We start from the raw sequence: 50,304 nt of genomic DNA on the forward strand, positions 1-50,304 counted from the left end.
GGTAGAGGATGTCATTGACGAGGGACGATTTGCCCGAACCGCTGACCCCGGTGACGGCCGTGAACGTGCCCAACGGGAAGCTCACCGACACCTTCCGCAGGTTGTTCGCCGCGGCACCGACGACCGTGATCTCCCTGGCCGGGTCGATCTCACGGCGGCTGGTCGGCGTCGGGATCGACTTGCGGCCGGCCAGGTAGTCCCCGGTCAGGGACTTCTTGTTGGTCAGCAGACTTTCGTAGGAACCGGAGTGGACGACGTGCCCGCCGTTGACGCCGGCGCCCGGCCCGATGTCGACGATCCAATCGGCCGTCTTGATGGTGTCTTCGTCGTGCTCGACGACGATGAGGGTGTTGCCCAGATCGCGCAGGGCGATCAGGGTTTCGATCAGGCGGCGGTTGTCGCGCTGGTGCAACCCGATGCTCGGCTCGTCGAGCACGTAGAGCACCCCGGTGAGGCCGGAGCCGATCTGGGTGGCCAGCCGGATGCGCTGGGCCTCCCCGCCGGACAGGGTCGCGGCGGCCCTGGCCAGGTTGAGGTAGTTGAGGCCGACCCGGATCAGGAAGTCCAGGCGAGCCTTGATCTCGCGCAGCACCTGCGCGGCGATCATCGACTCACGATCGGTGAGGGCCAGCTTGTTCATGAAGGAGCGGGCATCGCTGAGGCTGAGGTTGCAGACATCCGCGATGCTCGACCCGTGCACCAGCACGGCGAGGACCTCGGGCTTGAGCCGGGTACCGGAGCAGACCGGGCAGTCGACCTCGCGCAGGTATTCGCCCCAGCGTGCCCGTTGGGTGTCGGACTCCGCCTGCAGGTACTGGCGTTCGATGTAGGGCACGACGCCCTCGAAACCGGAGGTGTAGCTCATCTCCCTGCCGTACCGGTTCTTCCACTTCACCTTGACCTCGAAGTTGTCGCCCCGGAGGACGGCGTCCTGAACCACGGAGGGCAACTGGCCCCACGGGGTGTCGAGGGAGAAGTCCAGGTCGCGGGCGAGCCCGTCAAGGAGCTTCTCGTAGTACTGGAAGAGGCCCTTGCCCTGCGTTGTCCAGGGCAGCACGACCCCGTCCGCGATGCTCAGCTCCGGATCCCCGAGGAGCAGGTCTGCGTCGACGGACATCCGGGTGCCGAGGCCGGAGCATTCGGGGCAGGCGCCGAACGGTGCGTTGAAGGAGAAGGTGCGGGGTTCGATCTCGGTCAACTGCACGGGATGATTGTTCGGGCAGGAGAGCTTCTCCGAATAGTTCTGCCAGGCCCCGTCGCCCTCGCCGTCGACGTAGTTGATCTGCACGATGCCGTCGGTGAGTTTGAGCGCGGTCTCGAGCGAGTCGGTGAGCCGGCTGAGCAGGTCGGGCCCGGCGACGAGCCGGTCCACAACGACCGAGATGTCGTGCTTGATCTGCTTCTTGAGCACGGGCGGCTCGTTCAACTGGATCTGGGTGCCGTCGACGATCGCCCGGGAGTATCCGCCGGCAGCGAGCTCCTTGAACAGGTCGACGAACTCGCCCTTCTTCTGGGAGACGACGGGGCTGAGCACCTGGTAGCGGATGCCGTCTTCGAGTTCCATCAGCTGGTCGGCGATCTGCTGCACGGTCTGGGCCTGGATGACCTCGCCGCAGACGGCGCAGTGCGGCACGCCGATCCGGGCCCACAGCAGGCGCATGTAGTCGTAGACCTCGGTGATGGTGCCGACCGTGGACCGGGGATTGCGGTTGGTGGACTTCTGGTCGATGGACACGGCGGGGCTGAGTCCCTCGATGAAGTCGACGTCCGGCCGGTCGACCTGGCCGAGGAACTGACGCGCGTACGCGGACAGCGACTCGACGTAGCGGCGCTGGCCCTCCGCGAAGATGGTGTCGAAGGCGAGTGATGACTTGCCCGAGCCGGACAGTCCGGTGAAGACCACGAGGGAATCCCGGGGGATCTCGAGATCGACGTTGTGCAGATTGTGCACCCGTGCGCCACGAACGCTGAGTTTTGACCCGGACTCTACCTTGGAAATTGACACCGTTTGAGTCTATGCAGTGCCGCCGACACACCGGAGCGAGATCTGCACGCCCTGAGCGAACAGATGTTCGATGGTGATGGAGAAGGTCAGATGTGGCCGGCCTTCTCCATCTGGCGCAATTCCCGTTTGAGCTCGGACACCTCGTCTCGCAGCCGGGCGGCGAGCTCGAACTTGAGCTCCCCGGCGGCCTCGAGCATCTGACCGTTCAGGTCGGCGATGATCGATTCGAGGTCGTTGGCGCCGTTGGCGGCCAGTCCCTGGCGGCGCGGTGTGGGGGCCAGACCCTTGCGGCGTTCGTTGCGCCCGGCCAGCAGTTCGGCGGTGTCCGCTTCCTCCCTGGCCAGCACCTCGGTGATGTCCGCGATTCGTTTGCGCAACGGGGTCGGATCGATGCCGTGCAGGGTGTTGTAGGCCACCTGCTTCTCCCGGCGGCGATCGGTTTCGTCGATGGCGCGTTCCATCGAGGCGGTGAGCCGGTCGGCGTACATGTGCACCTCGCCGGAGACGTTGCGGGCCGCGCGCCCGATCGTCTGGATCAGCGAGGTGGCCGAGCGGAGGAACCCTTCCTTGTCGGCGTCGAGGATGGCGACAAGCGACACCTCGGGCAGGTCGAGGCCTTCCCTGAGCAGGTTGATGCCGACGAGGACGTCGTAGACGCCGGCCCGGAGTTCGGTGAGCAACTCCACCCGGCGCAGGGTGTCCACGTCGGAGTGCAGGTAACGCACCCGCACCCCGGCCTCGGTGAGGAAGTCGGTCAGCTCCTCGGCCATCTTCTTGGTCAGCGTGGTGACGAGCACTCGTTCGTTGCGTTCGACCCGCTTGTGGATTTCCTCGAGCAGGTCGTCGATCTGGCCCTTGCTGGGTTTGACGATGATCTGCGGGTCGATCAGCCCCGTCGGGCGGATGATCTGCTCGACCACGCCGTCGGCGATGCCCATCTCGTATTTGCCGGGGGTCGCGGAGAGGTAGACGGTCTGGCCGACCCGTCCCTTGAACTCGCTGAATTTGAGCGGCCGGTTGTCGAGAGCGCTCGGCAACCGGAAGCCGTGCTCCACGAGGGTGCGTTTGCGGGACGAGTCGCCCTCGTACATCGCGCCGATCTGCGGCACGGTGACGTGAGACTCGTCGATGACCATCAGGAAGTCGTCAGGGAAGTAATCGAGCAGGCAGTGCGGCGCCTCGCCGGCCTGCCGCGCATCGATGTGCCGGGAGTAGTTCTCGATCCCGGAACAGAAGCCGATCTGTTCCATCATTTCCAGGTCGAAGGTGGTGCGCATCCGCAGGCGCTGCGCTTCGAGCAGCTTGCCTTCGCGTTCGAGTTGCCCGAGGCGTTCGGCCAGTTCCTCCTGGATGGTCCCGATCGCGCGGTGCATCACATCTGTGCTCGCGACGTAGTGCGACCCGGGGAAGACGGATACGGCGTCGAGCTTGCGGACGATGTCTCCGGTGAGCGGATGCAGGCTGTAGAGCGCTTCGATCTCGTCGCCGAACATCTCGATCCGGATTGCCAGTTCCTCATACATGGGGATGATCTCGATCGTGTCGCCCCGAACCCGGAAGTGGCCGCGGGAGAAATCGACGTCGTTGCGCTGGTACTGCATGGCGACGAACCGGCGGATGAGCCAGTCCCGGCTGACCTGCTGACCGACCTGCAGGGCGATCATGGCCTCGAGGTAGCCCTCCGGTGTGCCGAGACCGTAGATGCAGGAGACGGTGGAGACGACGATCACGTCGCGCCGACTGAGCAGGGAGTTCGTGGTCGAGTGGCGAAGCCGTTCTACCTCCGCGTTGATCGACGAGTCCTTTTCGATGAAGGTGTCGGTCTGCGGAACGTATGCCTCCGGCTGGTAGTAGTCGTAGTAGGACACGAAGTACTCGACGGCGTTGTTGGGCATCAGCTCACGGAACTCGTTCACCAACTGCGCGGCCAGGGTCTTGTTGTGGGCGAGCACCAGGGTGGGGCGCTGTACCTGCTCGATCAACCAGGCGGTGGTGGCCGACTTGCCCGTTCCGGTGGCGCCGAGGAGCACAATGTCGGTCTCGCCGGCGTTGATCCGGCCGGCCAGCTCGGCGATCGCGGTGGGCTGGTCACCGCTGGGGGTGTACTCGCTCACGACCTCGAACGGATGGACAGAGCGCGTGGGTTCCATGACTCCAGTCTACGGAGCACCCCTGACACTCTTCTCGTTCGCGGCGGCCCGCACCCGCAGCCACAGGTCGTCGGCCTGGGCCAGCGTCTGGCTGAGGCTGCCCGCGGTGTCGATCACCACGTCAGCGATGGCGAGGCGCTCGGTGTCGCTGGCCTGCGACCGGATCCGGCGCAGTGCCTCCGCCTCGGCCATCCCCCGCAGCTGGACCATTCGGCCGACCCGGGTCGTCTCGTCGGCGTGGGCGACCACGATCAGGTCGAACGGATGGTCGACGGCCGCCTCAACCAGCAACGGCACGTCGTAAACGACGACGGCATCGGGGTCCCTCGTGGCGGCCTCGCGGATCAGTTGATTCGACAGTGAGCGCACGGCCGGGTGCACGATCGCGTTGAGCCGGGCGAGGGCGGCCGGGTCGGCGAAGACGACTGCCCCGAGTGCCGCCCGGTCGAGGCCGCCGTCCGGGCCGAGCACGGTCGGACCGAAGCGGTCGACGATCTGGTCGATGGCGGCCGTGCCCGGTTCGACCGCGACCCTGGCGAGCTGGTCGGCGTCGATGTGCACGGCGCCGAGTTCGGCGAGCCGACGCGCCACGGTGCTTTTTCCGGATGCGATCCCGCCGGTCAGTCCAATCAGGTACACGCGTGCAATGCTAACGGCCCGCGGCGCGTTCAGCGCCCGGGGTTGCCGGTGCAGTCGACCGTTTCGGGGACCAGGGCGCCTTCGTTGTAGGCGGAGTCCCTGGCCACGATTCTTCCTCCGAAGCCGAGCACGCAGCCCAGTGCCCCGCTGGTGGTGCCGGTCGCGGTGAACGTCCAGAGTCCTCCGGAGACGGCGGGCACGCAGGCGTAGACCGTTGTGCTGGACACGGGCCCGTAGACGGTGGCGGTGCGGAGCGGTGTGCCGCCGTCGGTGGTGAAGGCCGTGTACGTGATCGTGACCGGCGTGGTGGAGTCGTCGGCGAGCACCGTATACGTCGTAGCCGTCGTCACGGCATCCGCCGCGGTGCAGTCGCCACTGCCGGCGGAAGCCGTCGGCGCCGACGTCGGAGCAGCCGTCGGAGCAGCCGTCGGAGAAGACGTCGGAGAAGACGTCGGCGTACCCGTAGCCGACGGGCTCGCGCTCGGTGCCGGCTCCGGCCCGGGGGCGGCGCAGCCCGCCAGGACCAGGACGGAGAGGGCGGCAACGATGACCGTGGATCGGTGACGAATCATGCCCGCAGTCTACGATCGGTGCCGGTTCGGGGATACCCGGACGCACAAAAAACAGGCCGGACCCCGAAGGGCCCGGCCTGTTTCATCGCGGTGCCAACGAACAGGTTGGCATTGCGCGACTAGTTGGAGCTGGAGAGCTTCTCGCGCAGCGCGGCGAGGGCCTCGTCGTCCGCGAGCGTGCCGGCGCCGGCCGTCTCGCTCGAGAACGTGGAGCCTGCGGCGGACGGCACATCGCCGGGGGCGATGATCTCGTCGTTCGCGGAAGCAACCTGCTTCTTGTGGGCTTCCCAGCGAGCCTGGGCTGCAGCGTAGTCCTGCTCCCACTTCTCGCGCTGGGAGTCGAAGCCTTCGCGCCACTCGTTGGTCTCCGGGTCGAAGCCCTCGGGGTACTTGTAGTTGCCCTGGTCGTCGTACTCGGTGAGCATCCCGTAGAGTGCCGGGTCGAACTCGGTGCCCTCGGGGTCGACACCCTCGTTGGCCTGCTTGAGGCTCAGCGAGATGCGGCGACGCTCGAGGTCGATGTCGATGACCTTGACGAAGACCTCGTCGCCGACCGAGACGACCTGCTCGGCGAGCTCGACGTGCTTGCCGGAGAGCTCGGAGATGTGAACCAGGCCCTCGATGCCCTCTGCGACGCGAACGAACGCGCCGAACGGAACGAGCTTGGTGACCTTACCCGGTGCAACCTGGCCGATGGCGTGGGTGCGGGCGAAGACCTGCCACGGGTCCTCCTGGGTGGCCTTGAGCGACAGCGACACGCGCTCGCGCTCGAGGTCGACCTCGAGGATCTCGACGGTGACTTCCTGGCCAACCTCGACGACCTCGCTGGCGTGCTCGATGTGCTTCCAGCTGAGCTCGGAGACGTGAACCAGACCGTCAACGCCACCCAGGTCGACGAACGCACCGAAGTTGACGATCGACGAGACGACGCCCTTGCGGACCTGTCCCTTCTGGAGGTTGTTGAGGAACGTGGTGCGGCTCTCGGACTGCGTCTGCTCGAGCAGGGCACGACGGGACAGCACAACGTTGTTGCGGTTCTTGTCGAGTTCGAGGATCTTGGCCTCGATCTCCTGGCCCAGGTACGGGGTCAGGTCGCGAACGCGGCGAAGCTCGATGAGCGACGCGGGCAGGAAGCCACGCAGACCGATGTCCACGATGAGGCCACCCTTGACAACCTCGATCACCGAACCGGTGACAACGCCATCCGATTCCTTGATCAGTTCGACGTCGCCCCATGCACGCTCGTACTGAGCGCGCTTCTTGGACAGGATGAGACGGCCTTCTTTGTCTTCCTTCTGAAGGACGAGCGCCTCAACCAGGTCGCCGACCTTGACGACCTCGGAGGGGTCAACGTCGTGCTTGATGGAAAGTTCGCGGGAGGGGATGACACCCTCGGTCTTGTAGCCCACGTCGAGGAGAACCTCGTCGCGGTCGATCTTCACTACGGTGCCTTCGATGAGGTCGCCGTCGTTGAAGAATTTCAGAGTCTTTTCGACCGCGGCAAGGAAGTCTTCAGCAGATCCGATGTCGTTGATGGCGACCTGCTTGGGTGCCCGTTCGGTCGTTGCGATTGTCATGTAGTAGTTGCTCCAGGATGGACATAAATCGGGCCACACGCGAAAAAGTCTTCAGGGTTGTGCACCGCGCATGGCAGCGGATAGTTCGTCACAAACGTGACAGTCAAGCTTAGCTGTTTGCGGCGGGCCGCAGCAACTTCACCGGCCCGCGTCTCCGGGAAGCGCGGCCGCTATCCGAGCATCGCCGACCGGAGCGTGTCGAGACCGACGCCGCCGAGGTCGAGGGCCTTGCGGTGAAATTCCTTGATCGAGAACGCGTCGCCCTCCCGCTGGCGGTAGGTGTCCCGCAGTTCCTCCCAGATCCGCTGGCCGACCTTGTACGAGGGCGCCTGGCCCGGCCAGCCGAGGTAGCGGTTGACCTCGAATTTCACGAAGCTGTCGTTCATGTTCACGTTCCGGCGAAGGAAGTCGAAGGCGTAGTCGGCCGTCCATGGGCCGGAGCCGTCCGGGAGCCGCTTCTCCAGGTGCACGCCGATGTCGAGCACCACCCGGGCTGCGCGCATCCGCTGCCCGTCGAGCATGCCGAAGCGGTCGGCCGGGTCGTCGAGGTAGCCGAGCTGTTCCATCAGGCGTTCGGCGTAGAGCGCCCAGCCCTCGGCGTGCCCGGAGGTCCCCGCCAGTTGGCGGCGCCAGGTGTTCAGCTTGGCCCGGTTGTAGACGGCCTGGCCGATCTGCAGGTGGTGCCCGGGGATGCCCTCGTGGTACACGGTGGTGAGTTCGCGCCAGGTGTCGAACTCGGTGACGCCGACGGGGACCGACCACCACATCCGGCCGGGACGGGAGAAGTCATCGGACGGCCCGGTGTAGTAGATCCCACCCTCCTGGGTGGGGGCGATCATGCACTCGAGTCTGGTGATCTCCTCGGGGATGTCGAATTGGGTCCCGGACAGTTCTGCCACGGCGCGGTCGCTGGTTTCCTGCATCCACCGCTGCAGCGCCTGTGTGCCGTGCAGTTTGCGGCTCGGGTCGGTGTCGAGGAAGGCGATCGCCTCGAGGACGCTCGCGCCCGGCTTGATCTGGTCGGCGATGCTCTCCTGCTCGGTGACCATTCTGGCCAGTTCTTCGACGCCCCATTCGTACGTCTCGTCGAGGTCGATGGTGGCGCCGAGGAAACGGCGGGACTGGAGCGCGTAGAGCTCGCGGCCGACCGCGTCCTTCTCGGGGGCCGCCCCTTCCAGGGTGCCGGTGAGGAACTCGGCGAGGCTGCCGTACGCGGCGGCGGCGGCCCGGGCTCCCGCGGCGAGGTCGTTGGCCAGGGAGGCGGGAAGGCTGCCGGATGCGGGACTGGCGTCCGCGGCGAACCGTGCGAAGAACCCACCGTTCGCGGCGTGGCGTTTCGCCTGCAACGCAACCTCGCGCACCTGCCGTTTCGCCGGCATGATGCCCCGTTGCATGCCTTCGCGGAGGGTCTGCAGGTAACCGTCCATGGCGGCGGGCACGGCGCCGAGCCGCGAGGAGATCCTGTCCCAGTCCTCGACCGTGTCGGTGGGCATCAGGTCGAAGATCTCGCGGATGCCCTGGGCCGGCGACGCGATCACGTTCAGGTCCCGCAGCGCCAGTCCGGCCTCGTGGCTCTCCACGTCGAGGGCGAGGGTGCCCCGCAGGTCGGTGCGGGTGATGACGTCGATGTCATCGGCGACCGGCGCCGCATCGAGGAGGGCGATGACCTTCCTGGCCTCGAGGTTGCGGCGTTCGTCACCGGCCGGCGAGAAGTCGCCGAAACGACCGTCGCCGGCGGTGCGGCCGATGTAGGTGCCCACCGTCGGGTCGAGGTCGACGAGTGTGTCGACCCAGTCCTCGGCGATCTTGTCGATCGCCGTTGGAGTGCGCTGAATGTCGAGTGTCATGGCACGAGCCTAGAACACCGCACCGGCGACCGTCGCTAGTGCGCGGCGGCGTCCCAGTTCGCGCCGCGGCCGACCTGCACCTCCAGCGGTACGAGCAGGTCGGCCGCCGACTCCATCCGGTGCGTGACGACGGCGCGCAGGGTGTCCCACTCCCCCGGCGCCACCTCGAAGATCAGCTCGTCGTGCACCTGGAGCATCATCCGGGACTCCAGGCCGCCCGCGCTGAGGTCGTCGGCGATGCCGTTCATGGCGATCTTCATGATGTCGGCGGCCGAGCCCTGGATCGGCGCGTTGAGTGCGGCGCGTTCCGCGTTCTCCCGCAACACCCGGTTGGCGCTGTGCAGTTCGGGGAACGGGCGGCGCCGGCCGAAGATGGTGGTCGTGTGGCCGTCGAGTTTGGCCTGTTCGACGACGTGCCTGAGATAGTCCCGTACCGCACCGAACCGGGCGAAGTAGTCGCCGATCAGCTGTTTGGCTTCCTTCGTGTCGATCCGCAACTGACGGGAAAGTCCGAAGGCGCTCAGCCCGTATGCGAGGCCGTAGGACATGGCCTTGACCTTGGTGCGCATCTCCGGTGTGACATCCGCCGGGGCGACGCCGAACACGCTCGCACCGACGAACCGGTGCAGGTCCTCACCGGCGTTGAACGCTTCGATCAGCCCGGCATCTTCGGAGAGGTGCGCCATGATGCGCATTTCAATCTGCGAGTAGTCGGCGGTGAGCAGGCACTCGGTTCCCGGTCCGGCCTGGAATGCCGCTCGGATGCGACGGCCCTCCTCCGTGCGAACCGGGATGTTCTGGAGGTTGGGGTCGGTCGAGGAGATTCGCCCGGTCGTGGTGCCGATCTGCACGTAGGTGGTGTGGATGCGCCCGGTCCCGTCGATGGCCTTGTCGAGGGTCTCCACGATCTGGCGCAGCTTGGTGGCGTCGCGGTGCTGGAGGAGCAGGTCGAGGAAGGGGTGCGGATTGCTGGCCTGCAGGTCGGCGAGGGCACCGGCATCCGTGGAGTAACCGGTCTTGTTCGCGCGCGTCTTCGGCATACCGAGCTGATCGAACAGCACCTCCTGCAACTGCTTGGGCGAACCGAGGTTCACCTCGCGGCCGATCTCGGCGTAGGCGCCCGCCGCGAGTACGGCCGAGCGTTCGCCGAGCTGCGCGGACAGCGCGGCCAGCTCCTGATGGGAGACGGCGACACCGGCCAGTTCCATGTCGACGAGCGCGATCAGGGTGGGCATTTCGATGCCGGACAGCACCCGCTCGGAACCCTCGTCGAGCTGGGCCGCCAGGACCTGTGCGACGCGGTAGGTGTACCAGGCCTCCATCGGGACACCGCCGGCCTCGGTCTCGTCCGGTACGAGCTGGTTGGGGTCGTGCGCGGGGAGCGTCTCGTCCAGGTAGCGGGTGACCAGGTCGGTGAGGGTCTTGTCCGGTCCGCCCGGGCGCAGCAGCCAGCCGGCGATCAGGGTGTCTGTGGCCAGGCCGGTGAAGGCCAGGTTGCTGCGCCGCAGCGCCTTGATCTGAGATTTTGCGTCGTGCATGATCTTGGGTGCGTCGCTCGCCAGCCATTCCTCGAGCGGGAGATAGTCGGTGCGTCCGGGCTGCCAGGGCAGGTTGACGGTTTCGGTCGGGCCGGCCAGGCCGAAGCCGATCACCTTGCCGTCCTGCATCTCGACGCAGAGGCCGAGTCCGCTGGGCGATGCGGCCATGGCCCGGGCGATCCAGGCGCCGAGCTCCTCGTCGAGCAGGTCCTGGGCGGCGGGGGCCGCTGCTGCGGGCGTTGCCTCCGCGGCCGGTTCGGGCGTGATCGCGGCCTCAGCGTCGACGGGGCCACCCTCGAGCTTGATCACCCGGTCGAGCAGGGTCCGGAATTCGAGCCGGCCGAAGATCTCGCGCACGGCGGGTTCGTTGATCGCACCGCGGGACAGCTCGGCGATCTCCACGGGCAGCTCGAGGTCGGTCACGAGGTGGTTCAGCCGCCGGTTGCGGATCGCGTTTTCTTTCTGTTCGCGCAGGTTGTTGCCGACGACGCCCTTGATCTCGTCCGCGTGCTCGAGGATCCCGTCGAGGCTGCCGTAGAGGCCCAGCCATTTCACGGCCGTCTTCTCGCCGACCTTGGAGATGCCGATCAGGTTGTCGCTGGTCTCGCCGACAAGGGCGGCGATGTCGGGGTATTGGGCCGGCTCGATGCCGTACTTCTCCTTCACCCTGGCCGGGTCGTACCGGGTGAGTGCGGACACGCCCTGGCTGGCCGGGTAGAGCAGGGTGACGTGCTCGTTGACGAGCTGGATGGTGTCACGGTCGCCCGAGACGACCAGCACGTGGTAGCCCTCGTTCGTGCCGCGCACGGACAGGGTCGCGAGGATGTCGTCGGCCTCGAAGTCTTCCTTGGTCAGGGTCTTGATGTTCATCGCGGCCAGGGCGTCCTGAAGCAGGGGAACCTGGCCGATGAATTCGCTGGGCGTGCTGGCCCTGGTGCCCTTGTAGTCCGGGTATTCCCTGGTGCGGAACGAGTACCGGGAGATGTCGAAGGCCACCGCAATGTGGGTGGGCTTCTCGTTGCGCAGCAGGCTCAGGAGCATGGAGATGAACCCGTGGATGGCGTTGGTGTGCTGCCCGTCCCTGGTCTGGAAGCTGTCGACCGGGAGGGCATGGAACGCCCGGTAGGCCAGGGAATGGCCGTCAATGATCATCAGGGTAGGCTTTTCGGAATCCAACACAGAGACAGCCTACAAGTGTCCTCAGACGCGGGCGGGGCGCAGCGACCAAAGGTGATCATGATCGAGAAGACCGAAGATGCGTTGACCTGGGTTCAGGAACGCGGGGCCGGCAGCCTGGCCGAGAAGATGGGGATCGAGTTCCTCGAGTTCAGGATCGACCGGGCCGTGGCGCGGATGCCGGTCGAGGGGAACACCCAGCCGGCGATGCTCCTGCACGGCGGCGCCTACGTGGTGCTCGGCGAGTCGCTCGGCTCGATGGCGGCCAACCTGCACGCCGGCCCGGGGCGCCTGGCGGTGGGCATCGAGATCAATGCCAGTCACACGGGCTCGGCCACGTCCGGCCACGTCACGGGGGTGTGCACGCCGGTGCACCTGGGCCGCACGCTGACCACCCACGAGATCGTCGTCACCGACGATCGGGGGCGCCGCTGTTCGACGATCCGGATCACGAACCTGATCAAGGAACTTCCGGCCCCGGCCTAAACGAAACGCAGGCAAGCCGTCCACCCACGGTTTGCCTGCGTGTCACGTTCAGAGTTGAGAGCGCCGCCTATTTCTTGGCGGAGAGCTGCTCGATGATCGCCTGGGCGACATCGTGCATGGTGAGGCGACGATCCATGGACGCCTTCTGGATCCAGCGGAAGGACTCCGGCTCGGAGAGGCCCATCTTCTCGTTGAGCAGGCCCTTGGCCCGGTCGACGAGTTTGCGGGTCTCGAACCGTTCGACCAGGTCGGCGACCTCGGCCTCGAGGGTGATGATCTGGCTGTAGCGGGAGAGGGCGATCTCGATCGCCGGGAGCAGGTCGCTGGGCGTGAACGGCTTGACGACGTAGGCCAGTGCACCGGCCTCGGTGGCCCGCTCGACGAGCTCCTTCTGGCTGAAGGCGGTGAGCAGCACGACGGGCGCGATGTGCGCCTTGGTGATGCGCTCCGCGGCGGAGATGCCGTCGAGGTGCGGCATCTTGACGTCCATGATCACCAGGTCGGGCCGCAGCTCGGTAGCGAGGGCCACGGCGGTTTCGCCGTCGCCGGCTTCGCCGACCACTTCGAATCCGGCGTCACGGAGAATCTCGACGATGTCGAGGCGGATGAGGGACTCGTCCTCGGCCACAACGACGCGGCGAGGAGGTACTGGGGTGGAATCTTGGTCGGTCACGGGTCAAAGCCTACGGTATTCTGATCCAGGTGTTGTGAGCCGGTGTGGCGGAATGGCAGACGCGGAGCACTCAAAATGCTTTGTTCGAGAGGACGTGTGGGTTCGAGTCCCACCACCGGTACCAACACCCTGGCTCTTCACAGCGTCGAAGCGCCGTCGATCAGGCCCCGCGGAACTTCGCGAGCGGGTTATGACCCGATCGGGTGATCGAGGACTAGCGTGGAGGCGTGTCCGCTCACGCGATCGACCCAGGGACCGCCTACGCCGCCGGTGTGGAGCGCCTCCTCGAGAGTTATCGGGCGGTGCCGCCGACGGCATCCGTGCGGCTCGCCAAGCCCACCTCGAACCTGTTCCGGGTGCGTGCGAAGACGAACGTCAGGGGCCTGGAGACGTCGGGATTGACGGGCGTCATCGCGATCGATCCGGGAGCGCGAACGGCGGACGTGGGTGGCATGTGCACCTACGAGGATCTTGTCGCCGCGACGCTGCCCCACGGGTTGGCGCCGCTGGTTGTGCCGCAGCTGAAGACCATCACCCTGGGCGGCGCCGTCACCGGTCTCGGCATCGAGTCCACGTCCTTCCGCAACGGCCTGCCGCACGAGTCGGTGCGGGAGTCAGTCATCCTCACCGGCGCGGGACAGCTGGTCACCGCCTCTCCGACCGAGCATGAAGACCTGTATCGGGCCTTCCCCAACTCGTACGGCACTCTCGGCTACGCGGTGCGGCTCTGCATAGAGCTGGAGCCGGTCCTGCCGTTCGTCGCGCTCCGGCACCTGCGGTTCCACTCGCTCACCGAGCTCGTCGCCGCGATGGACCGGATCATCCAGACCGGCGCGTCGGACGGCACCCGGGTGGACTACCTCGACGGTGTGGTGTTCAGCGCCGAGGAGAGCTACCTCTGTCTGGGCACGCAGACCGCGACCCCCGGCCCGGTCAGCGACTACACCGGCCGAAAGATCTACTACCGCTCGATCCAGCACGACGGCCCCGCCAGGCACGACCGGCTGACGATTCACGACTACCTGTGGCGGTGGGACACCGACTGGTTCTGGTGCTCGGAGGCGTTCGGCGCGCAGCGGCCCGGGATTCGCCGACTCTGGCCGCGACGCTATCGGCGGAGCAGCTTTTACTCCACGCTGATGCGCTACGAACAGCGCTTCCGGATTGGAGATCGCCTCGAGCGACTCGGCGGCCGTCCGCCGCGCGAACGCGTCGTTCAGGACGTCGAGGTGCCGATCGAGCGGTCCGCCGAATTCCTGGACTGGTTTCTTAACACCGTGCCGATCGCGCCGATCTGGCTGTGCCCGCTGCGCTTGCGGGGCGAGAGCACCTGGCCGCTGTACCCGCTCCGGCCCCAGCGGAGCTACCTGAACGTCGGATTCTGGTCCACGGTGCCGGTGGGGACTACCGAGGGGCAGACGAACCGTCTGATCGAACGCAAGGTCAGCGAGCTCCACGGCCACAAATCGCTGTACTCCGACTCGTACTACTCCCCCGAAGAATTCGCTGAGCTCTATGGCGGCGACACCTACCGTGACGTGAAGAACCGGTATGACCCCGATTCTCGTCTCCTCAACCTCTATGCGAAGGCGGTGCAACGACGATGACCACATTCAAGGAACGTTCGCCGAAGAGTTCGGGGACACCGGGGAAGGGGCTCAGACCGGGGAAGCCGGAGCCGACCCGGAAGCTCGGCCTGGCCGAGATCATGGAGATTCTCGCCGGTGGTCGCCTCCCGCTCCGATTCACGGCCTACGACGGGAGCGCCGCGGGCCCGCCGGACGCACCGCTCGGGCTGGAGCTGAAATCGCCGCGCGGAACGACCTACCTGGCCACCGGGCGCGGCGACCTGGGCCTGGCCCGCGCCTACATCGCCGGTGACCTCGACGTGCACGGTGTGCACCCGGGCGACCCCTACGAGCTGCTCACGGCACTCGCCGGCGACCTGGTCTTCAAGCTGCCCTCTCCGTCAGTGGCGGCCGAGATCATCCGCTCCATCGGCGCCCTGCACCTGCGCCCGATCAAACCGCCGCCCCAGGAGGCGCCACCACGCTGGCGCCGCGTCGCCTGGGGTCTCCGACACACCCGGGCCAGGGACGCCGACGCGATCCACCACCACTACGACGTGTCGAATGCCTTCTACGAATGGGTGCTCGGGCCGTCGATGACCTACACCTGCGCCTGCTATCCGAGCTCAGACGCCTTGCTGGATGAGGCGCAGGAGAACAAGTACCGGCTGGTTTTCGAGAAGCTGCGGCTGAGACCGGGCGACCGGCTGCTCGACGTCGGATGCGGCTGGGGCGGTATGGTGCGCTACGCCGCGCGCCGCGGCGTCAGAGCCACCGGCGTGACCCTCTCGCAACAGCAGGCCGCGTGGGCGCAGCAGGCGATCGAGGAGGAGGGCCTGACCGATCTCGCCGAGGTCCGCTACGGCGACTACCGGGACATCGGAGAGACCGGATTTGACGCCGTATCGTCGATCGGGCTGCTCGAGCACATCGGCGTGCGCAACTATCCGTCCTACTTCCGCTTCCTGCAATCCCGGCTGCGCCCGGGCGGGCTGCTGCTCAACCATTGCATCACCCGGCCGGACAACCGATCCGAGGCATCCCCCCGCGGGTTCATCGACCGTTACGTCTTCCCCGACGGGGAGCTCACGGGCTCGGGCCGCATCATCGGCGCCGCACAGGACGAAGGACTCGAGGTGCTGCACGAGGAGAACCTGCGCCAGCACTACGCCATGACACTGCGCGACTGGTGCGCCAACCTCGTCGAGCACTGGGAAGAGGCGGTCGCCGATGTGGGACTGCCGACCGCGAAGGTGTGGGGACTGTACATGGCCGGGTCACGACTCGCCTTCGAAACCGGAGGCATCCAACTGCACCAGGTGCTGATGCTCAGGCCCGATGCCGGGGACGAAGCGGGCGACCTGCCGCTCCGGCCCTGGTGGACGCCCTGAACCGCGACGCGCGGGGAACAGGAAAGCCCCGCCAGCCGGCTGAACCGGGTGGCGGGGCTTTCTCGTGAACGGCTCTAGTTCTTGGCGTAAGCCGGGTGAACCTCGTTGTGCGCATCGCCGACGCGGTGCACACGGATGTCGTTCGTGGAACCGACGATTCCGGGAGGGGATCCGCTGATCACGACGACGGTGTCGCCGACCTCGGCCAGTTTCTGGCTGAGCAGGATGTCATCCACCTGGCCGAACATGGCGTCCGTGTGGGTGACCCGGTCGACCAGGTACGTCTGGATGCCCCAGGTGAGGGCAAGACGGCGACGGATGCCGGGCTCCGGGGTGAACGCCAGCATCGGGATCTTCGACCGCAGGCGAGACATCCGCCGGGCCGAATCGCCAGACTCGGTGAAGATGCAGAGGTACTTGGCCTCGACGAAATCGGCCACCTCGATGGCAGCGAGGGTGATCGCGCCACCCTGGGTGCGCGGCTTGTTCGTCAGCGGCGCGATGCGCTCCAGGCCGTGGTCCTCGGTCGATGCCACGATCCGTGCCATGGTCTGAACCGTGACGACGGGGTATTCCCCGACGCTGGTCTCACCACTGAGCATGACCGCGTCGGCACCGTCGAGCACGGCGTTCGCCACGTCGGAGGTTTCGGCGCGGGTCGGCACCGGGCTGTGGATCATGGATTCCAGCATCTGGGTCGCCACGATGACCGGCTTGGCCATGCGGCGAGCGAGCTCGACCGCGTGCTTCTGCACGATCGGCACGGCCTCAAGCGGAAGTTCGACACCCAGGTCGCCGCGAGCGACCATGATGGCGTCGAACGCGTCGACGATGCCCTCGAGGTTCTCGACGGCCTGCGGCTTCTCGATCTTCGCGATCACGGGGACGCGACGGCCTTCCTCGGCCATGATCTCGTGCACGCGGGTGATGTCGGCGGCGTCACGCACGAAGGACAGTGCGATCAGGTCCGTTCCGAGGCGGAGGCCCCAACGCAGGTCGGCCTCGTCCTTGTCGGACAGGGCCGGAACGTTGACGGCAACGCCGGGCAGGTTGATGCCCTTGTTGTTCGACACCGGGCCGGCGACGATGACCTTGGTGGTCACAACGGTGTCGCTGCTGGAAACCACCTCGACCTTGACCTTGCCGTCGTCGATGAGGAGGAAGTCGCCGGGCTTGACGTCCTGCGGAAGTCCCTTGTACGTCGTGCCGGAGAGTTCCCGGGTGCCGACGATCTCATCCGTGGTGATCTTAAAGATGTCGCCAACGGCCAGTTCGTAAGGGCCGCCTTCAAACTTGCCGAGACGGATCTTCGGCCCCTGCAGGTCGACCATGACGGCGACCGCACGGCCGGAGTCGTTCGCGGCCTTCCGCACATTCGCGTAAACGCCCTCGTGGACTTGATAGTCCCCGTGGCTGAGGTTCATCCGGCAGACGTCGACGCCCGCATCAATGAGCGCTCGTATTTGATCGTAGCTGGATGCTGCCGGCCCGAGGGTGGCGACGATTTTGGCGCGTCTCATACTGAAAATTCTCCGGTTTCCGCGCTTTGTTGGCGCTGTGGTGCTTTTGATGGGGCGGAGACCACGGGGTGGTGGGTCTCCTGGGGTTGAATCACTTGGTAACGGATGGATCAGATTGCGAAGGCATGGTCGGTCGGTTTGACCGGAGCGGGCAGTAACGTCTCACCTTCGAGGTAACGATCGACGGCGGCTGCCGCAGCCCGGCCTTCGGCGATCGCCCATACGATGAGCGACTGGCCGCGACCGGCGTCGCCGGCAACGAACACGCCTTCGTGACTGGTCTGGTAGTTGCCGTCACGTTCGACATTACTCCGCTCGTCGACCGGCAAGTGCAGCTGGGCGGTGAGGTCGCGGGTTTCCGGGCCGGTGAATCCGAGCGAGAGAAGCACCAGATCGGCGGGAATCTCCCGTTCGGTACCCGCCTTGGGCACCCGGCGACCGTCGAGGTATTCGGTCTCCGCGACACGGATCGCGCGCACCTCGCCGGCATCGTTGGCCAGAAATTCGATCGTTGAGGCCAGGTACTCGCGGGTTCCGCCCTCTTCGTGGGCGCTCGACACCTCGAACAGGGTCGGCGAGAGCGGCCACGGCTGGTGGTCGGGGCGGCTCTCGCCCGGCTGCTTCCCGATCGCGAGGTTGGTGACGGATGCCGCCAGCTGACGGTGCGCCGTGCCGATGCAGTCCGCCCCGGTGTCCCCGCCGCCGAGCACGACAACGTGCTTGCCTTCCGCGGTGATCTGCTGGTCGACGGTGTCGCCGGCCCCCACCTTGTTCTGCTGGACCAGGTACTCCATCGCGAAGTGAACGCCGGGCAGGTCGCGTCCGGGGATCGGGAGGTCGCGGGGAACCATGGCGCCGGTGGCGACGATCACGGCGTCGTAGCGGGCACGCAGGTCGTCCCAGGCGATGTCGACGCCGATGGTGACGCCGGCACGGAACCGGGTACCCTCCGCGGTCATCTGGGCCAGACGCGACTCGAGGTGCTTCTTCTCCATCTTGAAGTCGGGAATGCCGTAGCGGAGCAGTCCGCCGATCCGGTCGTCACGCTCGAAGACCGCGACGGTGTGCCCGGCGCGGGTGAGTTGCTGCGCGGCCGCGAGGCCGGCCGGGCCGGAGCCGACGACGGCGACGGTCTTGCCGGTGAGGCGCCCGGGCGGCTGGGGCTGCACCCAACCGTTGGCGAAGGCCTGGTCGATGATCGATACCTCGACCTGCTTGATCGTGACCGCGGGCTGGCTGATCGCGAGCACGCAGGACGACTCGCACGGTGCCGGGCAGAGTCGGCCGGTGAACTCCGGGAAGTTGTTCGTCGAGTGCAGGCGTTCGATCGCCTGCCGGCCCTCGTCCCGCCAGGTGAGGTCGTTCCACTCGGGGATCAGGTTGCCGAGGGGGCAGCCCTGGTGGCAGAACGGCACGCCGCAGTCCATACAACGGCCGGCCTGGCGTTTCAGCTGTGCCGCGTCACCCTGCTCGTAGACCTCTTTCCAATCCATCAGTCGAACGGAGACCGGACGACGGGCGGGCGTTTCACGCTCCGTGGTCTTGAGGAAGCCCTTCGGATCAGCCATTGGTTGCCTCCAGAATACGGTTCCAGACAACGTCGCCGTCGGGGTCGAGCCCCTCGGCCACGGCATTCTGCCTGGTTGCCAGGACCGCCGCGTAGTCCCGCGGCAGTACCTTGACGAATGTGGACATGGTGGTTTCGAGATCGGCGAGCAGCCGGGCCGCGAGCGGCGAATCGGTGTGCTCCAGGTGCTGTTCGAGCAGGTCGCGCACGATTTCCTCGTCGGCGCTGCCGAGCGGGGACATGGTCAGTTCGCCGCTCTGGATGGCCTGGAAGTTGACGTTGTCGGTGTGGAGGTCGTGGATGTACGCCGTTCCGCCGCTCATCCCGGCACCGAGGTTGCGCCCGGTCTCGCCGAGGATCACGGCGAGACCGCCGGTCATGTATTCGAGGGCGTGGTCGCCGACGCCCTCGACAACGGCGGTCGCACCGGAGTTGCGCACCAGGAACCGTTCACCCACGATGCCGCGGATGAACATGCTGCCCTGGGTGGCTCCGTAGCCGATGACGTTTCCGGCGATCACGTTCTGCTCCGCGGGGAACAGGCTCCGCCGGTCGGGGCGCACGATGATCTGTCCGCCGGAGAGCCCCTTGCCGACGTAGTCGTTGGAGTCCCCCTCGAGGCGGAGGGTGATGCCGCTGGGCAGGAACGCGCCGAACGACTGGCCGGCGGAACCGGTCAGTGTGACGTCGATCGACCCGGCAGGGAGCCCCTGCTCGCCGTGGCGCACGGTCACCTCGTGGCCGAGCATGGTCCCGACGGCGCGTTCGGTGTTGCGGATCGGCATCTCGATTCTCACCCGGCCGCCGTTCGCGAGCACGCTCGCGCTCTGGCGGATGAGTTCGTTGTCGAAGTGCAGTTCCAGTTCGTGTTCCTGCGCTCGTCCGGACTGCCTGGGTTCATCGGCGGAGAAGTCAGGTCCGACCAGGATCGGCGACAGGTCGAGGCCGGATGCCTTCCAATGGGTGAGCGCGCCGTCCACGTTGAGGATCTCCCGGTGGCCGATGGCCTCCTCGAGGCTGTGGAAGCCGAGCTCGGCGAGGTATTCGCGCACCTCCTGGGCGAGGAACTGGAAGAAGTTGACGACGTAGTCCGCCTTGCCCGTGAAACGTTTGCGCAGCTCCGGGTTCTGGGTGGCGACGCCGACGGGGCAGGTGTCCAGGTGGCAGACCCGCATCATCACGCAGCCCTCGACGATCAACGGCGCGGTGGCGAAACCGAACTCCTCCGCGCCGAGCAGCGCACCGATGACGACGTCCCTCCCGGTCTTGAGCTGACCGTCAACCTGCAGCACGACCCGGTCGCGCATGCCGTTGAGCATGAGCGTCTGCTGGGTCTCGGCCAGGCCGAGTTCCCACGGGGTTCCGGCGTGCTTGAGCGAGTTCAGCGGGCTCGCGCCCGTGCCGCCGTCGTGCCCGGAGACCAGGATCACGTCGGAGAGCGCCTTCGCGACACCGGCCGCGACCGCGCCGATACCGGACTGGCTGACCAGCTTGGTGTGGATGCGGGCCTTGGGGTTGGCCCGTTTGAGGTCGAAGATCAACTGCTTGAGGTCTTCGATCGAGTAGATGTCGTGGTGCGGCGGCGGCGAGATCAGGCCGACCCCCGCGGTGGCGTGGCGGGTGCGTGCGATCCACGGGTAGACCTTGGTCGGCGGCAGCTGGCCGCCCTCACCCGGCTTGGCGCCCTGGGCGAGCTTGATCTGGATGTCGTCGGCGTGGGAGAGGTACATGCTCGTCACCCCGAACCGGCCGGACGCGACCTGCTTCACGGCGCTGCGCCGCTCGGGGTCGATCAAGCGGTCGAGGTCTTCGCCGCCCTCCCCGGTGTTCGACTTGCCGCCGAGCCGGTTCATCGCGATCGCGAGGGTCTCGTGCGCCTCGGCCGAGATCGAGCCGTAGCTCATCGCCCCGGTCGCGAAGCGCTTGACGATCGACTCGACCGACTCGACCTCGTCGAGCGGCACCGGGTGCCGCTTGCTCGTGTCGAAGGTGAACATGCCGCGCAGGGTCATCAGGTTCTCGGCCTGGTCGTCGACGAGTTTCGTGTACTCGCGGAAGATGTCGTACCGGCCGGTGCGGGTGGAGTGCTGGAGCCGGAAAATGGTCTCCGGGTTGAAGAGGTGCGGGGAGCCGTCGCGGCGCCACTGGTACTCGCCGCCCGTGCTCAGACGTTCGTGGGCGGTGACCGCGGCGTCCTCGGGGTATGCGGAGGCGTGCCTGGCCTCGTTCTCTGCAGCGATGACATCGATGCCGACCCCGCCGAGCTTGCTCGTCGTTCCGGTGAAGTACTGGTCGACGAATTCCTGGCTCAGGCCGACGGCCTCGAACGTCTGGGCGCCGGCATAGGAGGAGACGGTGGAGATGCCCATCTTCGACATGATCTTGAGCACACCCTTGCCGAGCGCCCTGATCACGTTGCGCACCGCCTGTTCCGGCGTGCCGGAGGTGATGTAGCCGCTGCGCACGAGGTCCTCGCAGGTTTCCATCGCGAGGTACGGGTTGACCGCTGATGCACCGTAGCCGATCAGGAGCGCAACGTGGTGTACCTCGCGCACATCGCCGGCCTCGACAACGATGCCGACCTTCATCCGGTTCTCGGTGCGGATGAGGTGGTGGTGAACGGCGGCGATCATCAGCAGGGACGGGATCGGCGCGAAATCCTTGTTGGAGTCGCGGTCGGAGAGCACGATGAACATCGCGCCGGCCTCGATGGCCGCGTCGGCCTCCAGGCACATTTCGGCGATCCGGGCCGCCAGGGCGTCGGGACCGTCGTCGAACCGGTAGAGCCCGCGAATGGTGGTCGTGGTCCGGTTGCCGGGGGCGATGTCGATGTGCTGGATCTTGGCCAGCTCGTCGTTGTCGATCACGGGGAAGTCGAGGACGACCTGTCTGGCGTGCTCCGGACCGGCGGTGAGCAGGTTGCGCTCCGGGCCGAGGCCCAGTTTGAGCGAGGTGACCACTTCTTCCCTGATCGAGTCGAGCGGCGGGTTGGTGACCTGCGCGAACTGCTGGGTGAAGTAGTCGAAGACGAGGCGGGGACGATCGCTGAGCACGGCGATGGGGGTGTCGGAGCCCATCGCGCCGAGCGGTTCACCGCCGGTGCGCGCCATCGGGGCCAGGATCACCCGCACCTCCTCCTCGGTGTAGCCGAAGGTGCGCTGGCGCCTGACCACGGATGCCGGCGGGTGCACGATGTGTTCGCGTTCCGGCAGATCCTTGAGGTTGATCCGGCCCGCGTCGAGCCAGGTTCCGAACGGTTCGCTGGCGGCGAGGTCGGCCTTGATTTCGTCGTCTTCGATCAGGCGCCCGGCGACGGTGTCGACGAGGAACATCTTGCCGGGGCGGAGGCGGCCCTTGCGCACGATGCGGCTCGGGTCGATGTCGAGCACTCCGATCTCGCTGGCCAGCACGACGAGACCGTCGTCGGTGATCAGGTACCGGCCGGGGCGGAGTCCGTTGCGGTCGAGGGTCGCTCCGACGAGGGAACCGTCGGTGAAGACGATCGCGGCCGGGCCGTCCCACGGCTCCATCAACATCGAGTGGTACTCGTAGAACGCCCGGCGTTCCTCGTCGAGGTCCGTCTGGTTCTCCCACGCCTCCGGCACCATCATCATCACGGCGTGCGGCAGGGAGCGACCGGACAGGCTGAGCAGTTCGACCACCTCGTCGAACGAGGCCGAGTCGCTGCCGCCGGGGGTGACGATCGGCAGCAGCGGGGCAAGGTCTCCGAGCAGCTCGGAATTCAGCTGGGACTGGCGCGCCTGCATCCAGTTGCGGTTGCCCTGCACCGTGTTGATCTCACCGTTGTGCGCGATCATCCGGAACGGCTGGGCGAGCGGCCAGGACGGGAACGTGTTCGTCGAGTACCGCGAGTGCACCAGGGCGAGCTTGGAGACGAATCGCGGGTCGGAGAGGTCAGGGTAGAACGGCTCAAGCTGCAGGGTGGTGACCATGCCCTTGTAGACCATCGTGCGGCAGGACAGCGACGCGAAGTAGATCTCCAGTTCGCGTTCGGCGCGCTTGCGCAGGCGCACGGCCTGGCGGTCCAGGGCGATGTCGCCCAGGTTCAGCCCGTCGGAGTCGGTGCGGTCGCTCTGCACGAACAGCTGCTGGATGGCGGGCATCGCGGCCCTGGCCAGGTTTCCGACCTCGTTGGGTCGCACCGGCACCTCGCGCCAGCCGAGGATCGACAGGCCCTCTTCGCGCACGATCCGGGCGATCTCCCGTTTGATCGTGGTGCGGGCGGTGGGGTCGGTGGGCAGGAAGACGTTGCCGACGGCGTACCGCCCGGCCTCCGGCAGCGCGAACTCCGTCACGGCGCGCAGGAACTCGTCCGGCACCTGGGTGATGATGCCGGCGCCGTCGCCGGTTCCGGCGTCGGAGCCCACCGCACCGCGGTGTTCCAGGTTGCGGAGTGCGTCGAGGGCCAGGGTGATGATGTCGTGCCCAGCGGTGCCGCGCAGGGTGGCGACCATGGCCAGCCCGCAGGCGTCACGCTCGTCGGCCGGGTTGTAGAGCCCCTGTTGCGGGGGCACGCTACTGAAGCGAGAGAAGAGGGGTGTGTTCGACATGGGACCGTCCTCAGGGTTTGACTGGCAAGTGGGGACGACGCTGGCCCGCTGAACGTGATCGTGTGCGCGGCGGCCCGTGATTCAGGGAGACAAGCCGTACCGGGTCTCCCCGGGGCTAGAGGCGCGAGTTGCTGGTGCTTGTGGCTGCAACGTCGCCTGACCCGGTGGGCCCGACGGCATCGTCACCGTGGTCCTCTGTTTCCGAATCAAACTCTTCAGATTCTACCTCAGCATCCGGTCCCTTCCACTCGCGGCCGGGCTGATAGGCGGTGACTTCGATTCCGGTGTGGCGTCGGCTCTGCACGATGAGGATCACCAGGCCGATCAGAATTGCCGCGTAGGCCGCCCAGACGTTGGTGCGGATGCCGAAGTAGATTTCGCTCGGATCGACCCGGATCGACTCGAAGAAGCTGCGTCCCAGGCCGTACCAGATCAGGTAGACGCCGAAGGCCTTGCCCCAGCGCAGGGTGAGCTTGCGTTCGATCAGGAGGATCACGACGACGCCGATCACATTCCAGATCATCTCGTAGAGGAAGGTGGGGTGGAACAGGGTGCCCACCGGGAGACCGACCGGGTACGCCGGGTTGGACGTTTCGATCTGGAGGCCCCAGGGCAGCGTGGTCGGCAGGCCGAAGAGCTCGTTGTTGAACCAGTTGCCGAGGCGTCCCATCGCCTGGGCGATGAGCATGCCGGGAGCCAGGGCGTCCGCGAAGGACCAGAATCGGATGCCGGACATCCGGCAGCCGATGTACGCGCCGACGGCGCCGCCGAGCAGTGCCCCGAAGATGGCGTTGCCGCCCTCCCAGATGTACAGGGTGCGGAGCAGGTCGGCGCCCGGGTAGAAGTAGTCACCCGGGTGGGTGAGCACGTGGTAGATCCGCGCCCCGACGATGCCGAGCGGGACGGCCCAGAGGATGATGTCGAGGACCACACCGGGTTCGCCGCCGCGGCTGGTCAGCCGGCGGGAGGTGAGCACGGTCGCGGCGATGATGCCGGCCAGGATGCAGAGGGCGTAGGCGTGGATCCGGAACGGACCGAGGTCGAAGGAGCTCCACTCCGGGCCGGGGCTCGGGATGCTCAGCAGAAAAGACACCTGGTATTACCTTTCATCGTGACGAGGTCACTCCGGGGTGGTCGACGAACGGGGCCGGCCGAAAACTCTCGAGGGGTCGATCGACCGCCTCGGTCAACATACCTCAGACTCCAGCGGGGCGGATGTCCCTGGCGCCGGCCGCGAGGTCTCGGGCGAGTGCGGTCAGGGCGGGGACTCCCCCGTCGGCCAGCGCCTTCACCAGCGCCGAGCCGACGATGGCCCCGTCGGCGTAGCCGAGAATTTCCCGCACCTGGCTGGGCGTGGAGATACCGAGGCCGACGCAGGCGCTCGTGGAGCCGACCGCGCGCAGCCGGTCGATGAGAATCCGGGCGGCGGAGTCGACATCGCCTCTGGCGCCGGTGATCCCCATGGTGGAGACGGCGTAGACGAAGCCGCGGCTCGCCTGCACGGCCTGTTCCAGCCGGGCGTCGGACGACGAAGGCGCGGCGAGGAAGACCCGGTCCAGGCCGTTCCGGTCGCTGGCTGCCAGCCAGTCGGCCGCGTCGTCGGGAATCAGGTCGGGGGTGATCAATCCCGCGCCGCCCGCGGCCTGGAGGTCGTCGGAGAAACGATCGACGCCGTACTGCAGGATCGGATTCCAGTACGTCATCACCAGCACGGGGGCGTCCACCTGGGCCGTGATCGCGGCAACGGCCTCGATGCCGTGCCGCAGACGGAAGCCGCCCGCCAGGGCCTGCTGGGTGGCCGCCTGGATGACCGGGCCGTCCATCACCGGGTCGGAATAGGGCAGGCCGAGCTCGAGGATGTCGACACCGCCCGCGACGAGGGCGACGGCGGCGTCGATACTCTCGGACAGGGTCGGGAAGCCGACCGGGAGGTAGCCGATCAGGGCGCCGCTCCCCTGTTGCCGCCGGAGGGCGATCGTCGATTCGACCGTGCTTGGAGTCGTCGTCATAGCTGTGCAGCGCCCTCGTCGAGCAGGTCGAAGTATCGGCCCGCGGTTTCCATGTCCTTGTCGCCGCGTCCGGACAGGTTCACCAGGATGGTGGCGTCCGGACCGAGCCGCTTGCCGAGGTCGAGGGTGCCGGCGAGGGCGTGCGCTGACTCGATTGCCGGGATGATGCCCTCGGTGCGGCTGAGCAGTCGGAGTGCGCTCATCGCCTCGGCGTCCGTGACCGGCAGGTAGGTCGCCCGGCCGATGCTGGCCAGCCAGGAATGTTCGGGGCCGACGCCCGGATAGTCCAGGCCGGCGGAGATCGAGTGCGACTCGACGGTCTGGCCGTCCTCGTCCTGGAGCAGGAAGCTGCGGGCACCGTGCAGGATGCCGGGACGTCCCTTGGTGATCGTCGCGGCGTGGCGGAGCGTCTCCGCGCCTTCGCCGCCCGCCTCATAGCCGTAGAGGGCGACGTCCGCGTCGTCGAGGAACGCGTGGAAGATCCCCATCGCGTTGGAGCCGCCGCCGACGCAGGCCGTGACGGCGTCGGGGAGGCGCCCGGTCAGGTCGAGGACCTGCTGGCGGGCCTCTTCGCCGATGATCTTCTGGAAATCGCGCACCATGGCCGGGAACGGGTGCGGGCCCGCGACCGTGCCGAAAATGTAGTTGGTGTTCTCGACGTTGGTGACCCAGTCGCGCATGGCGTCGTTGATCGCGTCTTTGAGCGTGCGGGAGCCGGTTGTGACCGGCACGACCTCGGCGCCGAGAAGGCGCATCCTGGCCACGTTGAGGGCCTGGCGCTCGGTGTCGACCTCACCCATGTAGACGACGCAGTCCAGGCCGAACAGTGCGGCGGCGGTCGCCGTGGCCACGCCGTGCTGGCCGGCACCGGTTTCGGCGATCACCCGGGTCTTGCCGATGCGCTTGGTGAGCAGGGCCTGGCCGAGCACGTTGTTGATCTTGTGCGACCCGGTGTGGTTGAGGTCCTCGCGCTTCAGGATGATCCGGGCACCTCCGGCGTGCGCGGCGAACCGGGGCACCTCGGTGATGATCGACGGGCGCCCCGTGTAGGTGCGGTGCAGTTCCATCAGTTCGGCCGCGAAGGCCGGGTCCGACCGGGCGAGGGCGTATTCGTCGGTGAGTTCGTCGAGTGCCGCGATCAGGGACTCCGGAACGAAACGTCCGCCGAAATCGCCGAAGTACGGGCCTGCTTCTGATTTGAGTGACATGTCTAAACCGCCAGGAATTCGGTGAGGGTGCGAATGGGGTCGCTCGTGACGAGGGCCTCGCCGACGAGGACGACGTCGGCTCCCGCGGAACGGTAGTGTGCGACATCCGCCGCCGTCTTGACGGCGGATTCGGCGACCCGGATGACGCCGGAGGGGATCCGGTCGGCCAGCCGGCCGAACAGGTCCTGGTCCAGGTCGAAGGTGGAGAGGTCACGAGCGTTCACTCCGACGAGGCCGGCGCCGAGATCGACGGCGCGGTCGACCTCGTCAGCGCTGTGCGTTTCGACGAGGGCGGTCATTCCCAGCTCACGCACGAGGTCGTGCAGGGAAACGAGGGTGGCCTGGTCGAGGGCCGCGACGATGAGCAGCACCAGGTCGGCTCCCGCCGCGCGGGCCTCGAACACCTGGTACGGGTCACCGATGAAGTCCTTGCGGAGCACCGGCACCGACACGGCCGCACGCACCTGATCGAGGTCGGCCAGCGAGCCGAGGAAGCGACGTCCCTCGGTCAGCACGCTGATCGCGCTGGCGCCGCCGAACTCGTACGACACGGCCAGGGCGGCCGGATCGCGGATCTCGGCGAGCGTGCCTCGGGACGGGCTCGCCCGTTTCACCTCGGCGATGATCTTCACGCGCTCGGCCGGCGCGAGCGCCGCCAGGGCGTCGATGGCAGGCTCGCGTGCGAGGGCGGCCGTCTCGACAATGGAGTACGGGCGATCCTTGCGGCGCAGGTCCGCGTCGGCGATCGCTCCGGCTAGCAGCTCGGAAAGCACTCGACTAGTGGCCTTCGTGAGCGGACTTGGCGTCGGCTACGCCATAGCCGATCTTGGAGAGTACCCAGCCGACGACGAGACCGACGACGAGCAGCGCCGCGGAGGCCCACACGAGCCAGGCCATGGATAGGAAGAATGCCACCGTGCCGATGGTGAAGGCCACCAGCATTATGGTGACGGCGGTCCAGGCCGCAATGGAATGGCCTTCGCCAGGGTCGACCGACTCGAAGCTCATGGATCTCCTTTTGTGCGTTGACGTGCGGATCAAGTCTAGCGGCCTGACGGTGGCCGGTCTTCAGCGACGAGCGGTGGGATCTTCCCCGCGGGTGAGGCCGTCCCAGGTGTCGACGGCGTCGCTGGACGGGTCGGCCGACGGCTCGCCGGAGGTGTCGACGGCGTCACTGGACGGGTCGACCGACGGCTCGCCGGAGGTGCCGATCGGGGTGGCCGCGGAATCCGCGCTTTCAAAGCGAACGGCCTGGTATCTCGAGCCGTTCCCCGGCCAGCGTCGGGCGGTGAGAAGGATGAGCACACCGGCCGCGGCCATCGCCACGCCGGCGAGGAGGGCCAGGTACGGCCAGGGCGTGGAGACGGTTGCGACGACCCCGTCGGTGACGGACTCCCGGCCGGAGATGCCCGTCGCGGCGGTGACCAGGGCGGCGCTGGCCCCGGCCGGGTCGCCGAGGGCGAGCGCGCTGGAGAGGGCGACCGAGAAACCGAGCAGAATCTCGAGCAGCCCGAGGACGACCCGGATGACCGGCCCGGCGATGCTCAGCGCGCCGGCCAGGGCGATCCCGGCCAGGGCCAGGGCGGTCAGGCCGGGGGCCGCGGTCGACCCGCTGACCTCGAGGCTCTTCGGTGTCGTCCCCGACTGCAGCACATCGGCACTGATCCAGGCCTGGGTCCACGCCAACAGGGCCAGCGCACTCGCGGCGAGCACGAGCAGGATCACGGCCAGTTTGAGACGGCGGCCGGTCACTTAGCGCACACGTTTCAGCGCGTTGGCGACGGCGACGGCGCGCAACGGGGCGGCCGCCTTGTTCTGCGACTCCTGGTATTCGGATGCCGGGTCGGAGTCGGCGACGAGTCCGCCCCCCGACTGCACCCTGGCGACGCCGTTCATGATGGTGGCCGTGCGGATCGCGATGGCGAGGTCGGCGTCACCGGCGAAGCCGAAGTAGCCGACCACTCCCCCGTACACGCCGCGCTGGGCCGGTTCCAGTTCGTCGATGATCGACAGCGCGCTCGGCTTCGGCGCCCCGGAGAGGGTGCCGGCGGGGAACGTGGCCCGGAAGACATCGATGGCGGTCCTGCCGGGCAGGAGGTTGCCCTCCACCGACGAGACGAGGTGCATGATGTGGCTGAACCGTTCGATCCGCATGAATTCGGTGACCTCCACCGACCCTGCCGCGCAGACCTTGAGCAGATCGTTCCGGGCGAGGTCGACGAGCATCAGGTGCTCCGCACGTTCCTTGGGGTCGCCGGCGAGTTCCGTCTCGAAGTCCGCGTCGGTCTCCGGGGTGGTGCCGCGGGGCTTTGACCCGGCGATGGGGTGGGTGAAGACGCGGTCCTGCTGCACCTTGACGAGGGCCTCCGGAGAGGACCCGACGATCCAATACGGTTCACCCGACGTGGATTCGAGGCTGAGCAGATACATGTACGGGCTCGGGTTGAGGCTGCGGAGCACCCGGTAGACGTCGATCGGGTCCGCGGTGCAGACCTGGTCGAAACGCTGGGAGATGACGACCTGGAAGATGTCGCCGTCCACGATCCGTTGCTTGGCGATTTCCACCGAGGCGAGGAAGTCGTCGCGAGTCGTGCGCATGTCCGGGTCCGGCGCGGTCGACAGGTTGACCTCGGCGAGCCAGGCCTCCGACGGTGCGGCGAGTCGCGCCTGCAGGGAGTCGAGCCGGGCCTGGGCGCTCGCCCAGAGGTCGTCGGCGCTGTCCGTCCCGTCGTTGAGCACGTTGGCGATGAGTTGCACGGTGCCGTATTTGTGGTCGATCGCGACCAGGTCGGCAACGAAACTGAAGGCCTGGCCGGGCACGTCGTAGTCCGCGGGCGGCCGGTTTGGGAGACGCTCGATCTGGCGGATGGCCTCCCAACCGATGAAGCCGACCAGGCCGCCGGTGAGCGGCGGGTGCCCGGGCAGGCACGGCGTCTGCCAGCGTTCGAACAGGGAGGAGATGGCCGCGAGCGGGCCGAGGGCCGCGCCGTCGCCGAGGGCTCGATCGGCGTCGACGCCGTAGTCGATCCAGCGGGTGTCGTCGCCCTGCTGGGTCAGCACACCGAAGGAAGAGACTCCGACGAAGGAGAAGCGAGACCAGATCCCGCCCTGTTCGGCCGATTCGAGGAGGAAGCTGCCCGGAGTACCCGCGGCGAGCTTGCGGTAGATGCCGACCGGGGTTTCCCCGTCGGCGAAGAGTTCGCGAATGACCGGGATGACGCGGTGCCGGGCGCCGAGCTCCGCGAACTGCTCCGCGGTGGTCGTCCCTGCTGTGGTCTCGTCGACGGCCACGGTCAGATCGCCGACTCGGCGGACGCGGCCGGGCGGGTGCCGGTGGCGACGTCGATGTCCCGGCCGTCGAAGCACGTTGGCGTGCCGGTGTGGCAGGCGGCGCCGACCTGGTCGACCCGCACGAGGAGGGTGTCCGCGTCGCAGTCCAGCGCGGCCGACTTGACATACTGGCCGTGCCCGGAGGTGTCGCCCTTGCGCCAGTATTCCTGGCGGCTGCGCGACCAGAAGGTGACGCGCCCCTCGGTGAGGGTGCGGCGGAGAGCCTCTCGGTCCATCCAACCGAGCATCAGTACCTGGCCGGTGTCCCACTGCTGGATGACCGCCGGCAGGAGCCCGTCGGAGTTGAATACGGCCAGGGCGAGCCCGGCGTCGACGGTTGACAGTGCCTGATCGTTCATGGTGGCGCCCTCTCGTTCGGGGTTCGTCTCTCGCTCGGGGCTTGACGGTCTCTCTGGCCGCATCAGCGCACCGGCATCCCGGCGGCGCGAAGTTCGTTCTTCACGTCGCCGACGGTCAGTGTGCGGTTGTGGAAGACGGATGCGGCGAGCACCGCGTCGGCGCCGGCCGCGATGGCCGGCGGAAAGTCTTCGACCCGTCCGGCACCACCGGAAGCGATCACCGGAACCCGGCTGAGCTCGCGCATGATTGCGATGAGTTCGAGGTCGAAGCCGGCCTTCGTGCCGTCGGCGTCGATGGAGTTGACGAGGAGTTCACCCACGCCCAGCTCGATCGCCGTGTGCGCCCAGGCCACGGCGTCCAGGTCGGTCTCCGTGCGTCCGCCGTGTGTGGTGACGACGAACCCTGACTCGGTGCGGCCGCTCCGTTTCACGTCGAGGGACAGCACGAGCACCTGGGAGCCGAACCGATCGGCGATTTCACCGATCAGCGCCGGGCGGGCGATGGCGGCGCTGTTGACGCCGACCTTGTCCGCGCCGCTGGCCTGCAGCCGGGAGACATCCTCGACGCTGCGAATGCCGCCGCCGACGGTGAGCGGGATGAACACCTGTTCCGCGGTGGCGCGCACAACGTCGTAGGTCGTCGACCGGTTGTCGACCGTCGCGGTCACGTCGAGGAAGGTGAGTTCGTCGGCACCCTGCTCGTAGTACCGGCGGGCGAGCTCGACCGGGTCGCCCGCATCACGCAGGTTCAGGAAGTTCACGCCCTTCACCACACGCCCGTTGGCCACGTCGAGGCAGGGAATCACCCGCACAGCAAGACTCACGATTTCCTCCGAGACCATTCTCTCCGCAAACGAGGTTTACAGGCGGGCGTTGTGGATGGAGCTGATCAGGATGGCCCTCGCACCCAGTTCGTAGAGGGCGTCCATGACGTGGTTCGTGTTCAGGCGCGGGATCATGACCCGCACGGCGACCCAGTCCGGGTCGTGCAGGGAGGAGACGGTGGGCGATTCGATCCCGGGGGCGAGCAGGCAGGCATCGTCGAGCAGGGAGGCCGGAATGTCGTAGTCCATCAGCACGTACTGGCGGGCGACGAGCACGCCCTGGAGCCGGCGGAGCAGCGTCGCGATCCCCGGCTTCTCGTTGTCCGAGGTGATCAGCACCGCCGTGGACTGGAGAATGACCGGGCCGAAGATGTCGAGGCCGGCCTTGCGCAGGGTGGAGCCGGTGGAGACCACGTCGGCGACGGCATCCGCGACCCCGAGCTGGACCGCCGATTCGACGGCGCCGTCAAGGGTGACGAGGTTGACCGCGACGTTGTGCGTGGCGAGGAACGCCTCGACCAGTCCGGGGTAGCTCGTCGCCACGCGGAGGCCCGACAGATCGGCGAGGTCGGTGAACCGGCCGGCGGGACCGGCGAAGCGGAAGGTGGAGTCGCCGAAGTCGAGGCTGGCGATCTCCGTGGCCGGGGAGCGGGAGTCGAGCAGCAGGTCCCGACCGGTGATCCCGACGTCGAGGGCGCCGGAGCCCACGTAAGTGGCGATGTCGCGGGGACGAAGATAGAAGAACTCCACGTCGTTGAGCGGGTCGGCGACGACGAGGTCGCGCGGGTCGCGACGACCGGTGTATCCGGCCTCCGACAGCATCTGGGCGGCGGTTTCAGACAACGAGCCCTTGTTGGGCACGGCGATTCTCAGCATGGTGTTCTTTCAGCGATCAACGTTTGCGGGTTGTGGACGGAGTCGGCCGGTGGCCTGGCCGTCACAGATGCCGGTACACGTCGGCCGGGGTGAGCCCCTTCGCGAGCATGAGCACCTGCACGTGGTAGATGAGTTGCGACATCTCGGCCGCGGTCTCCTCGTCGCTTTGGAACTCGGCCGCCATCCAGACTTCCGCGGCTTCCTCAACGATCTTCTTACCGATGGCGTGCACGCCGGCATCAAGCTCACGCACCGTCCCAGAGCCTTCAGGCCTGGTTCGTGCTTTGTCGCTGAGCTCAGCGAAGAGGGAGTCGAATGTCTTCACTCCCCTAGGTTACTAGTGCCCGTGCCGGTGTTCGTCCGCGGCGGCCCGGAGGCGGGCGATCTGGGCGGCCGGGTCGGCGGCGTTGAACACGCTCGAACCGGCGACGAAGGTGTCGGCGCCGGCCTCGGCGGCGATCACGATGGTCTCCTCGGTGATGCCGCCGTCGACCTGCAACCAGACGTCGAGGCCGGTCTTGCGGACGGTCTCCGACAGCGTGCGGAGTTTGCGCATGGTCGAGGGCATGAAGCTTTGCCCGCCGAAGCCGGGCTCAACCGTCATCACCAGGACCTGGTCGAATTCGGGCAGGAGTTCAAGGTAGGGCTCGACGGCGGTGCCCGGCTTGAGCGCGATGCCGGCGCGGGCGCCGATACTCCGCAGTTTCCGGGCCAGACCGACCGGGTTGGTGGTGGCCTCCGCGTGGAAGGTCACCGAGAACGCACCCGCTTCGGCATAGCCGGGGGCCCAACGCTCGGGGTTCTCGATCATCAGGTGCACGTCGAACGGAAGCGGTGACACCTCGGCCAGGCGAGAGACGACGGGCGGGCCGAAGGTGAGATTCGGCACGAAATGGTTGTCCATGATGTCCACGTGAACGAGGTCGGCGGTGCTGATGCGGCCCAACTCACGTTCGAGGTTGGCGAAGTCGGCGGCGAGAATGCTCGGGTTGATCCTGGAGGGCATGCCTTCACCCTAGCCCGTGGCATCCACCCGTCGCCGACCGGCCCCGCCGGCGGGGTGGGTTCAGGCGGTGCGCTCGAGCAGGGTGATGAACATGGCGTCCGTGCCGTGTCGGTGCGGCCAGAGCTGAACGCTCCCGCCCGCATCCGGCAGGTCGAGCGGCGAGGCGGCGATGGCCTGAACGACTCCCTTGGTGTCCAGGGTGCGAACGGTGCCGCCCCATTTCTTGAGCGCCGTCGCCACGATGCCCCTGGTCTCGGCGATGTGCGGCGAACAGGTGACGTAGGCGAGGATGCCGCCCGGTTTGAGCGCGCCGAGGGCGGCGTCGATCAGGCCGGACTGCAGGTCACTGAGCTCGGCGACGTCCCTGGGCTGTTTGCGCCAGCGGGCCTCCGGGCGGCGGCGGAGGGCGCCCAGCCCGGTGCAGGGTGCGTCGAGGAGGATGCGGTCGAAGGCCTCGGGGTGGGTGTCTCCGAAGCCCGTGCCGTCTTCCTCCCAGACCGGGACCTCTGCCGGCACGGCGGCAAGCGCCTTGCGCACGAGGGTGGCCCGGGCGGGGACGAGTTCGTTGGCGACGAGTTCGGCGCCCGCTGCGTTGGCCTCGGCGGCGAGCAGGGCGGCCTTGCCGCCCGGGCCGGCACAGAGGTCGAGCCAGCGCTCTCCCTGTCGTGCGGGGCGCGCCCTGCTGAGGGCCAGGGCTGCCAGCTGCGAGCCCTCGTCCTGCACCCTGATGCGTCCGTTGTGGTCGTGCATGAGGTGTACCGGGTCGCCGCCGGCCAGCACGAATCCGGTCGGTGAGAATCGGTTGGGTTCGCCGAGGCCGTCGGTCGCGCCCTTGGGGACGAGGCCGGGCAGCGCGACCATGTTCACCCGCGGTGCGGCGTTGTCGGCGATCAGCAGGTCTTCGAGCTCGTCTTCGCGGCCTTCGAGTCGCAGGGACTGGCGGAAGGCGCGAACGACCCAGACCGGGTGCGAGTGTTCGACCGCGAGGCGGTCGTCTTCGCCGGTGGCGTCGGCAAGGATCCGCTCGCGCCATTCCTCCGTGCTCGACCGGGAGATGGTGCGCAGTACCCCGTTGGTGAAGCCGGTGGCCGCCCGGGACCCGACCTGCCTGGCCAGTTCAACCGATTCGTTGACCGCGGCGTGGGTCGCGACCCGGGTCGCGAGCAACTGGTGCGCGCCCAGCCGCAGGACGTCGAGGATCGCGGGGTCGATGGCGGAGACCGGGCGCCCGGCCGCTTCGGCGATGACCCGGTCGTAGAAGCCCTGCATCCGCAGGGTCCCGTAGGTCAGTTCGGTGGCCAGGGCGGCGTCCGCCGTGTTCAGTGCGGCCCGTTTGATCCGGGTGGGCAGCAGCAGGTTCGCGTATGCGTCGGATTCCCGCACGGCCGCGATCACCTCGTAGGCGACTCGCCTGGCCGGCTGGACGAAATCCTGTTGGGGGCGTGCTCGGTCCGGCCTCCGGTCCCTGCCCCGCTGGTCGCTCATGAGGCGACCACTTCCGTCGCTGACACTCCGCGCCACCACTCCATTGCCTTCATCTTCGTCTTTCCCGCCGGTTGCACGGTCAGGAGCTCGAGTGGCTCCGTCCCGGTGCCGACCAGCACCTTCTTGTCGATCTCTCGAATGACTCCTGCCGGTATCGGCAGTGCCCCGTCGGACGGGGCGAGATCGAGGAGTTTGAGGCGCCCGGAGTTCACCGTGGTGAACGCGCCGGGCTCAGGGGTGACCCCGCGCACCCGGTTGTAGACGGTCTCCGCCGGGGCGGACCAGTCTATCCGGGCGTCGTCGAGGGTGAGTTTCGGGGCCAGGGTGACGTCGCCGGTCTGGTCCACCGCAACCGCTCGCCCCGATTCGAGGTCGTCGATCACGTCGAGCAGCACGCGTGCGCCGCTTTCGCTCAGCCCGGCGAGAAGGCTCCCGGCCGTCGCATGCGCTCCGATGGTCTCCGACACCATGGCGAAGACGGCGCCGGCGTCGAGCTCAGGCACGAGCTGGAACACGGCCGCACCGGTCCTCGTGTCCCCATTGATCAGGGCACGCTGCACCGGCGCGGCACCCCGCCAGCGGGGAAGCAGGGAGAAATGCAGGTTGATCCAGCCGAGGCGCGGAACCGAGAGCAGCGGCTCCCTGACGAGTCCCCCGTAGGCGACGATCACACCGAGGTCGGGGGCCAGTGCCGCGATCTCGGCGGTGGCCTCGTCGCCCAGCCGGTTGGTCTTGAGCATGTGCAGGCCCAGGTCCGCCGCGGCCTGGCCGACCGGCGAGGGGGTGAGCGTGCGCTTGCGGCCGAGCGGCGCATCCGACCGCGTCACCACGCCGACGAGGTCGTGTGGCGAGTCGGCCAACAGCGCCAGGCTGGGCACTGCCGCCTGGGGGGTGCCCGCGAAGACGATTTTCATTTAGAGCAGCTCCGGGTCGTCGAATCGTACTTTGAGTGTAGGGGCCGCACGGAAGGGCGCGCCCTTCGGACGCCGTCGCCTGGCGGCATTGCGCACAATGGCGGCCTTCAGCAGGCGGGCGGTTTCATCGCCGCTCGCATAGGGGAAACGGACTATCGCGCGCACGAGCGGCTCACCGGCGTCGACGGGTCCGAGAACGTCGAGGCCGGCCACCTGGTCAAGGTCGACGAGGGCCGCGGCAACGTCATCGGCGGTCCCGGTGACGGATGCCGCCCGGACGGCGGGCGGGAACCTCAGCTGGCGCCGGTCGGCCAGCTCCGCGGCGGCGTGCGACTCCGGCTGCCAGGAGTTCAGGGCCCTGGCCAGGGTGCCGCCGACGCCGACGAGCATCACGGATGCCCCAGGCGCGGCGAGTGCGGCCGTATTGCACCAGGCGCGGAGGCTGTCATCGCCGACGCGGAGGGATTCGCGGGCCAGCATCCGTTCGCCGTCGAGCAGCAGAATGGCCAGGTAACCTCCCGCCGGGATCGGTTCGGCGCCGCGGGTGGCAATCACCAGAGCCGGCGTCGAGCCGAGCTGCTGCACCTGGTGGTCGCCGTCGGCGATGATCACCCTGGCTCCGGGGAAAGCCCGGCCGAGTTCCTCCGCGGTGCGGCCGGTGCCCAGGCTGACGACCCTGAGTTTGGTGCCTTCGCAGTGCGCGCAGCTCCAGTCGGCGGCCAGCGCCCCGCACCAGCGGCAGGAGGGCAGCGACGACGCCGACGCGAGGCCGAGCGGACCCTGGCAGCTGGTGCATCGGGCTGCTTTCTTGCAGGTCTGGCAGGCAAGCATGGGTGCGTAGCCCGGGCTGGCGACCTGCACGAGCACGGGACCGTGCTGGAGCGCGTCACGCGCGGCCTGCCAGGCAGCGGACGGGATGCGTGCGGCGCGCGCCTGCTGGTCGGGAGCGGCCTGGAAATCGGTGGGGATCACCCGCGGGTGCCGGTTCCGATTCGGGCGCACCTCACCCAGCCAGCCGAGTTCGACGAGGCGTTGAACCTCGACCGTGCGGGTGTGGCCGAGGAAAAGGAGAGCACAGTCGGCCTGTCCCTGCCGCACGAGTGCGGCATCCCTGGCGTGTACGTAGGGGCTCAGCGGCTCGCCGTGCAGCGGGTCGCCGTCGTCCCAGAGCGCGATCAGGCCCAGGTCGTGCGCCGGAGCGTAGACGGCGGAGCGGTTTCCCAGGACGATGCGTGGAGCCGGCGCGAGGCAGGCGAGAAAGGCACGGTAGCGGTCGGCGTTGGGCTGGCGAGCATCGACCCGGCTGACCGAGTCGGCCGGCGCGAGGAGATCCAGGGCGGCCTGGACCTGGTCCTGGTCCCGGTAGTCGGGCACGATCAGCAGGCTGCTCTTCCCCTCGAAGAGGGCGGTCACGGCGAGTTCGGCCATGGTGTGGGCCCAGCGCCCGATGGTGTCGCCGCAGGGCAGGAGCATCAGCTCCGGCACGGCGGCCACGCAGAGCCGTTTTCGTTCGGCGACGGCGGTATCGAGCGTGTCGCCCGGGTAGTCGACGAAGACATCCCCGGGAGCCCCGGACTCTGCAGCGGCTGCAGGGGCTGCAGGGGCTGCCGCGCTCTGCCCGGCCGCGCGTGCGGCCAGCCAGGCCTTCTCGACCCGCACCTGCCGTGGCGGCACGGCGAGCCGGATGATGTCACTCGCGTTGCCCGCGGCACGGTCGGCGACCCGCCTGGCCAGCGCCCAGACCTCCGGGGTGAGCACGGGCGCCTCGGACACGACGGAGTCCAGCGGACTGAGCGCGCCCTGGTAGTCGGGGGTGAGCCCGTCCAGGGTCCCCGGCGTTGCCCCGGCCGGGGCGGCATCCGACGCGCCGACGACCTCGATCAGATAGCCGTCCGCCACCCGTCCCGCCGAGCGGAGCGGCACGCGTACGCGCACGCCGGGGACCGCGAGGCTCGCCAGTTCCTCCGGAATGCGGTAGTCGAAAAGGTGGTCGAGCTGCGGCAGGGGTGAATCGATCAGCACCCGTGCCACGAGGCCGGTGCGGGTCATCGTTACAGCCCGGCGGCGCTTCTCAGCTCGTCGACCCGGTCGAGCCGCTCCCAGGTGAAGTCGGGAAGCTCCCGGCCGAAGTGGCCGTAGGTCGCCGTCTTGGCGTAGATCGGGCGGAGCAGATCCAGTGATTGGATGATCGCGGCCGGACGCAGGTCGAAGACTTCCCTGATCGCGGCCGTGATCTCCTTGTCGGACAGGGTGCCGGTTCCGAAGGTCTCGACGTAGAGCCCGACCGGGGAGGCCTTGCCGATCGCGTAGGCGACCTGGATTTCCAGCCGCTCGGCGAGGCCGGCGGCCACGGCGTTCTTGGCCACCCAGCGCATCGCGTAGGCGGCGGACCGGTCGACCTTGGACGGGTCCTTGCCGCTGAACGCTCCCCCGCCGTGGCGGCTCGAGCCACCGTAGGTGTCGATGATGATCTTGCGCCCGGTCAGGCCGGCGTCACCCTGCGGACCCCCGATCTCGAATCGGCCGGTCGGGTTGATCAGCAGGTTCAGGTCTGTGGAGTCGAGTGCGACCCGGTCGAGCACGGGCCGGATGACGAGTTCCTCGACCTCCGCGCGGAGCTGCTCGTTGGACACGGACTTCGAGTGCTGGGTCGAGAGCACGACGGTCTCGACGGTGCGCGGAGTGATGCCGTCGTAGCCGATGGTGACCTGAGTCTTGCCGTCGGGGCGAAGGTAGTCCAGTTCGCCGGTCTTGCGTACCTCGGCGAGGCGTTCCGCGAGGCGGTGCGCGATCCAGATCGGGATCGGCATGAGCTCGGGGGTCTCCCGGGTCGCGTAGCCGAACATGATGCCCTGGTCGCCGGCGCCCTGCCGGTCGAAGTCGTCGATGCTCGATTGCTCGCGACGTTCGAAGGCATTATCGACGCCCTGGGCGATGTCCGGGGACTGCCCGCCGATGGAGATCTCCACGCCGCAGGAGCGCCCGTCGAACCAGACGTCGGAGGAGTCGTAGCCGATGTCGGTGATGCACTTGCGCACGATCGAGGGAATTTCGACGTAGGCCTCGGTGGTGACCTCTCCGGCCACGTGTACGAGCCCGGTGGTGACGAGGGTCTCGACCGCGACGCGGCTGTGCGGGTCCTCGGCCAGGAGCGCGTCCAGGATGCTGTCGGAGATCTGGTCGCAGATCTTGTCGGGGTGGCCTTCGGTGACTGATTCCGAGGTGAAGAGGCGTAGATCGCTCATCTGGCCCGTCTCTGTTGATGGTTCGTGTACGTGGGGAAATTCGGCTGCCCTGAAGGTGGGAAACAAGCCGGACGCGGGAAACGAGCCGCCGGGTGACCGTCGCCGGCGGCGGTCTCGGCAGGCAGGTCCGGCTCAGCGGGAATCAGCGAAGCAGGTCAAGGATGCGCTCGGCCACCGACAATTTGCTGCCGGAGGCCTCAATCACTATATCTCCGCGACCGTCGAGCACCCTGACCTCGTTACGTTCGGAGGCGAAACCCTCGGTCCAACCCACCCTGTTGAGGACGAGGTAGTCACAGCCCTTGCGGGCGACCTTCTCCCGGCCGAGGGTGAGCAGCCTGTCGGGATCGGATTCGGTTTCCGCGGCGAAGCCGATGACGACCTGCCCCGGTTTCTTCGCGGCCGCGAGCCCGGCAAGGATGTCTGGGTTGCGCACGAGGGTGAGCATGAGGGTGTCGCCCGTGTCGTCCTTCTTGATCTTCTCCGGGCGCACCTCCGCGGGCCGGTAGTCGGCCACGGCGGCCGCCATGATCACCACGTCGGCGTCGACCGCGGCAATGCTCATCGCCCGGTCGAGTTCGGCGGCGGTTCCCACGGGGCGCAGGTCGACCTGTTCCGGTGCAGGCACCTCGAGATTGGCGGCGACGAGGACGACGGAGGCCCCTCGGGCGACGGCGGCCTCGGCCAGCGCAACGCCCTGTTTGCCGCTGGACCGGTTGCCGAGGAAACGCACCGGGTCGAGGGGTTCCCTGGTTCCCCCGGCCGAGATGACGATCCGCTTCCCGCGCAGGTCTCCGAGATTCCCGGCCACGCCAGCAGCGGCCGTGTCTGAGGCGGCCAGGTCTGAGGCGGCCAGGTCTGAGGCGGCCAGGTCTGAGGCGGCCAGGTCTGAGGCGGCCAGCGCGGCGAGGGCAGCGGCGACGATCGTGTCGGGCTCCTCCATCCGGCCAGCGCCGGAATCGGCGCCGGTGAGCCGTCCCGTGCCTGGTCCGACCACGACGACGCCGCGCTCGCGCAGTGTCTGCACGTTTGCCCGGGTGGCGGCGTTGTTCCACATCTCGGTGTGCATCGCGGGGGCGATCACCAGCGGCGCTGTGCTGGCCAGGATGGTGTTGCCGAGCAGGTCGTCTGCCAGTCCGCAGGCGAGTTTGGCGATGGTGTGCGCGGTGGCCGGCGCCACGACGATCAGGTCGGCCGACTGGCCGATTGCGACGTGTCTGACCTCGGCGACGCCCTCATAGAGGTCGGTGTGCACCGGGTTGCGGGAGATGGCCTCGAGCGTGGGTTTACCAACGAAACGCAGGGCGGCCGTCGTGGCGACGACGTGCACGGAGTCCCCGCGCAACACAAAAGCGCGCACGATGTTGACGGCCTTATATGCTGCGATCCCGCCGGTTATCCCGACGACGATCGTGCGACCTGACGACATCCTGCGCGCTCGAGTGTGCCGGCGGCTACTCGACGATGGGGCGGGAGACGAGCTTGTCTTCGTTGATCTCGCGCAGTGCGACGGACAGCGGCTTGTCATCGACGGTGGAGTCGACCAGCGGGCCGACGTTGTCGAACAGGCTGCCTTCGTGCAGGTCGGCGTAGTAGTCGTTGATCTGACGAGCGCGCTTCGAGGCGAAGACGACGAGGGCGTACTTGGAATCGACCTTGGTCAGCAGGTCGTCGATGGGCGGGTCAATGATGCCAGTGGGCTTGGTTGCCATTGGTGTCACTCCTTCAGAGCGGTTGGTGCTGCAGGGTGGTATCGCAGCGGGTAATGACGGTGCGGGTGACGCAGATCGGTTGAACGCACGAGTCACGGTGCGTCTCAAACACGAAAAATCGGGCGCTAAGGCAGCTGGGGTGCCTGACGCAGATTCATCAAGTCTACGACCTCCCGGGCGGCCTCGGCCACGTCGTGGTTGACGACACGGTAATCGAACTCATTCTGGGCCGCCAATTCGAGCTTGGCGGTCTCCAGCCGACGTGTCTGTTCCGCCGGGCTCTCGGTGCCCCGGCCGATCAGACGGCGCACCAATTCGTCCCAGCTGGGCGGCAGGAGAAAGACCAGCCTGGCCTCCGGCATGGAGCGTCGAACGGCGCGGGCGCCCTGGATGTCGATCTCGAGCAGGACGCTGTCGCCGCGGGCGAGCGCCGCGTCGACGGGACCCCTCGGGGTTCCGTAGCGGTGGGCATTGTGCACGACCGCCCATTCGAGGAGCTCCCCTGCCGCGACCATCCGATCGAATTCGGCGTCGTCGACGAAGAAGTAGCTCACACCCTCCCTCTCACCGGGACGCGACGCCCTGGTGGTGGCCGAGACGGACAGCAGCACCTGGGGATAGTGTTCGCGGATGTGCGCGGCGACGGTTCCCTTGCCGACGGCGGTCGGGCCGGCCAGCACGACGAGACGCGCTGCGGCGGCTCCCCGCCGTGCGCGTGAGCGGCTGGAGAGAAAGTCCCGCAGCCGGTCTCGTTGGTGCTTGCCGAGACCGCCGAGGCGCTTCGATGGCGAAATCTCCAGCTGGCTCATGATGCGCCGCATCTTGGTGACGCCGATGGCCGGGATGCTGACCAGGAACTCGGTTACGCGCAGGCGCCCCTCGACGCCGTCCGGCGAACTCATCGCGGTGGAGAGCACCTCGAGGGCGGAACGCGTTCCGCGCGCGATTTGGTCTTTCACGGCTGCGCGGGCTCGCCGTGCGGCCACGGCGGCTCGCGAAGCCGCGACCCGGTCGACGTCGGGTGGGGTAGGGCGATTCTCAGCCACGGGCCGCTCCAGTTTCACGTACTCGGCGCGCTATCTTCTCGGCAATTCGGCGGGGACCGGCCGAAAGAACGCTTCGCGATTCACTCACGATAACGCTTTGAGCGTACCCCCCGTACAAGTTCCTCATATCGGATACCTGCGCGCCCTGGTGTCCGAAGCCCGGCGCGAGGATCGGAGTGAGTGCCTGGGCCGGTGCGAGGGCAAGGTCTACCCCGAAGGCGGCCAGGTCGAGCGTAGCGCCCAGCACGACCCCGAGCGACCCGAGTGCGTGCGTCGCGTCTTGCGCATTCCGCGCGGCGACGTCCGCGAAAATCGCTCCGGCCACGGTGAGGCCCGCCTGGCTCCCGCCGGCTACGACCGCCTGCTGGATCGCCGCCGCCTCGGGGTTCGAGGTCGCCGCGAGCAGGAAGAGCCCCTTGCCCTCGTGCCCGGCCTGGTCGATCACGGCGGCGAGCGACCCGACCCCCATGTAGGCGTTGACGGTGATCGCGTCCACCTCAAGCGGCGAGCCGGCGCTGAGCCACGCCTGCCCGTATGCCTCGGCGCTGGTGCCCAGGTCGCCGCGTTTGACGTCCGCGATGACCAGCAGGCCGGCGGCCCTGGCATCGGCGAGCACGCGTTCGAGAGCCGCGTAACCGGCCGAGCCGTATCGTTCGTAGAAGGCGATCTGTGGTTTGACGATGCCCACCTGCCCGGCGCACGCCTCCACCACCGTGCGGCCGAACGACTCGGCGCCGGCCGCGGAGTCGGGCAGGTCCCAGTCGGTCAGCAGCCAGGCGTGCGGGTCGATCCCGACGCACAGCTGGCCGCGCTCCGTGAAGACGGCGTGAAGACGGTCACCGAACGACCGCAACGCCGGGACGGCCGAGCCCGGGGTCACAGGGCGTTCGTCCGGGTCGTGGCGTACTCCTGCAGCGAGGTCACCTCAAAGCCACCGCGGATGGCGTCGATGGACGCCACGGCGGCGCTCAACTCTGCGATCGTCGTGAAGAGCGGGAGGTCCCCGGCGACGGCGGCCGCGCGGATCTCGTAACCGTCGGCGCGTGCGGTTCGGCCGCCGGGCGTGTTGATCACGATCTGGACCTCTTCGCGGCGGATCAGTTCGACGATCGAGACGTCATCGGAGCCGCTCTTCTCGCTGAACTTGGTCACGATTCGCGCCCGGATCCCGTTGCGCATGAGAACCTCGGCCGTGCCCGCCGTTGCGGCGATCTCGTAGCCAAGCTGCTGCATCCGCAACATCGGCAGGATGATGGCCCGCTTGTCTCGGTCGGAGACGGAGACGAACACGGTTCCGCTGAGCGGGATGCCGCCGTAGGCGGCGAGCTGGCTCTTCGCGAACGCCCGGGGGAAGTCCCTGTCGATGCCCATGACCTCGCCGGTGGAGCGCATCTCCGGGCCGAGCACCGAGTCGACGACCAGGCCCTCCGGGGTACGGAACCGGTTGAACGGGAGGACGGCCTCTTTGACGGCGACCGGCGATTCCAACGGAACCCGGGAACCGTCGATCAGGGGCAGCTTGCCCTCCGCCTTGAGCTCGGCGATGGTCTTGCCGACCATGATCAGTGAGGCTGCCTTGGCGAGCGTGATTCCGAGCGCCTTGGCGACGAACGGCACCGTGCGCGAGGCGCGCGGGTTGGCCTCGAGCACGTAGAGCACGCCGGCGCCGATCGCGAACTGCACGTTGAGCAGCCCACGCACGCCGATCCCGCGGGCGATGCCGAGCGTGGCTTCGCGGACCCGGTCGATTTCGGCGCGGCCGAGGGTCACCGGCGGGAGGGTGCAGCTGGAGTCGCCGGAGTGGATGCCGGCCTCTTCGATGTGCTCCATCACTCCGCCGATGTAGAGCTCGGTGCCGTCGAAGATGGCGTCGACGTCGATCTCGATCGCATCATCGAGGAACCGGTCCACGAGCAGCGGATGCGACGGGCCGATGATGCCCTGTCCGGCCATCCGGCTGAAATAGTCGGCCAGCGACGCGCTGTCGTAGATGATTTCCATGCCGCGACCGCCGAGCACATAGCTCGGCCGGACGAGCACCGGGTAGCCGATCTCTTCCGCGACGACGACGGCACCGGCGAAGTCGGTCGCCACGCCGTTGCGCGGCGCGAGCAGGCCGGCCTGGTCGAGGATGCCGGAGAACAGGCCGCGTTCCTCGGCGAGGTCGATCGCGGTCGGCGAGGTGCCGAGAATGGGGATCCCGGCGGCTTCGAGGCCCTTGGCCAGGCCGAGGGCGGTCTGGCCGCCGAGCTGCACGACCACGCCGACGAGCTCACCGCTCTGGCTTTCGGCGTGGATCACCTCGAGCACGTCCTCGAGGGTGAGGGGCTCGAAGTAGAGCCGGTCGGAGGTGTCGTAGTCCGTCGACACCGTCTCGGGGTTGCAGTTGATCATGATGGTCTCGTAGCCGGCCTCCGAGAGCGCGAAGGCGGCGTGCACGCAGGAGTAGTCGAATTCGACGCCCTGGCCGATCCGGTTCGGTCCGGAGCCGAGAATCACGACCTTCCGGCGGTCGCTGGGCACGACCTCGGTCTCCTCGTCATAGCTCGAGTAGTGGTACGGGGTGAGCGCCGGGAATTCCCCGGCGCAGGTGTCCACGGTCTTGAAGACCGGGCGCACGCCGAGGATGTGCCGCACCTTGCGCACGTCCGCTTCCCCGAAGCCTCGGAGTTCGCCGATCTGGGCGTCGGAGAAGCCGTGGTCCTTCGCGGTGCGGAGAATGTCGGTGTCGAGCCGTTCCGCTCCGGCGACCTCGGCGGCGATCTCGTTGATCAGCACGATCTGGTCGATGAACCACGGGTCGATCTTCGTGGCCTGGAAGACCTGCTCGAGCGACGCGCCCTTGCGGAGGGCCTGCTGCACGGTGACGATGCGGCCGTCGGTGGGGATCTCGGCGACAGAGAGCAGTTCGTCGACCGTGCGGTCTTCGGGTCCCCAGTGGAACGAGGAGCCGCGCTTCTCCAGTGAGCGGAGCGCCTTCTGCAACGCAGAGGCGTAGTTGCGGCCGATCGCCATGGCTTCGCCGACCGACTTCATGGTGGTGGTGAGGCGGGGGTCGGCGGCCGGGAACTTTTCGAACGCGAACCGGGGCACCTTGACCACGACGTAGTCGAGGGTGGGCTCGAAGCTGGCCGGGGTGACCCCGGTGATGTCGTTGGGGATCTCGTCGAGGCGGTAGCCGAGTGCCAGCTTGGCGGCGATCTTCGCGATCGGGAAGCCGGTCGCCTTGCTGGCCAGGGCTGAGGACCGGGACACCCGCGGGTTCATCTCGATCACGATGATCCGGCCGTCGGCGGGGTCGATCGCGAACTGGATGTTGCAGCCGCCGGTGTCAACGCCGACCGCGCGGATGATGTCGATCCCGATGTCGCGCAGTCTCTGGTACTCACGGTCGGTCAGGGTCAGCGCCGGGGCGACGGTGATGGAGTCGCCGGTGTGCACACCGACCGGGTCGACGTTTTCGATCGAGCAGACCACGACGGTGTTGTCGGCCGTGTCCCTCATCATCTCGAGCTCGTATTCCTTCCAACCGAGGATCGACTCCTCGAGGAGCACCTCGGTCGTCGGGCTCTGGTGGAGACCGTCGCCGACGATCCGGCGCAGGTCCTCCTCGGTGTAGGCGAAGCCGGAGCCGAGGCCGCCCATGGTGAAGGACGGGCGCACGACGAGGGGGTAGCCGAGGTCTTCGGCGAAGGTGATGGCCTCATCGACGGTGTGCGCGATGTGGGAGCGGGCGACGCCGGCGCCGACGTCGAGCACGAGCTGCTTGAAGATCTGGCGATCTTCGCCCTTCTGGATGGCCTCGAACGAGGCGCCGATCAGTTCGACGTCGTATTTTTCGAGGATGCCCCGCTCGTGCAGCTGAATCGCCGCGTTGAGCGCGGTCTGGCCGCCCAGGGTCGGCAGGATCGCATCCGGTCGTTCCTTGGCGATGATCGTCTCGAGGATCTCGGGGGTGATCGGCTCGATGTAGGTTGCGTCGGCGAAGTCGGGGTCGGTCATGATGGTGGCCGGGTTGGAGTTGACCAGGATCACCCTGACCCCTTCCGCCCGCAACACCCGGCAGGCCTGGGTGCCGGAGTAGTCGAACTCGCAAGCCTGGCCGATCACGATCGGTCCGCTTCCGATGACAAGGACGCTGTTGATGTCGTCGCGCTTGGGCATTACTTGGCGTCTCCTGCTCCGGCGGCCGCGATATGCGCGACAACCACGTCCCTGAACCTGTCGAAAAGATACTCGGCGTCGTGCGGGCCGGCCGCCGACTCCGGATGATACTGGACCGAGAATGCCGGGATGTCGAGGCAGCGGATGCCCTCGACGACCTGGTCGTTGAGGCTGTAGTGGCTCACCTCGACGCGGCCGAAGCCGGTGCGGGAATCACTCACGCCCTCGATCGGCATGTCCACGGCGAAGCCGTGGTTCTGCGAGGTGATCTCGACCCGGCCGGTGGTCTTGTCGAGCACAGGCTGGTTGATGCCGCGGTGCCCGAACGGCAGTTTGTAGGTGCGGAAGCCGAGCGCCCGGCCGAGGAGCTGGTTGCCGAAGCAGATGCCGAAGTACGGCACGCCGGCACGGAGCACCTCCTGGAGCAGGGTGACGTGGGCGTCGGAGGCTGCAGGATCGCCGGGGCCGTTGGAGAAGAACACGGCGGTCGGGTTCAGCGAGAGCACATGCTCGGCGGTGACCGACTGCGGCAACACGAGGACCTCGAAGCCCCGCGCGGCAAGGTGGTTCAGGGTGGAGGTCTTCACGCCGAGGTCGAGGACGGCAACCGATCCGATCCGTTCTCCCTGCGCGGGCACCGAGAACGGCTCCACCGTGGACACCTCGTCGGAGAGGTTGCGGCCGCGCATTGCCTGGCTGGTGCGCACCAGGTCGAGCTGTTCACCATCGGAGAGGCCGAAGTCTGCCCCGGAGAAGATGCCGGAGCGCATCGCGCCGGCGGAACGGATGTGCCGGGTGATCGCCCGGGTGTCGATTCCGCTGATTCCGACGACGCCGCCGGCCTCAAGGTCGTCGTCAAGCCGCCGGGTCGACCGGAAGTTGGACGCGATCCGGGCGGGTTCCCGCACGACGAAACCGGAAACCCAGATTCGCCGGGATTCCATGTCCTCGTCGTTGGCTCCCGTGTTGCCGATGTGCGGCGCCGTCATCAAGACGATCTGCCCGGCGTAGGACGGGTCGGTGAGGGTCTCCTGGTAGCCGGTCATCCCGGTCGCGAAGACGATCTCACCGAGCGTCCGTCCGCGGCTGCCGTAGGCGCGGCCCACGAAGCGGCGGCCGTCCTCGAGTACGAGCACGGCGGAGGCCGTTTCGCTGAATTCCGGGTGGTCCTGGGTCGCTGCGTTATTCACGCTATGACTCACTTTCGTCGTGCGCGGCCGGGCGCAGGGCGTCGGCCGCAATGGTTCGGATCGCGTCGTACACGGCGACGCGTTCGGTGGGGTCGATGATGCGGAAGTAGCTGTCGACGAGTTGACCGGTTTCGGCCGCTGGGGCGTTCAGACGCCAGCCGAGCATGAGCAGTCCGTCGGATTCGACCACCCGGTCGATGGTCCAGGTGGCCGCCTCGAGCAGTTCGATGGCGTCGGCCGGGATGAACACGACCTCTTCGCCGGCGAGGGCGAGGAAGACGCCGGCCTCGGTGACGGTGAGCATCGCCCTCGCCCGGAAGCCGAGGCCGCGGATGTTCAGGCGCTCGAGGGGAGTCCCCCTCCGGGTGGTGGCCACGTAGAATGCCGGCGTCGCGGCCAGCTCCGCAGTGGTGACGCCGGGCAACGGATAACCGGCCGGCAGGGCCGCGTCCCGGCGGCCGCGCGCACGCCAGCCGCGCAACATCAGGGCGAGCACCCCGATCAGCACGATGCCCGTGATGACGGCGGGGATGGTCCTATCCATGGAGGCCCGCCCGTTCCGCGGTGATCTCGCCGGCCGGGCGCAACGCGCCGTCCAGCACCGTCGCGTAGCCGTGGTGGAACGTCGCGAGTACCTGGCCGGGGAGCGTCATGCTGAGATACGGCGAGTTCGTGCCCTTGCCGGCCAGATTCGCCCGGCCGAAGACCCGGCTCGCGGCAGGGTCGTAGAGGGTGAGCTCCGCGGGGCCGCCGACGACCAGACCCTGGCCCTGGCCGGTCACGCGGCCGATCCTGGCCGGCGTGCTGGAGAGCACCCTGGCCACGCCCGACCAGTCGAGGAAGCCGCCGGCAACCACGGCGGCGTGCACCACGGACAGGGCGGACTCGAGTCCGACCATGCCGTTGGCCGCGGCATCCCACTCGCAGTCCTTGGCCTCGACGGGGTGCGGGGCGTGGTCGGTGGCGACGATGTCGATGGTGCCGTCCGCGAGCCCGGCGCGGAGGGCCTCGACGTCCTCGCGGCGTCGGAGCGGCGGGTTGACCTTGAACCGGGCGTCGTAGCCCCGCACAAGGTCTTCGGTCAGGAGGAGGTGGTGTGGGGTGGCCTCGGCTGTCACGTTGATGCCGCGTGCCTTGGCCCAGCGGATGACATCCACCGACCCCGCCGTGGAGACGTGGCACACGTGCAACCGGGAACCGACGTGCTCGGCGAGCAACACGTCGCGGGCGATGATCGATTCCTCGGCAACGGCCGGCCAGCCGGCCAGGCCGAGTTCGCTGGACAGCGCCCCCTCATTCATCTGTGCCTTCTCGGTCAGCCGCGGTTCCTGCGCGTGCTGCGCGATCACGCCATCGAACGCCTTGACGTATTCGAGGGCCCGGCGCATCAGGAGCGGGTCGGAGACACAGAACCCGTCGTCGGAGAACACCCTGACGCGGGCCCGGCTCGTGGCCATGGCACCCAGCTCGGCCAGTCTCTCCCCTGCCAGGCCGACCGTCACGGCCCCGATCGGCTGAACGGTGACGTAGCCCGCCTGCTCGCCGAGCGCGAGGACCTGTTCGACGACCCCGGCGGTGTCCTGCACCGGTGAGGTGTTGGCCATCGCAAAGACGCTGGTGAACCCGCCGACCGCTGCGGCCTGGCTTCCGGTGAGGATGGTCTCACTCTGCTCGTAGCCGGGCTCGCGCAGATGGGTGTGCAGGTCGACGAGGCCGGGCAGGGCGATGAGCCCGTCGGCGTCGATCGTGGTGGCGCCGGTCCGAGACAGGCCCGAGCCGACCTCGACGATTCGTCCGTCGGCCAGCACGAGGTCGGTACGGCTCCCGTCCGGAAGCGTGGCGGCCTTGATCAGCCAGGGCGCACCCGGAGTGTGTTCAGTGGGCATTTAGGAATCCTCCCGGTCACCGGACATGAGCAGATAAAGTGCCGCCATTCGCACGGAAACCCCGTTCGCAACCTGTTCGAGCACCGTCGAGGCCGCGGAATCGGCAGCCGCCGATGAAATCTCCAGGCCACGGTTCATCGGGCCCGGGTGCATGACAATGCTAGCCGGAGCCAGCCGGGCGAAACGTTCGTCGTCGAGGCCCCAGCGGCGCGAGTACTCGCGGCTATTCGGGAAGAAAGCCGCATTCATCCGCTCGGCCTGGATCCGGAGCATCATGATGACGTCGGGCTTCGCTATGATCGCGGCGTCAAGGTCGAACCCCACGGCGGCGGGCCAGCCGGACATGTCCATCGGGAGCAGCGTCGGCGGGGCGACGAAGGTCACCTCGGCGCCGAGCGTGGTGAGCAGCCACAGGTTCGAGCGGGCGACGCGGGAGTGCAGCACATCGCCGACGATGGTCACCGTGACCCCGTCAAGGCCCTTGCCGCGCGAGCCGGAACCGTGCAACCGGCGGCGGATCGTGAAGGCATCGAGCAGCGCCTGGGTGGGATGTTCGTGGGTGCCGTCGCCGGCGTTGATGATGCCGGCGTCGATCCATCCGCTCGCGGCCAGCACCGCGGGGGCCCCGGATGCCGGGTGCCGGATGACGACCCCATCGGCCCCCATCGCGGCGAGCGTCTGCGCGGTGTCCTTCAGGCTCTCGCCCTTCGACACGCTCGATCCCTTGGCGCTGAAGTTGATCACGTCGGCGCTGAGTCGCTTGGCGGCGGCCTCGAAGGAGATGCGGGTGCGGGTGGAGTCCTCGAAGAAGAGGTTGACGACGGTCTTACCGCGCAGCGTCGGCAGCTTCTTGACCTCCCGGTTGGCGACGTCGGCCATGTCCTCGGCGATGTCGAGCAGCACGATGGCCTCGGCGCGGCTCAGTTCCTTGGTCGAGAGCAGGTGTTTCATCGGGCGTCCTCCCCGTCGGATCCGTTGTCGGCTCCCCCGTCGATGCTGACGAACTCGTCGCCGTCGACCTCGAGCAGGTGCAGGTTGATGCGTTCCTCCGTCGAGCTGGGCAGGTTCTTGCCCACGAAGTCCGCTCGGATCGGCAGTTCGCGGTGTCCGCGGTCGACGAGAACGGCCAGACGCACGATGGTGGGTCGGCCGTGGTCGCCGAGCGCGTCGAGGGCGGCGCGGATGGTGCGACCGGAGTAGAGCACGTCATCGACGAGCACGACCGTTGCACCGTCGATGCTGCCGGGCACGAGCGTGCGGGACGGTGTGCGGGTGCGGGTGTGGGCCAGGTCGTCGCGGTACATGGTCACGTCGAGGGACCCGACCCGGACATCCGCCGCGGTCGGTTCGATCCGCTGGATGGTCTCGGCAATCCGTTGGGCCAGCACAACGCCCCTGGTCGGGATGCCGAGGATGACCAGCTTGTCTGGGCCTCGATTGGACTCAAGAATCTCGTGCGAGATCCGAGTCAACGCTCGGGCAATGTCAGCCTGGTTCAGCACGGTGCGTGCCATAAACCGGACCTCCTTCCCCGCCTCACCGGACGGCTGTTAAAGGATGTCAATTTCGTTGCGTTCAGCCTAGCAGCCGTGCCAGGCACCGGTCACCGGTCACCCAGATCCTGGTCACTGCCAGACCCAACACCGCCGAACACCAACCTGGCACCCCCGCAGTGGTCGAGCCCGCGGTGGTCGAGCCCCCGGTGGTCGAGCCTGTCGAGACCCCAAGACCACCGTCTACGAGCCCCCTCGGCCAGGCACTGAAGAGACA

General features: G+C 67.9%; 40 protein-coding genes and 1 tRNA gene (1 of these 41 only partly in view). 4 read left to right on the forward strand and 37 right to left on the reverse strand.

Annotation, left to right across the window (positions count from 1 at the left end):
• The 7 genes from uvrA to polA all read right to left on the reverse strand — a co-directional run.
• Positions 1 to 2,005, reverse strand: partial view of an excinuclease ABC subunit UvrA gene (gene uvrA, locus QMG61_RS03205; RefSeq protein ID WP_283492881.1) — the 5' portion only. 863 nt of this gene lie to the left of the window's left edge; the window shows 2,005 of its 2,868 coding nt (coding positions 1-2,005); it begins with the start codon at positions 2,003 to 2,005; its stop codon lies off the left edge, out of view.
• Positions 2,006 to 2,091: 86 nt separating this feature from the next.
• Entirely contained in the window at positions 2,092 to 4,155 is a 2,064-nt protein-coding gene (gene uvrB, locus QMG61_RS03210) for an excinuclease ABC subunit UvrB (protein WP_283492882.1), read from the reverse strand.
• Positions 4,156 to 4,164: 9 nt separating this feature from the next.
• Entirely contained in the window at positions 4,165 to 4,794 is a 630-nt protein-coding gene (gene coaE, locus QMG61_RS03215) for a dephospho-CoA kinase (RefSeq protein ID WP_283492883.1), read from the reverse strand.
• Between the two features lie 29 nt (positions 4,795 to 4,823).
• Positions 4,824 to 5,366, reverse strand: a complete 543-nt coding sequence (locus QMG61_RS03220; protein ID WP_283492884.1) for a hypothetical protein — start codon at positions 5,364 to 5,366, stop codon at positions 4,824 to 4,826.
• 119 nt (positions 5,367 to 5,485) lie between these two features.
• Positions 5,486 to 6,943: a 30S ribosomal protein S1 gene (rpsA, locus tag QMG61_RS03225; RefSeq protein ID WP_283492885.1), complete on the reverse strand. Its 1,458-nt coding sequence runs from the start codon at positions 6,941 to 6,943 to the stop codon at positions 5,486 to 5,488.
• 170 nt (positions 6,944 to 7,113) lie between these two features.
• Positions 7,114 to 8,790, reverse strand: coding sequence for a DUF885 domain-containing protein (locus QMG61_RS03230; RefSeq protein WP_283492886.1), 1,677 nt, complete (start codon positions 8,788 to 8,790; stop codon positions 7,114 to 7,116).
• A 35-nt stretch (positions 8,791 to 8,825) separates the two neighbouring features.
• On the reverse strand, positions 8,826 to 11,480 hold the full coding sequence (gene polA / locus QMG61_RS03235) for a DNA polymerase I (RefSeq protein ID WP_283492887.1): 2,655 nt from the start codon (positions 11,478 to 11,480) through the stop codon (positions 8,826 to 8,828).
• An 84-nt stretch (positions 11,481 to 11,564) separates the two neighbouring features.
• Here polA and QMG61_RS03240 point away from each other — a divergent pair, with 84 nt between their 5' ends.
• Positions 11,565 to 11,990, forward strand: coding sequence for a hotdog fold thioesterase (locus tag QMG61_RS03240; RefSeq protein WP_283492888.1), 426 nt, complete (start codon positions 11,565 to 11,567; stop codon positions 11,988 to 11,990).
• 67 nt (positions 11,991 to 12,057) lie between these two features.
• Here the strand turns inward: QMG61_RS03240 and QMG61_RS03245 are convergent, their stop codons facing one another.
• Entirely contained in the window at positions 12,058 to 12,663 is a 606-nt protein-coding gene (locus QMG61_RS03245) for an ANTAR domain-containing response regulator (protein ID WP_283492889.1), read from the reverse strand.
• Positions 12,664 to 12,701: 38 nt separating this feature from the next.
• Between QMG61_RS03245 and QMG61_RS03250 the strand changes: the two genes are divergently transcribed.
• The 3 genes from QMG61_RS03250 to QMG61_RS03260 all read left to right on the forward strand — a co-directional run bounded on the left by QMG61_RS03250 (position 12,702) and on the right by QMG61_RS03260 (position 15,622).
• Positions 12,702 to 12,787: transfer RNA gene (locus QMG61_RS03250), tRNA-Leu, on the forward strand.
• Between the two features lie 103 nt (positions 12,788 to 12,890).
• Positions 12,891 to 14,270 carry an FAD-binding oxidoreductase gene (locus QMG61_RS03255; RefSeq protein ID WP_283492890.1) on the forward strand — a complete coding sequence of 460 codons (1,380 nt, stop codon included), beginning with the start codon at positions 12,891 to 12,893 and terminating at the stop codon, positions 14,268 to 14,270.
• On the forward strand, positions 14,267 to 15,622 hold the full coding sequence (locus QMG61_RS03260) for a class I SAM-dependent methyltransferase (RefSeq protein WP_283492891.1): 1,356 nt from the start codon (positions 14,267 to 14,269) through the stop codon (positions 15,620 to 15,622). The genes QMG61_RS03255 and QMG61_RS03260 overlap by 4 nt, the downstream gene beginning before the upstream one ends.
• 74 nt (positions 15,623 to 15,696) lie before the next feature.
• Here the strand turns inward: QMG61_RS03260 and pyk are convergent, their stop codons facing one another.
• The 29 genes from pyk to pyrR form a co-directional block, all read right to left on the reverse strand.
• Positions 15,697 to 17,142, reverse strand: a complete 1,446-nt coding sequence (gene pyk / locus QMG61_RS03265) for a pyruvate kinase (RefSeq protein ID WP_283492892.1) — start codon at positions 17,140 to 17,142, stop codon at positions 15,697 to 15,699.
• Positions 17,143 to 17,252: 110 nt separating this feature from the next.
• A complete protein-coding gene (locus QMG61_RS03270) occupies positions 17,253 to 18,710 on the reverse strand; it encodes a glutamate synthase subunit beta (RefSeq protein WP_283492893.1) in 1,458 nt (485 codons plus the stop codon).
• On the reverse strand, positions 18,703 to 23,280 hold the full coding sequence (gltB, locus tag QMG61_RS03275; protein WP_283492894.1) for a glutamate synthase large subunit: 4,578 nt from the start codon (positions 23,278 to 23,280) through the stop codon (positions 18,703 to 18,705). The genes QMG61_RS03270 and gltB overlap by 8 nt, the downstream gene beginning before the upstream one ends.
• Before the next feature lie 115 nt (positions 23,281 to 23,395).
• Complete coding sequence (gene lgt, locus QMG61_RS03280; protein ID WP_283492895.1) at positions 23,396 to 24,373, reverse strand: prolipoprotein diacylglyceryl transferase; 978 nt, start codon at positions 24,371 to 24,373, stop codon at positions 23,396 to 23,398.
• A 103-nt stretch (positions 24,374 to 24,476) separates the two neighbouring features.
• Positions 24,477 to 25,289: a tryptophan synthase subunit alpha gene (gene trpA, locus QMG61_RS03285; protein ID WP_283492896.1), complete on the reverse strand. Its 813-nt coding sequence runs from the start codon at positions 25,287 to 25,289 to the stop codon at positions 24,477 to 24,479.
• Positions 25,286 to 26,497: a tryptophan synthase subunit beta gene (gene trpB, locus QMG61_RS03290; protein WP_283492897.1), complete on the reverse strand. Its 1,212-nt coding sequence runs from the start codon at positions 26,495 to 26,497 to the stop codon at positions 25,286 to 25,288. The genes trpA and trpB overlap by 4 nt, the downstream gene beginning before the upstream one ends.
• A gap of 2 nt (positions 26,498 to 26,499) precedes the next feature.
• Complete coding sequence (gene trpC, locus QMG61_RS03295; RefSeq protein ID WP_283492898.1) at positions 26,500 to 27,270, reverse strand: indole-3-glycerol phosphate synthase TrpC; 771 nt, start codon at positions 27,268 to 27,270, stop codon at positions 26,500 to 26,502.
• Positions 27,271 to 27,274: 4 nt separating this feature from the next.
• Positions 27,275 to 27,505, reverse strand: a complete 231-nt coding sequence (locus tag QMG61_RS03300; RefSeq protein ID WP_283492899.1) for a DUF6704 family protein — start codon at positions 27,503 to 27,505, stop codon at positions 27,275 to 27,277.
• Between the two features lie 60 nt (positions 27,506 to 27,565).
• The gene (locus tag QMG61_RS03305; RefSeq protein ID WP_283492900.1) at positions 27,566 to 28,249 is read right to left on the reverse strand and encodes a Trp biosynthesis-associated membrane protein; all 684 of its coding nucleotides are present in this window, start codon (positions 28,247 to 28,249) and stop codon (positions 27,566 to 27,568) included.
• The gene (locus tag QMG61_RS03310; RefSeq protein ID WP_502846997.1) at positions 28,250 to 29,794 is read right to left on the reverse strand and encodes an anthranilate synthase component I; all 1,545 of its coding nucleotides are present in this window, start codon (positions 29,792 to 29,794) and stop codon (positions 28,250 to 28,252) included.
• Entirely contained in the window at positions 29,791 to 30,186 is a 396-nt protein-coding gene (hisI, locus tag QMG61_RS03315; RefSeq protein WP_283492902.1) for a phosphoribosyl-AMP cyclohydrolase, read from the reverse strand. Before hisI ends, QMG61_RS03310 begins: the two co-directional genes overlap by 4 nt.
• Before the next feature lie 62 nt (positions 30,187 to 30,248).
• Positions 30,249 to 31,010, reverse strand: a complete 762-nt coding sequence (hisF, locus tag QMG61_RS03320) for an imidazole glycerol phosphate synthase subunit HisF (RefSeq protein ID WP_283492903.1) — start codon at positions 31,008 to 31,010, stop codon at positions 30,249 to 30,251.
• Between the two features lie 36 nt (positions 31,011 to 31,046).
• Positions 31,047 to 31,886 carry an ATP phosphoribosyltransferase gene (gene hisG / locus QMG61_RS03325; protein WP_283492904.1) on the reverse strand — a complete coding sequence of 280 codons (840 nt, stop codon included), beginning with the start codon at positions 31,884 to 31,886 and terminating at the stop codon, positions 31,047 to 31,049.
• Positions 31,887 to 31,947: 61 nt separating this feature from the next.
• Entirely contained in the window at positions 31,948 to 32,211 is a 264-nt protein-coding gene (locus tag QMG61_RS03330; RefSeq protein WP_283492905.1) for a phosphoribosyl-ATP diphosphatase, read from the reverse strand.
• Between the two features lie 12 nt (positions 32,212 to 32,223).
• A complete protein-coding gene (gene rpe, locus QMG61_RS03335) occupies positions 32,224 to 32,892 on the reverse strand; it encodes a ribulose-phosphate 3-epimerase (RefSeq protein WP_283492906.1) in 669 nt (222 codons plus the stop codon).
• Between the two features lie 60 nt (positions 32,893 to 32,952).
• Positions 32,953 to 34,377 carry an RsmB/NOP family class I SAM-dependent RNA methyltransferase gene (locus QMG61_RS03340; protein WP_283492907.1) on the reverse strand — a complete coding sequence of 475 codons (1,425 nt, stop codon included), beginning with the start codon at positions 34,375 to 34,377 and terminating at the stop codon, positions 32,953 to 32,955.
• Positions 34,374 to 35,291 carry a methionyl-tRNA formyltransferase gene (gene fmt, locus QMG61_RS03345; RefSeq protein WP_283492908.1) on the reverse strand — a complete coding sequence of 306 codons (918 nt, stop codon included), beginning with the start codon at positions 35,289 to 35,291 and terminating at the stop codon, positions 34,374 to 34,376. The genes QMG61_RS03340 and fmt overlap by 4 nt, the downstream gene beginning before the upstream one ends.
• Positions 35,292 to 37,340, reverse strand: coding sequence for a primosomal protein N' family DNA-binding protein (locus tag QMG61_RS03350; RefSeq protein ID WP_283492909.1), 2,049 nt, complete (start codon positions 37,338 to 37,340; stop codon positions 35,292 to 35,294). It abuts the gene before it with no gap.
• 2 nt (positions 37,341 to 37,342) lie between these two features.
• The gene (gene metK / locus QMG61_RS03355) at positions 37,343 to 38,536 is read right to left on the reverse strand and encodes a methionine adenosyltransferase (protein WP_283492910.1); all 1,194 of its coding nucleotides are present in this window, start codon (positions 38,534 to 38,536) and stop codon (positions 37,343 to 37,345) included.
• Positions 38,537 to 38,678: 142 nt separating this feature from the next.
• A complete protein-coding gene (locus tag QMG61_RS03360; RefSeq protein WP_283492911.1) occupies positions 38,679 to 39,965 on the reverse strand; it encodes a bifunctional phosphopantothenoylcysteine decarboxylase/phosphopantothenate synthase in 1,287 nt (428 codons plus the stop codon).
• 25 nt (positions 39,966 to 39,990) lie between these two features.
• Positions 39,991 to 40,248 (reverse strand): DNA-directed RNA polymerase subunit omega, encoded by a 258-nt coding sequence (rpoZ, locus tag QMG61_RS03365; protein WP_134567137.1) that lies wholly within the window; start codon positions 40,246 to 40,248, stop codon positions 39,991 to 39,993.
• A 125-nt stretch (positions 40,249 to 40,373) separates the two neighbouring features.
• Entirely contained in the window at positions 40,374 to 41,294 is a 921-nt protein-coding gene (gmk, locus tag QMG61_RS03370; protein WP_283492912.1) for a guanylate kinase, read from the reverse strand.
• Positions 41,287 to 42,174, reverse strand: coding sequence for an orotidine-5'-phosphate decarboxylase (pyrF, locus tag QMG61_RS03375; RefSeq protein WP_283492913.1), 888 nt, complete (start codon positions 42,172 to 42,174; stop codon positions 41,287 to 41,289). The genes gmk and pyrF overlap by 8 nt, the downstream gene beginning before the upstream one ends.
• The gene (gene carB, locus QMG61_RS03380) at positions 42,171 to 45,458 is read right to left on the reverse strand and encodes a carbamoyl-phosphate synthase large subunit (RefSeq protein ID WP_283492914.1); all 3,288 of its coding nucleotides are present in this window, start codon (positions 45,456 to 45,458) and stop codon (positions 42,171 to 42,173) included. The genes pyrF and carB overlap by 4 nt, the downstream gene beginning before the upstream one ends.
• Complete coding sequence (gene carA, locus QMG61_RS03385) at positions 45,458 to 46,648, reverse strand: glutamine-hydrolyzing carbamoyl-phosphate synthase small subunit (protein ID WP_283492915.1); 1,191 nt, start codon at positions 46,646 to 46,648, stop codon at positions 45,458 to 45,460. Before carA ends, carB begins: the two co-directional genes overlap by 1 nt.
• Position 46,649: 1 nt before the next feature.
• Complete coding sequence (locus QMG61_RS03390) at positions 46,650 to 47,192, reverse strand: PH-like domain-containing protein (protein WP_283492916.1); 543 nt, start codon at positions 47,190 to 47,192, stop codon at positions 46,650 to 46,652.
• A complete protein-coding gene (locus QMG61_RS03395) occupies positions 47,185 to 48,534 on the reverse strand; it encodes a dihydroorotase (RefSeq protein WP_283492917.1) in 1,350 nt (449 codons plus the stop codon). The genes QMG61_RS03390 and QMG61_RS03395 overlap by 8 nt, the downstream gene beginning before the upstream one ends.
• Complete coding sequence (locus QMG61_RS03400; protein ID WP_283492918.1) at positions 48,535 to 49,485, reverse strand: aspartate carbamoyltransferase catalytic subunit; 951 nt, start codon at positions 49,483 to 49,485, stop codon at positions 48,535 to 48,537. It lies immediately after the preceding gene.
• Positions 49,482 to 50,048 (reverse strand): bifunctional pyr operon transcriptional regulator/uracil phosphoribosyltransferase PyrR, encoded by a 567-nt coding sequence (gene pyrR / locus QMG61_RS03405; RefSeq protein ID WP_283492919.1) that lies wholly within the window; start codon positions 50,046 to 50,048, stop codon positions 49,482 to 49,484. Before pyrR ends, QMG61_RS03400 begins: the two co-directional genes overlap by 4 nt.
• Between the last annotated feature and the right edge of the window lie 256 nt (positions 50,049 to 50,304).

This window comes from Cryobacterium sp. PH31-AA6 (assembly GCF_030063195.1).
Classification (GTDB): Bacteria; Actinomycetota; Actinomycetes; order Actinomycetales; family Microbacteriaceae; genus Cryobacterium.

Bases quoted from the DNA above. Each gene is read 5' to 3' on its own strand.
- carB (WP_283492914.1), bottom strand. From the start codon at position 45,458: ATGCCCAAGCGCGACGACATCAACAGCGTCCTTGTCATCGGAAGCGGA.
- QMG61_RS03240 (WP_283492888.1), top strand. From the start codon at position 11,565: ATGATCGAGAAGACCGAAGATGCGTTGACCTGGGTTCAGGAACGCGGG.
- QMG61_RS03400 (WP_283492918.1), bottom strand. From the start codon at position 49,485: ATGAAACACCTGCTCTCGACCAAGGAACTGAGCCGCGCCGAGGCCATC.
- uvrB (WP_283492882.1), bottom strand. From the start codon at position 4,155: ATGGAACCCACGCGCTCTGTCCATCCGTTCGAGGTCGTGAGCGAGTAC.
- QMG61_RS03340 (WP_283492907.1), bottom strand. From the start codon at position 34,377: ATGAGCGACCAGCGGGGCAGGGACCGGAGGCCGGACCGAGCACGCCCC.
- pyrR (WP_283492919.1), bottom strand. From the start codon at position 50,048: ATGGCACGCACCGTGCTGAACCAGGCTGACATTGCCCGAGCGTTGACT.
- hisI (WP_283492902.1), bottom strand. From the start codon at position 30,186: ATGAACGATCAGGCACTGTCAACCGTCGACGCCGGGCTCGCCCTGGCC.
- rpe (WP_283492906.1), bottom strand. From the start codon at position 32,892: ATGCCCTCCAGGATCAACCCGAGCATTCTCGCCGCCGACTTCGCCAAC.
- QMG61_RS03360 (WP_283492911.1), bottom strand. From the start codon at position 39,965: ATGTCGTCAGGTCGCACGATCGTCGTCGGGATAACCGGCGGGATCGCA.
- rpsA (WP_283492885.1), bottom strand. From the start codon at position 6,943: ATGACAATCGCAACGACCGAACGGGCACCCAAGCAGGTCGCCATCAAC.
- trpA (WP_283492896.1), bottom strand. From the start codon at position 25,289: ATGACGACGACTCCAAGCACGGTCGAATCGACGATCGCCCTCCGGCGG.
- gltB (WP_283492894.1), bottom strand. From the start codon at position 23,280: ATGTCGAACACACCCCTCTTCTCTCGCTTCAGTAGCGTGCCCCCGCAA.
- metK (WP_283492910.1), bottom strand. From the start codon at position 38,536: ATGAGCGATCTACGCCTCTTCACCTCGGAATCAGTCACCGAAGGCCAC.
- fmt (WP_283492908.1), bottom strand. From the start codon at position 35,291: ATGAAAATCGTCTTCGCGGGCACCCCCCAGGCGGCAGTGCCCAGCCTG.
- trpB (WP_283492897.1), bottom strand. From the start codon at position 26,497: ATGTCACTCAAATCAGAAGCAGGCCCGTACTTCGGCGATTTCGGCGGA.
- QMG61_RS03350 (WP_283492909.1), bottom strand. From the start codon at position 37,340: ATGACCCGCACCGGCCTCGTGGCACGGGTGCTGATCGATTCACCCCTG.
- QMG61_RS03260 (WP_283492891.1), top strand. From the start codon at position 14,267: ATGACCACATTCAAGGAACGTTCGCCGAAGAGTTCGGGGACACCGGGG.
- hisG (WP_283492904.1), bottom strand. From the start codon at position 31,886: ATGCTGAGAATCGCCGTGCCCAACAAGGGCTCGTTGTCTGAAACCGCC.
- QMG61_RS03220 (WP_283492884.1), bottom strand. From the start codon at position 5,366: ATGATTCGTCACCGATCCACGGTCATCGTTGCCGCCCTCTCCGTCCTG.
- pyk (WP_283492892.1), bottom strand. From the start codon at position 17,142: ATGAGACGCGCCAAAATCGTCGCCACCCTCGGGCCGGCAGCATCCAGC.
- polA (WP_283492887.1), bottom strand. From the start codon at position 11,480: ATGATCATTGACGGCCATTCCCTGGCCTACCGGGCGTTCCATGCCCTC.
- QMG61_RS03300 (WP_283492899.1), bottom strand. From the start codon at position 27,505: ATGAGCTTCGAGTCGGTCGACCCTGGCGAAGGCCATTCCATTGCGGCC.
- QMG61_RS03395 (WP_283492917.1), bottom strand. From the start codon at position 48,534: ATGCCCACTGAACACACTCCGGGTGCGCCCTGGCTGATCAAGGCCGCC.
- QMG61_RS03270 (WP_283492893.1), bottom strand. From the start codon at position 18,710: ATGGCTGATCCGAAGGGCTTCCTCAAGACCACGGAGCGTGAAACGCCC.
- QMG61_RS03230 (WP_283492886.1), bottom strand. From the start codon at position 8,790: ATGACACTCGACATTCAGCGCACTCCAACGGCGATCGACAAGATCGCC.
- rpoZ (WP_134567137.1), bottom strand. From the start codon at position 40,248: ATGGCAACCAAGCCCACTGGCATCATTGACCCGCCCATCGACGACCTG.
- QMG61_RS03390 (WP_283492916.1), bottom strand. From the start codon at position 47,192: ATGGATAGGACCATCCCCGCCGTCATCACGGGCATCGTGCTGATCGGG.